Annotated in this window: 47 protein-coding genes and 1 tRNA gene (2 of these 48 running past the window's edge); 24 read left to right on the top strand and 24 right to left on the bottom strand. The window is 69.3% G+C overall.

What is annotated here, in order from left to right; all coding sequences use genetic code 11:
* The 15 genes from LY12_RS10515 to LY12_RS10445 form a co-directional block, all read right to left on the bottom strand.
* On the bottom strand, positions 1-3,109 hold the 5' portion of the coding sequence (locus tag LY12_RS10515) for a non-ribosomal peptide synthetase (RefSeq protein ID WP_253855527.1). Its footprint begins 1,886 nt before the window's first position; only the first 3,109 of its 4,995 coding nucleotides appear in the window; the start codon lies at positions 3,107-3,109; its stop codon lies off the left edge, out of view.
* Positions 3,110-3,134: 25 nt separating this feature from the next.
* Positions 3,135-4,091 (bottom strand): TauD/TfdA family dioxygenase, encoded by a 957-nt coding sequence (locus LY12_RS10510; RefSeq protein ID WP_253855525.1) that lies wholly within the window; start codon positions 4,089-4,091, stop codon positions 3,135-3,137.
* Entirely contained in the window at positions 4,088-9,976 is a 5,889-nt protein-coding gene (locus LY12_RS10505; RefSeq protein WP_253855523.1) for a non-ribosomal peptide synthetase, read from the bottom strand. Before LY12_RS10505 ends, LY12_RS10510 begins: the two co-directional genes overlap by 4 nt.
* Before the next feature lie 287 nt (positions 9,977-10,263).
* Positions 10,264-10,770 carry a flavin reductase family protein gene (locus tag LY12_RS10500; RefSeq protein ID WP_253855521.1) on the bottom strand — a complete coding sequence of 169 codons (507 nt, stop codon included), beginning with the start codon at positions 10,768-10,770 and terminating at the stop codon, positions 10,264-10,266.
* A gap of 70 nt (positions 10,771-10,840) precedes the next feature.
* Positions 10,841-12,400 carry a tryptophan halogenase family protein gene (locus LY12_RS10495; RefSeq protein ID WP_253855519.1) on the bottom strand — a complete coding sequence of 520 codons (1,560 nt, stop codon included), beginning with the start codon at positions 12,398-12,400 and terminating at the stop codon, positions 10,841-10,843.
* Between the two features lie 131 nt (positions 12,401-12,531).
* Positions 12,532-14,280 (bottom strand): tryptophan 2-C-methyltransferase, encoded by a 1,749-nt coding sequence (gene tsrT / locus LY12_RS10490; protein ID WP_253855517.1) that lies wholly within the window; start codon positions 14,278-14,280, stop codon positions 12,532-12,534.
* Positions 14,277-15,602: an AMP-binding protein gene (locus LY12_RS10485; protein WP_253855514.1), complete on the bottom strand. Its 1,326-nt coding sequence runs from the start codon at positions 15,600-15,602 to the stop codon at positions 14,277-14,279. Before LY12_RS10485 ends, tsrT begins: the two co-directional genes overlap by 4 nt.
* Before the next feature lie 173 nt (positions 15,603-15,775).
* Positions 15,776-16,528 (bottom strand): DedA family protein, encoded by a 753-nt coding sequence (locus tag LY12_RS10480; RefSeq protein ID WP_253855512.1) that lies wholly within the window; start codon positions 16,526-16,528, stop codon positions 15,776-15,778.
* Positions 16,529-16,939: 411 nt separating this feature from the next.
* On the bottom strand, positions 16,940-18,181 hold the full coding sequence (locus tag LY12_RS10475) for an amidohydrolase (RefSeq protein WP_253855510.1): 1,242 nt from the start codon (positions 18,179-18,181) through the stop codon (positions 16,940-16,942).
* Between the two features lie 213 nt (positions 18,182-18,394).
* Positions 18,395-19,078 carry a GntR family transcriptional regulator gene (locus tag LY12_RS10470; protein ID WP_253855508.1) on the bottom strand — a complete coding sequence of 228 codons (684 nt, stop codon included), beginning with the start codon at positions 19,076-19,078 and terminating at the stop codon, positions 18,395-18,397.
* A 350-nt stretch (positions 19,079-19,428) separates the two neighbouring features.
* Positions 19,429-20,802 carry an MFS transporter gene (locus LY12_RS10465; protein WP_253855506.1) on the bottom strand — a complete coding sequence of 458 codons (1,374 nt, stop codon included), beginning with the start codon at positions 20,800-20,802 and terminating at the stop codon, positions 19,429-19,431.
* Between the two features lie 23 nt (positions 20,803-20,825).
* Positions 20,826-22,229, bottom strand: a complete 1,404-nt coding sequence (locus tag LY12_RS10460; protein WP_253855504.1) for an aspartate ammonia-lyase — start codon at positions 22,227-22,229, stop codon at positions 20,826-20,828.
* Positions 22,226-23,353 carry a M20 family metallopeptidase gene (locus tag LY12_RS10455; protein WP_372493519.1) on the bottom strand — a complete coding sequence of 376 codons (1,128 nt, stop codon included), beginning with the start codon at positions 23,351-23,353 and terminating at the stop codon, positions 22,226-22,228. Before LY12_RS10455 ends, LY12_RS10460 begins: the two co-directional genes overlap by 4 nt.
* Entirely contained in the window at positions 23,353-24,030 is a 678-nt protein-coding gene (locus LY12_RS10450; RefSeq protein ID WP_253855500.1) for a DUF1028 domain-containing protein, read from the bottom strand. Before LY12_RS10450 ends, LY12_RS10455 begins: the two co-directional genes overlap by 1 nt.
* Positions 24,027-24,452 (bottom strand): RidA family protein, encoded by a 426-nt coding sequence (locus LY12_RS10445; protein ID WP_253855498.1) that lies wholly within the window; start codon positions 24,450-24,452, stop codon positions 24,027-24,029. Before LY12_RS10445 ends, LY12_RS10450 begins: the two co-directional genes overlap by 4 nt.
* A 268-nt stretch (positions 24,453-24,720) precedes the next feature.
* Between LY12_RS10445 and LY12_RS10440 the strand changes: the two genes are divergently transcribed.
* Entirely contained in the window at positions 24,721-25,962 is a 1,242-nt protein-coding gene (locus LY12_RS10440) for a flavin-containing monooxygenase (protein ID WP_253855496.1), read from the top strand.
* A 42-nt stretch (positions 25,963-26,004) separates the two neighbouring features.
* On the opposite strand, the gene LY12_RS10435 is transcribed toward LY12_RS10440, so the two are convergent.
* Both LY12_RS10435 and LY12_RS10430 read right to left on the bottom strand, forming a co-directional pair.
* Positions 26,005-26,916, bottom strand: coding sequence for a LysR substrate-binding domain-containing protein (locus LY12_RS10435; protein WP_253855494.1), 912 nt, complete (start codon positions 26,914-26,916; stop codon positions 26,005-26,007).
* Between the two features lie 148 nt (positions 26,917-27,064).
* Positions 27,065-27,808: a GntR family transcriptional regulator gene (locus LY12_RS10430; RefSeq protein ID WP_253855492.1), complete on the bottom strand. Its 744-nt coding sequence runs from the start codon at positions 27,806-27,808 to the stop codon at positions 27,065-27,067.
* An 81-nt stretch (positions 27,809-27,889) separates the two neighbouring features.
* Here LY12_RS10430 and LY12_RS10425 point away from each other — a divergent pair, with 81 nt between their 5' ends.
* Positions 27,890-28,612: a hypothetical protein gene (locus LY12_RS10425; RefSeq protein WP_253855490.1), complete on the top strand. Its 723-nt coding sequence runs from the start codon at positions 27,890-27,892 to the stop codon at positions 28,610-28,612.
* Between the two features lie 20 nt (positions 28,613-28,632).
* Positions 28,633-29,577, top strand: coding sequence for a PDR/VanB family oxidoreductase (locus LY12_RS10420; protein WP_253855488.1), 945 nt, complete (start codon positions 28,633-28,635; stop codon positions 29,575-29,577).
* Positions 29,578-30,272: 695 nt separating this feature from the next.
* Here the strand turns inward: LY12_RS10420 and LY12_RS10415 are convergent.
* Positions 30,273-30,345, bottom strand: a tRNA-Arg gene (locus LY12_RS10415).
* 234 nt (positions 30,346-30,579) lie between these two features.
* Here LY12_RS10415 and LY12_RS10410 point away from each other — a divergent pair.
* Positions 30,580-31,500: a cation diffusion facilitator family transporter gene (locus LY12_RS10410; protein ID WP_253855486.1), complete on the top strand. Its 921-nt coding sequence runs from the start codon at positions 30,580-30,582 to the stop codon at positions 31,498-31,500.
* A gap of 42 nt (positions 31,501-31,542) precedes the next feature.
* Here the strand turns inward: LY12_RS10410 and LY12_RS10405 are convergent, their stop codons facing one another.
* Complete coding sequence (locus LY12_RS10405) at positions 31,543-32,436, bottom strand: DUF305 domain-containing protein (RefSeq protein ID WP_253855484.1); 894 nt, start codon at positions 32,434-32,436, stop codon at positions 31,543-31,545.
* A gap of 54 nt (positions 32,437-32,490) precedes the next feature.
* Complete coding sequence (locus LY12_RS10400) at positions 32,491-33,300, bottom strand: thioredoxin-like domain-containing protein (protein WP_253855482.1); 810 nt, start codon at positions 33,298-33,300, stop codon at positions 32,491-32,493.
* 162 nt (positions 33,301-33,462) lie between these two features.
* Between LY12_RS10400 and argS the strand changes: the two genes are divergently transcribed.
* The 6 genes from argS (at position 33,463) to rho (ending at position 42,213) form a co-directional block, all read left to right on the top strand.
* Positions 33,463-35,118: an arginine--tRNA ligase gene (gene argS / locus LY12_RS10395; protein WP_253855480.1), complete on the top strand. Its 1,656-nt coding sequence runs from the start codon at positions 33,463-33,465 to the stop codon at positions 35,116-35,118.
* 3 nt (positions 35,119-35,121) lie between these two features.
* The gene (lysA, locus tag LY12_RS10390) at positions 35,122-36,561 is read left to right on the top strand and encodes a diaminopimelate decarboxylase (RefSeq protein ID WP_253855478.1); all 1,440 of its coding nucleotides are present in this window, start codon (positions 35,122-35,124) and stop codon (positions 36,559-36,561) included.
* Positions 36,562-36,619: 58 nt separating this feature from the next.
* Positions 36,620-37,915: a homoserine dehydrogenase gene (locus LY12_RS10385; protein ID WP_253855476.1), complete on the top strand. Its 1,296-nt coding sequence runs from the start codon at positions 36,620-36,622 to the stop codon at positions 37,913-37,915.
* Positions 37,912-38,997: a threonine synthase gene (thrC, locus tag LY12_RS10380; protein ID WP_253855474.1), complete on the top strand. Its 1,086-nt coding sequence runs from the start codon at positions 37,912-37,914 to the stop codon at positions 38,995-38,997. Before LY12_RS10385 ends, thrC begins: the two co-directional genes overlap by 4 nt.
* Complete coding sequence (thrB, locus tag LY12_RS10375) at positions 38,994-39,887, top strand: homoserine kinase (protein ID WP_253855471.1); 894 nt, start codon at positions 38,994-38,996, stop codon at positions 39,885-39,887. Before thrC ends, thrB begins: the two co-directional genes overlap by 4 nt.
* Before the next feature lie 382 nt (positions 39,888-40,269).
* The gene (gene rho, locus LY12_RS10370) at positions 40,270-42,213 is read left to right on the top strand and encodes a transcription termination factor Rho (protein WP_253855469.1); all 1,944 of its coding nucleotides are present in this window, start codon (positions 40,270-40,272) and stop codon (positions 42,211-42,213) included.
* A 170-nt stretch (positions 42,214-42,383) separates the two neighbouring features.
* Here the strand turns inward: rho and LY12_RS10365 are convergent, their stop codons facing one another.
* Entirely contained in the window at positions 42,384-43,010 is a 627-nt protein-coding gene (locus LY12_RS10365; protein ID WP_253855467.1) for a GntR family transcriptional regulator, read from the bottom strand.
* Positions 43,011-43,137: 127 nt separating this feature from the next.
* On the opposite strand from LY12_RS10365, the gene LY12_RS10360 reads away from it, so the two are divergent.
* From LY12_RS10360 to prfA, 4 genes are all read left to right on the top strand, one after another.
* A complete protein-coding gene (locus tag LY12_RS10360; protein WP_253855465.1) occupies positions 43,138-44,889 on the top strand; it encodes an IlvD/Edd family dehydratase in 1,752 nt (583 codons plus the stop codon).
* 75 nt (positions 44,890-44,964) lie between these two features.
* Positions 44,965-46,320: a GntP family permease gene (locus LY12_RS10355; RefSeq protein WP_253855463.1), complete on the top strand. Its 1,356-nt coding sequence runs from the start codon at positions 44,965-44,967 to the stop codon at positions 46,318-46,320.
* A gap of 254 nt (positions 46,321-46,574) precedes the next feature.
* Positions 46,575-46,802 carry a 50S ribosomal protein L31 gene (rpmE, locus tag LY12_RS10350; RefSeq protein WP_183656661.1) on the top strand — a complete coding sequence of 76 codons (228 nt, stop codon included), beginning with the start codon at positions 46,575-46,577 and terminating at the stop codon, positions 46,800-46,802.
* Positions 46,803-46,918: 116 nt separating this feature from the next.
* A complete protein-coding gene (gene prfA / locus LY12_RS10345) occupies positions 46,919-47,989 on the top strand; it encodes a peptide chain release factor 1 (RefSeq protein ID WP_253855461.1) in 1,071 nt (356 codons plus the stop codon).
* A 44-nt stretch (positions 47,990-48,033) separates the two neighbouring features.
* Here prfA and LY12_RS10340 read toward each other — a convergent pair whose 3' ends face one another.
* Positions 48,034-48,840, bottom strand: coding sequence for a TIGR03619 family F420-dependent LLM class oxidoreductase (locus LY12_RS10340; RefSeq protein WP_253855459.1), 807 nt, complete (start codon positions 48,838-48,840; stop codon positions 48,034-48,036).
* Positions 48,837-49,616 (bottom strand): alpha/beta fold hydrolase, encoded by a 780-nt coding sequence (locus tag LY12_RS10335; RefSeq protein WP_253855457.1) that lies wholly within the window; start codon positions 49,614-49,616, stop codon positions 48,837-48,839. The genes LY12_RS10340 and LY12_RS10335 overlap by 4 nt, the downstream gene beginning before the upstream one ends.
* A 57-nt stretch (positions 49,617-49,673) precedes the next feature.
* Between LY12_RS10335 and LY12_RS10330 the strand changes: the two genes are divergently transcribed.
* Together LY12_RS10330 and prmC are read left to right on the top strand one after the other, a co-directional pair.
* Positions 49,674-50,021 carry a MerR family transcriptional regulator gene (locus LY12_RS10330; protein ID WP_253857280.1) on the top strand — a complete coding sequence of 116 codons (348 nt, stop codon included), beginning with the start codon at positions 49,674-49,676 and terminating at the stop codon, positions 50,019-50,021.
* A 21-nt stretch (positions 50,022-50,042) separates the two neighbouring features.
* Entirely contained in the window at positions 50,043-50,906 is an 864-nt protein-coding gene (gene prmC, locus LY12_RS10325; RefSeq protein WP_253855455.1) for a peptide chain release factor N(5)-glutamine methyltransferase, read from the top strand.
* Positions 50,907-50,912: 6 nt separating this feature from the next.
* Here prmC and LY12_RS10320 read toward each other — a convergent pair whose 3' ends face one another.
* Positions 50,913-51,269 (bottom strand): hypothetical protein, encoded by a 357-nt coding sequence (locus LY12_RS10320; RefSeq protein WP_253855453.1) that lies wholly within the window; start codon positions 51,267-51,269, stop codon positions 50,913-50,915.
* Between the two features lie 102 nt (positions 51,270-51,371).
* Between LY12_RS10320 and LY12_RS10315 the strand changes: the two genes are divergently transcribed.
* From LY12_RS10315 to atpA, 8 genes are all read left to right on the top strand, one after another.
* Entirely contained in the window at positions 51,372-52,022 is a 651-nt protein-coding gene (locus LY12_RS10315) for an L-threonylcarbamoyladenylate synthase (protein ID WP_253855451.1), read from the top strand.
* Between the two features lie 120 nt (positions 52,023-52,142).
* The gene (locus LY12_RS10310) at positions 52,143-53,303 is read left to right on the top strand and encodes a glycosyltransferase family 4 protein (protein WP_253855449.1); all 1,161 of its coding nucleotides are present in this window, start codon (positions 52,143-52,145) and stop codon (positions 53,301-53,303) included.
* Positions 53,296-53,799: a Cg1360 family ATP-synthase-associated protein gene (locus tag LY12_RS10305; RefSeq protein WP_253855447.1), complete on the top strand. Its 504-nt coding sequence runs from the start codon at positions 53,296-53,298 to the stop codon at positions 53,797-53,799. The genes LY12_RS10310 and LY12_RS10305 overlap by 8 nt, the downstream gene beginning before the upstream one ends.
* 315 nt (positions 53,800-54,114) lie before the next feature.
* Positions 54,115-54,906, top strand: a complete 792-nt coding sequence (gene atpB, locus LY12_RS10300) for a F0F1 ATP synthase subunit A (protein WP_253855445.1) — start codon at positions 54,115-54,117, stop codon at positions 54,904-54,906.
* 59 nt (positions 54,907-54,965) lie between these two features.
* The gene (locus LY12_RS10295; protein ID WP_253855443.1) at positions 54,966-55,223 is read left to right on the top strand and encodes an ATP synthase subunit C-like protein; all 258 of its coding nucleotides are present in this window, start codon (positions 54,966-54,968) and stop codon (positions 55,221-55,223) included.
* Positions 55,224-55,293: 70 nt separating this feature from the next.
* Positions 55,294-55,833: a F0F1 ATP synthase subunit B gene (locus LY12_RS10290; RefSeq protein ID WP_253857278.1), complete on the top strand. Its 540-nt coding sequence runs from the start codon at positions 55,294-55,296 to the stop codon at positions 55,831-55,833.
* A gap of 12 nt (positions 55,834-55,845) precedes the next feature.
* Complete coding sequence (locus tag LY12_RS10285) at positions 55,846-56,667, top strand: F0F1 ATP synthase subunit delta (RefSeq protein ID WP_253855442.1); 822 nt, start codon at positions 55,846-55,848, stop codon at positions 56,665-56,667.
* 61 nt (positions 56,668-56,728) lie between these two features.
* Positions 56,729-57,671 carry the 5' portion of a F0F1 ATP synthase subunit alpha gene (atpA, locus tag LY12_RS10280; RefSeq protein ID WP_253855440.1) on the top strand. 698 nt of this gene lie beyond the right edge of the window, so 943 of the gene's 1,641 nt are visible here — the first part of the coding sequence; its start codon is at positions 56,729-56,731; its stop codon lies beyond the right edge, outside the window.

Here is a 57,671-nt window from a genome sequence, read left to right as displayed (position 1 = left end):
GCAGGAAGTCGACTTCGGACAGTGCCCGGCCAGCGGTGTCCTGCGCGATGGACTCCAGCAGCGCGAGGAAGTGCCGGGTCATCCGTTCCACGGTTCCCGGTTCGAACAGCGCAGTGGCGTACTCCAGCCCTCCGGCGAGCGTCCCGTCCGGTTCTGCGCGCAGGTAGAGCGTGAGGTCGGTCTTGGCGATCCGGGACGCATCCAGCAGGGTCGCCCAGTCGTCGGGATCACCCGCCGAACCGGTCAGCTTGTGGTCGTGCAGATCGAAGGCGACCTGGTAGAGCGGCGTCCTGGAGAGGTCCCGTTCCGGAGCGAGTTCGGCGACGAGCCGGTCGAACGGCACGTCCTGGTGCGCGAAGCCGTCGCGGCAGGTGTCGCGGACCGTGGCGAGCGCCGTCGTGAAATCCGTGTCGGGATCCAACCGGCAGCGGAGCACGACGCTGTTGAGGAAGAACCCGACGACGTTCTCCAGCTCGGGCCGGTTCCGCCCGGCGACCGGCGTGCCGACCACGACGTCCCAGTCCGAGTTGTACCGGGCGAGCAGGGTGGCGAAGGCGGTCAGCAACGTCATGAACGGCGTGGCGCCTGCCCGCTTGCCCAGGTCGTCAAGAGTGGTCGCCACGGTGGCCGGAACGGTGAAGCCGACGATGCCGCCGTGGCCGTCGCGGGCGGCGGGACGCGGTTTGTCGAGCCGCACGGTCGTCGGTTTCGCGCCGTCCAACTCCGCCCGCCAGTACGCCAGCTCCTTGTCGATCACTTTCTCGTCGAGGGTGGCCCGCTGCCACACCGCGAAGTCGGCGTACTGCAGTTCCTGCGGCGGCAGCGTGGGGGAGCGATCGGTGAGGACGGCGTCGAGCAGCTCGTGGAACTCTTGCTCCAGCACGGTCGACGACCAGCCGTCGATCGCGATGTGGTGCGCGGCGATCACCAGGACCTGGTGGTCGCCGCACCGCCGGAGCAGTGCTCGCGTCACCGGGCCCGACTCGATGTCGAAGCCCCGGTCGAGGTCCCGGTCGAGTTCGGCGGTGAACGTCGCATCCGGCATGTCGCCGACGACGCGCAGTTCGTAGTCACCTGCCGGGTCGATCACCTGGTGCGGCTCACCTTCGTGCAGGACGAACCGGGTGCGCAACGCCTCGTGCCGTTCGAGCAGCAGGTTCAGCGCCCTTCGGACCTGTTGGGTTCCGGTTCCGGCGGCGACGCGGACGAACAGTGCGCTGACCCACTCGCGGCTGCGCGGCCGCATCCGGTCCAGTACCCACATCCGGCGTTGCCCGAACGAGAGCGGCAGCGGACCGTCACGGGACACCCGGGTGATGCGGTCGTCGTCGGCCGGGTCGCCGGTCGCCTCGGCGACGACCGCGGCCTGCTCGGCAAGGGTGGTCGCGTTCATGAGGCTGCTCAGGTCGACTGCCGCACCGCACGCCTTGCGTATCCGGTTGGCCAGGCGCGTCAGCTGCAACGACGAACCACCGAGCGCGAAGAAGTCGTCGTCGGGTCCGGCGTCGTCGGTCTGCAGCAGATCACGCCAGATCTCGGCGACGATCCGTTCGGCCCCGGACAGCGGACCGGCCGGGGATTCCGGCTGCACGTCGATCCGGGGCAGTGCCGATCGGTCGATCTTGCCGCTTCGCGTGGTGGGAAACGCGGTGAGTCCGCCGAACACCGCCGGGACGTGGGTGGCGGGCAGCCGAGCCGTGAGGAACTCCCTGAGGTCGGCGGGAACCTCGCCGCCGGCCGTCTGCACGTGCGCGGCCGCCCGGGTGTCGCCGTCCGCGGTCGTGAAACCGGTGACGACGGCGCCGTCCACGGCAGGGTGGGCGGTCAGCGCGGCCTCGATCTCGCCCGGCTCGATCCGCACGCCGTTCACCTTCAACTGGTGGTCGATCCGGCCGACGTACTCCAGCAGGCCTTCCTGCGTCGTCCGCACCAGGTCACCCGTGCGGTACCCGCGCGATCCGGGCGGCCCCGCGGGATCGGGGACGAAGCGTCCGGCCGTCTCCCCGGCACGGCCGTGGTAGCCGTGGCCGACACCCACACCGCTCGCCACCAGCTCGCCGGTGCGGCCTGCCGGCACCGGATGCCCGGCGTCGTCGACGAGTTCGATCCGGACGCCGTCGATGGGCAGCCCGATCGGCACCGGTCCCGACCACTGTGCCGGATCGAACCGGTGAGCGGTGACCTCGATCGAGCACTCCGTCGGGCCGTAGGTGTTCCACACGTCGACGGCGTCGGGATGCGGAACCAACCCGAGGAATCGCTGCACCAGGTCGGCGTGCAGCTGCTCGCCGCCGGAGGACAGCAGCCGCAGCGAGCCGCATTCCTCCCAGCCCTGCTCGGACACGAGCGTCCGCAGCAGCGAGGGGACGACCTGGAGCACCGTGATGTCCTTCTCCGCCATCGTCCGCACCAGTGCGGCGGGGTCGCGTTCGGCGCCGTCGGGTGCGAGTACGACCGTGCCGCCGCTGATCAGCGGAGCGAAGATCTCCCAGCCTGCCGCGTCGAAGGTCAGTGCGGTCTTCTGCAGAATCCGGTCACCGGGGCGCAGGCCGTGCACCCGTGCCCGCCACCTCGCGTGATTGGCGATGCCGGCGTGGTGCACCACAACAGGTTTCGGCGTACCGGTGGAACCCGAGGTGAACAGCACATACGCGGGGTCGATGCCGGCCGGCTGCGTGGGACCACCCGAGTGGCCGCCGGAGACGCCCGGCACGTCGTCGGGCACGACCGAAGGGACCCCGGCCGGCGCGACCCCGTCGGCGTGGGTGAGGACGAGTCGTGCGCCGGCGGAGGTGAGCAGGGATGCGATCCGGCCCTTCGGGTGCGCAGGATCGACCGGCAGATAGGCGCCACCCACGCGCCACACCGCGAGCAGTGCGGCGACGAGGTCGACCCCGCGGGGCAGGCACACTCCGACGACGTCGGCCGCGTCACCCCGCGCGCCTGCGCCCCGGTCGGCCAGCAGCTGCGCGAGACGGTCGGCGCGGGCGTCGAGGTCGGCGTAGGTCACCGACTCGGCACCGTCGACCACGGCCACCGCATCCGGTGTGGCCGCGACCTGACGTGCGACGAGTGCGGGCACGGTCGGCGGTTCGTCCTGGCGGCTCATCTTTCTCCTCCGGTGGTCGGGCAACTCATGCGAGAACGTGGCCGGCCCGGGTGCGCAGGGCACGCGAACGCCGGTGGTCGAGGTGCACGAACGTGCGATGCAGCCAGCGGTCGTTGCCGTCGTAGCGCGGCGTGAACACGGTGCGGCCGTGCAACGTCACGCGGTTGTCGACCAGCGCGAGGTCCCCCGGTTGCAGCGGCAGCGTCTCCGCCGCGCCCGTCACGGCCTCGAACAGCGCCTCCAGCGCGTTCTTCGCCTCGTCGTCGCCACCGGACGTGGCGTGGAAGTCGACCTGGATGTCGGGATCCGTCGGCTCCCCGGTCAGGACCGCGTGCCGGGGCGCGTCGGCGCCATCGCCGCCGAACGACGGCGGCGCCTGGGTGGTGAAGCGCGGCTCCGCGAGCACCGCGCGGATCGCGTCGGGCAGCGCGCCGACGGCCCTGCGAATGCAGGACAGCTGCAGCCCCGCGACGCGCTCGTGGTCCGCGCGGATGCAGAACAGGCAGACGTAATCGGGGCGGCGCGGGTGGAAGGCGTTCTCCACGTGCATCGCGAGGCGGGTGCTGCCCGCGTTGCTCTGCTGCTCCTCCAGCCCCGGAACGGGTACGACGTTCTGCACCAGGGCGCCGGACTTCTCGTTGCGATAGGCGATGAGCTCGCCGAGGTGCAGCGACAGCAGGCCGATCACCGCGGACCCGACGCTGGCCTCGCGTTCGACCGAGCTGGGTTCGGCGGGCGTCGGCCGGTCGGCGGTACCGGGCAGGTTGCGCACGAGCAGCGCTCCCGAGTCACCGGGATCGTGACGGAAATCCTGTAGTCGGCGGCGAAGCCGGACCGGCAGTCCCGCCGCCGCCGACCGGCAGTCGTCCACCCACGACGGGTCGTCGATCACGCGGGGAGGTGCTGCTACCAGGTCTCGCGCAATGGCAGCGATCCCGTCCCGTTCGGCGTCGGTCAGTGTGAGTGCGAGGTCGTTGCTCATGGTGTTCCCTTCGGCATCCCCGCGAGGAGGTCGGAAACGGTCTGTTCGGGATCGGCGGCGATGGCGGTGAAGGCGGCCGCCACGTGTTCGAGCACCTCGGTGGCCTGGGCTCGACCGATCGCATCCGGCCGGTACCCGAGTCGCACGTGGACAGTCGGACCCGGGACGACGACGAGGCGCAGCGGATACGGCGTGTCGTCACCCAGCTCGTGATCGACGATGTTCAGCTCGCCGAGCTCGGCATCCCAGTCGCCGGGATCGAAGGGGTAGTTGAGCACCATCATCGTCGTGTCGAACAGCGCCGACCGGCCGTGTCCCGCCTGGCGCTGGATCTCGGCCAGTCCGAGGTGATGGTGATGCAGCAGGGGCAGTTGTTCCCGCGTCAGCTCGGCGAACATCGTGGTCGCGGAGGCCTGCTCGTCGAGGCGGACCCGCACCGGGACCGTGTTGGTGAGCAGCCCCACCATGCCGTGGATCCCCGGCACCTCCGGTGGTCGTCCGGAGACCGACGTGCCGAACACGACGTCGTCGTTGCCGGTGAGCCGCTTCAGCACGGTCGCCCAGACCAGCTGGACGATCACATTCAACGTGACGTCGCCGCGCCGGGCGGTGGCGGTGAGCCCGGCGGAAACCCGTTCGGTCAGGTGTGTGGTCAGCAGTTCGTGCGTCACGTACTCGGCAGGGGGCAGGTCAGGCGCGACGTGGGTCGGTTCCGGGATGCCAGCGAGGTAGGCGCCCCACGCCGCTCGCGCGGACGGCCGGTCCTGCCGTGCCAGCCAGTGCACATAGTTCCGGTAGCGCGGTGGTGCGCCCAGCGCGCGATCGTCACCGTGCGGGTAGCAGGCGAAGAGCTCCCGCAACACGATCGCCATGGACCAGCCGTCCCACACCACGTGGTGCGCGGTGAGCAGCAGCCGGTGCCGTCGCTCGTCGAGGCGCAGCAGCCGGCACCGCAGTGGTGGCGGCCGGTCCAGTGCGAAGTGAGCGGCCCGGTCGGCGGCAGCCAGCCGCGCCGCACGGAGGTCGCGTTCCTCGGCGCCGAGGTGCGACAGATCCTGCTCGGCCAGCGGTATCGCCGGTGGATCGGCCACAATGACCTGAACCGGCGACGAGACGTCGTGTTCGAACGCGGCCGCGAGGTTCGGATGTCTGCGCAGGACCGTCGTGAGGGCCGCGCGGAGTCTGCCTGCGTCGAGGGGGCCGTCGACGGTCATACGCAACTGTTCGTTGTAGACGTCGACCGTGTGCTCGGTGACCAGATTGTGCAGCAGGATCGCCTCCTGCAGCGGTGTGAGCGGCAGGATGTCGGTGGTGTCGGGCCTGCGCTGCACGATCGTGTCGATGTCGTCCTGGTCGAGCGATGCCAGCGGCACGTCCGACGGCGTCATGCCGCCCGAATCGGGACGTCGGCCGTGATCGGCCAGTCCCGTCAGGGCCAGCCGTACCGAGTCGAGGAATTCTGCGACCGCCGATTCGCCGAGCACGCCGGAGGGCCACATCGCACGTACGGCGAGCTCGGTGCCGCCCGCGCGGTCGTAGGCGATGACGTTGACTTCCATGGCGTGCGGCATCGCCATCCGCGGATCCGGGGCACCGGAGAACGGTTCGTCACCGGTGAGCGACCAGTCCGAGGCCTGGGAACCAGGATCCGCGCCGTCGGAAACCGGAAGCCTGCCCAGGTAGTTGAAGGCCAGTTGGGGAGAACCGAGCGCCGCGAACTCGGCAGCGGTGTCCTCCTTGAGGTGACGCAACATGCCGAACCCGAGCCCGTTGTCGGGAACGGCGCGCAGCTGCTCCTTCACGCGCTTGAGGATGGTGGCCAGTTCCGCACTTCCGGTGGTCACCGCGTGCCAGTCGGGGCGCCCGGGGTCGACGGACACCGGGTGGATGCTGGTGAACCAGCCGACAGTGTTCTCGAGTTCCACCGCCACATCGGCGCCGTGCCTGCCGTGCCCTTCGAGATCCACGAGCACGGCGGTGTCGCCGTGGCCGGGCACTCGCCGGCGTCGCCAGTGTGCGAACGCGAGCGTGACTCCGGTCAGCAGCACGTCGTCCTGGTTCGCCCGGTACCGCTCGGGAAGGACGGTCAGGAGCGGCTCGGCGACGCGCGCAGGCAGCGTGATCTCCGCCGTGGCGGCGGTGGCGAACGTGTCCTTCGCCGGGACGAGGCTCCGCACGCCGACAGGCGGATCGGGCGTGGTCAGTATGCGGTGCCACAGTTCCCGCTGCGCAGTCCAGTGGGGCTCGGCCGCGGCGGCGGCCAGCCGGGTCGCCCACGTCCGCGGTGATGTCCCCGCAGGCGTCCACTCCGGTGACTCGTCCGTGGCGACGAGCCGCCACGCCCGCGCCAGATCGTCGAGGAGGACGCGCCAGGAGACACCGTCGACGGCCAGGTGATGGACGACCAGCAACAGCGTCCCCGGTTCGGCCTCTCCCGTGCTCAGCCACACCGCCCTGACCAGCTCGCCCTCGGCCGGTCGCAGCGCACCGACCGCTGCCCTGCGTTGCTGTTCGACGACGGTGCCGAGGTCGGTGCTCGCGACGTCGACGGTGGTGAGCACGTCGTTGGCCGTTCCCTCGGGTGGGACGACGTGCATCGTCCGGTCGGCCGCCAGCCTGGTCCGGAGCGCCGGATGACGTTCGGTGACGAGCTGGAGCGCCTTGGCGAGCCGGTCGTGCCCTGCTCCCGCCGGAACGCGGATACGGGCCGCCTGATGGAACTCGTCGATCGGCCCGAGGTCCAGCGCCCAGTGCACGATCGGCGGTGCGGGCAGGGAGCCGATGCCGTCGTCGGCGCCGGTGTCGACGTCGCGGCGCGCGACCTCGGCGAGCTCCTTGACGGTCGGATGCTCGAAGACCTGCCGCGGTGTCAGTACGAGCCCGGAGGCGCGCGCGGACGACACCAGCCGCAGGGCAAGGATGCTGTCCCCGCCGTGCCGGAAGAACGAGTCGTGCACGCCGATCTCGGCCACGCCGAGGATCTCGGCGAAGATCGTGCACAGGGCCACCTCGTCGGCGGTGGTGGGCGGTTGCGGCGCGGTGGCCCGTCCAGCCGGCGGTTCGGGAAGTGACTCCCGGTCGACCTTTCCGTTCGGCTGCAACGGAAACGCGTCCAGCACGAGGACGGCCGACGGAACCATGTGCTCGGGGACGACCTCGCCGAGTCCGTGTCGCAGCTGCTCGCCGTCGACGCGGGCTCCCGGCCTGCGCATCACGTACCCGAGGAGCTGCTTCCCACCGGCCGCCGTCTCCCGGGCGGTCACGATCGCGCCTGCGACGCGGGAGTCGGCGGCCAGCGCCGCTTCGACCTCGCCGAGCTCCACCCGGAAGCCGCGGATCTTGACCTGGTGGTCCGCACGTCCCAGGTACTGGAGCGCGCCGTCGTCACGCCGATACGCCAGGTCGCCGGTGCGGTACATCCGGCTTCCCGGTTCCGCGAACGGACAGGGGAGGAAGACGTCCGCGGTTGCGGCTGGCCGGTCGAGGTAGCCACGGGAGACGCTGCGGCCCGCGACGTACAACTCACCCACGGTGCCCGGCACCACCGGCTGGAGGTCGTCGTCGAGGAGGTACACCGCGACGTTGTCGATCGGGCGGCCTATGGTCACCGGCTCGCCTGGGCGGATCGCACCGCCGGTTGCGGTGCAGCAGACCTCGGTGGGGCCGTACATGTTCAGCATCCGGCGACCACGGGCCCATCGGTCGACGACCGCGGCCTCCGGTGTCTCGCCGCCGACCACCAGGTGCGCGAGATCGGGCAGCCCGTCGGAAGGCAGCTGGCGCAGCACGGTGGGCGGCAGCGCCGCGTGGGTGATCCGTTCCGTACGCAACACCTCGAGCAGGTCCGACAGCGGGAGGTTCGCCGGCTCGGGCGGCAGCACCAGCCGGGCACCCGCGACCAGGGCAGGCCAGATGTCCTCGCTCGCCGCGTCGAACGCGGGGGACACGTACTGCAACACGGTGCTGTCGGCATCGAGCCCGAACCGGGCACGGTTGTCGAGTGCGAGGTTCGCCAGCCCCTGGTGCAGCGCGACGACGCCCTTGGGCGTTCCCGTGGACCCGGAGGTGAAGAACACGTTGGCGGCCGAGGTGCCGTGGACGGCGACCGGATCGGTGAGCGCGGCCGTGCCGGGCCGGTCGTTCACGTCGATCACGACCGCCTCCGGAGGCAGCACCGCGGCGGCCGCCTCGACGTCCGAGACCAGCACGCAGCGTGCCGTGCTGTCGGCCAGCATCGATCGGACACGCTCGCGCGGGTAGGTCAGGTCGAGGGGGAGGTAGCACCCGCCCGCACGGAGTACGGCGAGCATGGCCACGATGAGGTTCGGCGAGCGGGTCATCGCGATGCCGACGACGTCCTCCCGCTGTACGCCCTGCTCGACGAGTCGCGCGGCCAGCGAGGCCGATTCCGCGTCGAGCCCGCCGTAGGTCAGCCGGCTCCCGCCGCCGGACACGGCCGTGTCGTCGGGCCGGTGCCGTGCCACCTCGCGAACGAGGTCCACGACGGTTCGCCCGTCGGAAGCGACCGCGGCATCGCCCGGTGCACAGAGACTCGCCGCTCGTTCCGCCGCGGTGAGCACGTCGACGGACCGGAACTCGCGGTCGGGCTCGTCGATCACGGCGCGGACGAATCCGGCCCAGCGGTGCAGTTCGCCGTCCAGCCGTTCCCCGGGGTGCAGTGCGGGATTCGCGTCGACGGACAGGTCGATGCCGTCGACGGCCGAACCCGTCACCCCGAAGGTGAGGTCGATACTGGGGCCCGATGCCAGGTTGCGCGCGGTCGCCGTGGCGTCACCGAACCGGAACCGCCCGGGGTAGGGCATGAAGTTGAGAATCGGCCCCAGCGGGCCTTCGCCCGTGCCGGGAACGTCCAGCGCGCGGCACAGGTCGTCGTAACGGAAGCGTTCGTGCCGTTGCACGTCGGCGATCTCGGCTGCCACCGACGGCAACAGCCCGCGCAGCGTTGCCCCGCCTGCGACGTCGAGCCGCAGCGGCACGGTGTTGGCGGCCATGCCGGGGGTCCGGCGTGCTGCCACGCCCCGCCGGCCGCTGTTGGTCAACCCCAGCACGACGTCGCGCCTGCCGGTGACGCGCCGCAGATACCCCGCGGTCGCGCCGATCACCAGGAACTGCCACGTGGTGCCGGCTTCGGCCGCGGCGTCGACGAGTCTTCCGGAGTCCATGTCGGACAGCCGGGACACCTGCCGGGCCCGGACCGCCTCGTCCTGCCGGCCCGTCATGACGGCCGGAACCCGCATCGGGTCGGGGCGGTCGGCGAACCGTCCGGCCCAGTACCTGCGGTCGAGTTCGAAGTCCGCACCTGCGCGGTACGCCGCGTCCTTGGCGGTCATGTCGGTGAGCTGCCCGAGCCGGGCCGGCTGCGGTTCCGCCAGCAGCAGGCTCGTGTACCGCGCTGCCAGCGACTCGTGCAGCAGCGGCATGCTGTGACCGTCGGTCACGGCGTGGTGCATTCGCAGGTAGAGCAGGTGCCGATCGTCGGCGATCCGTATCAGCGCCGCGAGCACCATCGGACCCGTGGCCGTGTCGATCGGCGTGTCGAGATCGCGGTGCATCCACTCGTGCGCCGCAGCCGTCGGATCGGCCACGGCGCCGACGTCGATCTCGTGCAGCGACGGAGCGCGATCGCTGACCACCTGGGCCAGCTCGCCCGCGGCCGTCTCCTCGATCCGGAGCACCCGCAGCGCATCTGCCTCGTCGCACAACCGGGCCCATGCCCGCGTCAGCACCGGCACGTCGAGTTCTCCGGTCAGGGTCAGATACTCCGCGCAGGTGTAGCGACGTTGGGTCGGATCCTGCTGGTGGGCGAACCAGACCGCCTTCTGGGCGTGGGACAGTGGTTGTCGATGCTCGTTACCGGTGGCCATTTCGCTCCCGTCGCCCCTCGAGCCACAGTGCCTTCAGTCGCAGTTCCCGGAGTCGTTGCGTATCGATTCGGAGTGCTTCGAGTGGTCCCAGCACCTCGAGTAGCCGTACGTCGAGTCCCGGCGCCTCGAGCCGCAACGCCTCATCCGTCGGAAATGGTGCGAGATCGGACTATGCGTGAGCTATATCGGCCGGCGGGAACCGAGATATAGAACGGATATAGCGTGGAGATGTGGCGTCGAGCGCGAAGGTGCTGACGCGGTGTGGTGGCTCCTTCGGCTTTCGCAGCTCACCCGATGTCGTCCCAACGGCCGTACCGTCGCATGCCGTAGAGCAGTGGCCGGCCGTCCCGGACGCCCAGGACGTCGTCGACCTCGCCGTACACGACGACGTGGTCGGCGACCGGATGCGCAGCGGTCACTCGGCAGTCGGCGATGGCGTGGCTGTCGGCCGTGAGATGTGGGCCCGCGGTACCCACGTCCCAATCGACGAGGTCGAACCGCTCCCGCCTGCCGGATGCGAACAGCTCCGCGGTGGTACGCGCACGCTCGTGCAGGAGGTTCACCGTGAAGCGGCCACGTTCGATCACCGCGGACAGGGTGGGGCTGCCCTCCCGGAGGCTGACGAGCAGCGCCGGAGGCGTCATCGACACGCTGCACAGCGACGAGCACGTCATACCCCACGGCCTGCCCGCCGGATCGGTCGACGCCACGACCGCCACTCCGGTCGGGAACCCCGCCATCATCGTGCGGAACCCGCCCGCCGTGTCAGCGGTTCCAGCGACCGACTCGGTCATGGTGGTACCTCCTCACGGCGGTCGGGCGCACCGCGGTCGCCGGGGACGGTGCGGTGCGTTCCGTCGCCGGTCATGTGCGCATCGCCGCCAGGTACTCGTAGTGACTCGGCAAGGTGTCGACGAGTGACCGCGCCTTGTCCCTGATGGCCGCGAACTCCTTGCGCACCGCGGTGTCGTCGGTGAGCGCCAGCGCAGGTGAAGGGGAAGGGCGGAGCCCACCGGTTCCCAGCAGAATGCACATGTAGGAGAACGGTGGCAGGCCGTGGTAGTAGGGGAAGACGCTCTCGCTGTCCGGTAGCTGGACCTGCCACCGCTCGAAGCGCTCGGCCAGCGCGTCGGGAACGGGTCGTGTCTTGGCGTCCTTCCAGTACGGGGTGTCGTTGCGGGCGGCTCCGCGATAATGCAGGGCGAGGAACTCGCGTACCCCGTCCATCACGTTGGCGACGGCCGCGTTGTACCCCTCCCGCAGTTTCGGCTGCCAGTCGCCGCCGGGGAAGTACTTCACGAGCTGCTCGACAGCATGGTGGATGAAGAAGATCCCGGTCGATTCGAGCGGTTCGACGAAACCACTGGCCAGTCCGACGGCCACGCAGTTGTTCTTCCACGACCGTTCGCTGCGGCCGATGCGCATCCGGATGTGATTAGCCTCGACGTCCTCGGCCTCGGGGCCGACGAACTCCCGCAGCCGCCGTTCCGCCTCGTCGGCCGTGCAGTAGTCGCCCGCGTAGACGTACCCCGTGCCGATCCGGCCGAACAGTGGAATGGTCCAGATCCAGCCCGCGTCCTGGGCGGTCGCCGTGGTGCAGGGCCGGATTCCGCGTTGCTGCATGTCGAGCGGAACCTGCAGTGCCACGGCCCGGTCGTTGGGCAGGGTGTCCTGATAGGAGACGAACGGCACGTCGAGGGTCTTGTTCAGGAGCAGGCCGCGGAAGCCGGTGCAGTCGATGAAGAGGTCACCGCTGATCTCACCGTGGTCCTTCGTGACGATGTGGTCGATCCAGCCTCGTTCGTCGAGGAGGACGTCCTGCACCTCGTCGATCACGTGCCGGACGCCGCGGTCGGTCGAGTACCCGGTGAGGTACTTCGCCAGCAGCGCGGCCTCGAAGTGGTAGGCATACGGGAACTGTGTCCTGCCTTGATATTCCGACATCGTCATGCCGACGGGCTCGTCGTCGCTGTCGACGGCGTCGTGTTCGAGCAGCGAACCGCCGAGGTACCGCGGGCTGCGGCCGGCGTCGCACAGGGACGCCATCACGTAGCAATCCTTGTCGAAACGCTCGGTCGGACCACTGTGGAGCCACCAGTCGGTCAGCGGGAAACCATTGACCGAGGACAGTTGTTCGAACGGGTGGTAGAAGTGATGTCCCGGTTCGCGCCAGTCCTCGAACCGCACCGCCAGCTTGTAGGTGGCGTTGCAGGCGGGCATCCAGTCTTCCTCTTTCAGGTCGAGGAACTCGAAGAAGTGCCGGATGTCGCTGAAGGTGGCTTCGCCCACCCCGATTGTGCCGATCTTGTCCGACTCGACGAGGGTGACGGACAACCGGTCCCCGAACGCCGCCTTCAAATAGGAAGCGGTCATCCATCCGGCCGTGCCGCCCCCGACGATGACGACCTGGTCAGGATTCTTCATGCTCACATCAACACCTTGTTCGCTCGATCGCTACGGACTGCGGTGAAATCGTGCGACGGTCGTGGCGGGGCGACGAGAACCAGTCGGATTCCGGCTCGTAAGCGGCCGGCTGTCCACGCGTGGACGGCGGGTCAGGCGTGCGCCTCGGCGAGCAGGCCGACGTCCTTCGCGGCGGCCATGATGCTCTCCCGCTCCCGCCAGTGCGCCCAGAACGCCCCGGTGTAACCGAGCCCCACCAGGCTGGTGAGGAACGGGTTGTCGGCGTAGTTGTTGTCGTGGTTGCTGATTCCGGCGACGGTCGGCAGCATCACCCGGTACAGCTCGGATTCGGGTACGTAGTCCCAGAGGAACTGCAGTGACCGGTACCAGCGCCCCGAAGGCGAACCGATCGTCTCGGGGTCTTCGGGAAGGTCGGGGGAGAAGTACGAGACCAGGCGGAAGTCGCCGTTCTCGTCGAACATGAACTGGCGCTCGTACTCGACGGGGCCCGAGCAGTTGCGCAGCGGTGTCAGCACGATCGGCTCGGTCGCGTTGTTCGACTGCAGACCCGGTGCGCTGCGTACGCCGTCGCATTCCTCCGCGAGAGAGATGCCCAGCTCGGTGTAGGGGAAGAGGCGCAGGCCGAGGCTGAATCCGGTGACGGTGGCGTCGAGTGCCATGAACCGGTCGATGCAGTCGGCCATGGTGCCGAGTGTTTCGCCGGGCATGCCGAACAATGCCTCGACCATGGTGGCCATTCCGTTGGCCTTGCAGAGTTCGACGAGGTTCTCGGTGTCGGCGAAGGTGTAGTAGGTGCCGCCTCTGTCGGTGACCTTCCACCGGTGGAGCAGGTCGGCACGAACGTGATCGGCACCGACGTTGACGCCGACACAGCCGGCTTCGGCCAGTAGTTCGGCGAACTCCGCGTCGAACGGCGCCGGTTGGCAGTAGACCCACAGCCGGAGCCGGTGCAGTGAGGAACCGGGATCGCGGTGCTTCCGCGCTGCGATCTCGCGCAGTACCTGTTTGCTGTTGTTGATCGCCAGGTTGAACTCGCTGTCGGTGGTGTGCAGATCGTGGATTCCCTGGTCGGTCAACGACTCCATCTCGTCGACGACCGCGGAGACGTCTCTGCGCGCGAACCGCGTGCCCTTCGCGTCGGGCTCGACGCAGTGCGTGCACCGGTAGACGCACCCGTTCTTCGTCAGAATGCTGCCGAGCCCGCCCGACCGGTAGTAGGCGAGATTGTCGACGCGGTCGGGAACCTCGGAATGCCTGCGGTACGCGGCCGCGGTCTCGGCCTGCCATGCTCGGCTCTCGTACCGCCCGCTTTCCCGGTCCTCGGCCGCGTTGCCCGGGGCGGTATCGGTGGACAGCACCAGGTGGTCGGGGAGGGTGCGGACGACCCGTCCGCCGCCCTTGTTGTGCAGGATTCCGGGAACGGCTCCGGCTGCCGCCTCGTTGCTCCGGCCCGCCCGCAATGCGGTGGCCAGCTCGCACAGCGTGTGTTCGCCGGGGCCTTTGACGCCGAAGTCGATACCGAAGTAGTCGACCAGGGCGAACGGCATGGTGGAGAAACCGATCCCGCCCCCGACGATCGGGGCCTCGGTCAGCTGCTTGATCGCGTCGATGATCTCTTTGTGCTCATTGACGAACGGACGCTGTTCGTAGGCGTAAACGGTGTCGGTGTTGCGGACCGTTACTCCGACGAGCAGCGGTTCCCGCTCGGCGAAGTACTCCTTGAGCGCGATGTCCCATTCGTCCCTGCGGAACGTCAGGTCGACCACGTCGACGGCGAATCCCGCGTGCTCCAACGACGTCGTGAGCACGTCGAGCGCGTACGGTGCGATCGGTGGATACACCTTGTTCGGATTGACCAGAACCACCAGATCGTCGCTCATCGCAGCACCTTTCCTCGTTGGCTGTGGGAGAGTTCCTGCGCCGGGTGGCACACGACCTCGTGCGGCACGAGGGCGGCGGTGCGGGCGGCCAATCGCCTGCGGATCTGGCCTTCGGTGACATCGCCGACGGCGACTATCGTGATGCGACCGGCCGGTCCCGAACGGTCGACCGACACGGAAGCATCGACGAGGCCGCGGATGTCGCGGAGGCTGGCGAGCAGGTCGCCGGGGTCGATGCTGACGCCGTCGACGTCGACCCGCTCGTCGGCTTTGCCGGCGAGCACGAAACCGCCGTCGGCGCCGGGACGGGCGAGGTACCCGCTGCCGACCGCACCCTCGGCGGAACGGGAGAGAAGTCCGTCGGTGGTGGCGATCCTCGTGTCGGGTCCGGCCGTCCACATCGTACCCACGCCGTGGTTCCGTTCGCCGTCGTCGCCGGGATCGCTCAGCCACACCGGCTTTCCCGGAAGCGGTTCCCCGATGTAGTCGTCGTCGCGGACCTCGCGCGTCACCGTGAGCACCCCGGTTTCGGTGGTGCCGAACAGGGTGAGGAACGAACAGCCCGCGAACCCGGCGGCGACCCGTTCGGCTCGTTCGGTGGTCAGTCCGCCACCCTCGGGGACGAATCGGACACCCGAGTAGTTGTGGCGGGCGGAGGCGGCCCTGCTGCCGAGCAGAGCCAACGGGGGCGGGGTGAGACACACGGCCGGCCGTCCGTCGAGGGCCGCGGCCGCCGCGTGCCATTGGTGGGGCCGGAACAACATCAGGTCCCGGCCGAGCACGACGGCCGGCAGCACGATCCGGTGCAGTACCGTCGCGAGGTCGGTCGCGAACTCGGACGCCGTGCATGCGGCGAACAGCTCGGCCTCGGCGTACTCGGGAATACCGGTCACGTAGAGGTCCACCGTGTCGGCGAGGGTCTCGGGTCGCCCGAACAGCAGTCGGGGTTGTCCGGTCGTGCCCGAGGTCGCCGTGGCGTAGGTGACACCGTCCACATCGGGTGGTGGCGTCGCCCGCGGGTGGGCCGAGACGGGTGCAGCGGTCGGCGAGGCCGGCGCGGATCCCCATTGCACCGGGTCGCCGATCACCCAGGACCGTGCGGGTTCCGCGAGGCCGGCCGCCAGGACAGCGACTAGAGCGCCGGGACCGCTGTCGGGCGCCAGGACCACGCCACGTGGCAGCTCGGACAGTTCGGCGGCCGTGCGCCGCGCCCGTGCCACGAGCTCCGGCCAGGGCAGGCGGCCGTGCTCGGTGAGAAGTCCCGCCCGTGATCGGTCCAGGCTGTCGACGATCCGGCTCAGCCATGGTTCGTTGTTGCCCACGCCATCCCTTCCTCACGCATGTGTGCGGCCGTCTGGTTGGGCAGCCACGAAGCCCCAACGTGAGGAATGGTGGGAGTGCGAACTATGCCTGAGCTATATCGGCTGGCGGGGACGGGCGCAGCGGGGCCGGGCAGCGGGTGGGCCGGGCACGACGGCGTGGGCGGGCCGGGGCGTCAACCGTCGGCGTGGGGTTCGGACGCCGTCGACCCTTCGAGGCCGGCGGCGTCCGTGTGCTCGTGGTCGTCGGTGCCGGTTCGGTGGGGTGTTCCGCTGTCGGCGGAGTCGTCGGCGCCGACGGCCGTGCGTGGTGTGGGCACGGAGCGGCGCCGCGCCCAGCGACGCCTGCCGAGTTCCATCCCGGCGGGAACGATGAGGGCGATCCCGAACCCCAGCACCACGCCCTTGAGGGGATCGGTGGCGAAGCTGACGCCACCGATATAGCCGACGGCGACGCAGTACAGCGCCCAGATCGCGGAGCCGACGGCGTCCAGCGCCACGAACCGCCGCCACGGGTACCGGACGTAGCCGGGTGCCAGCGCACCGGTCAGCCTGCCCCCGGGAAGGTGGCGTCCCGCGATGATCAGCAGGGCTCCGTGCCGGTGCGTGGCTCGCCAGGCCCGCCGATGCCGTGGACGTCCCCGGTCGCTCCGTTGCAGCCAGGCCAGGATGCGCGGCCCAGCACGCTTGCCGACCCAGTAACCGACGCAGTCGCCGGCCAGCGCGGCGATCGTGGTCGAGACCAGTAGCAACGTGAGCCGCATCGGGTCGCCTGCGACGAGCACGGCGATCGCGACGACCGCCGACCGGCTCGGCAGGAACGGCACCAGCGGGTTGGCCGCGGTGATCAGGAACAGGACCAGCCAGAGCCACGGTGAGTCGACGCTGGACCGGAGCCACTCGATGATGGAGTCGAGCAGCTCAAACATGGTTCGGTCGGAACCACGCGGCAGTGAATCCCAAGCGGAGCTCGTCCACAACGGATGGTTCGGTGGAGGTGCCGCCGCTCCGGGTTCTTCTCGACCCGTCCGGCGCTGACCCTGGTGCCGTGACGTGTGCGGGCATCGGCCACTCCAAGCTGTGCGACGAGAAGGCGGCTCCGATGTTGGCACGTCGAGGTGCGGGTGACGACGATTTCGGCCGGATCTCGGGGTAAATATCCGGGATCTCCTACCGTCGCCGTGGTCCGAACCAGTGGCTTCTCCGGGTGGCCGGAAGCAGGACTGCGCCGACGAGCACAGCTGCTCGCCGGCGCCGTTCCCTCGATGGGATTAGTGGTTGACACCTAGGAGCTGCCCGGGCCCCGGTCGCTCGTCCATGGGGACGGCGAAACCGCGGGATCACCGCAGGGCTTCCGCCGTCGCGTCGGCCGGCTCGCCGTCGCGGGCCACGATGCGGCCGCCGCGAACGACCAGGTCCGGCGGGGGCGTGTCCACGACGATCTGCGGCAGGCACTCGCCGCGGGCCAGGACGAAGTCGGCGGGAGAACCGGGCGTGAAATCGACGCGGGGCAGGCCGAGGACGTCGGAGCCGTCGTGGGCGCCGACGAGATAGCAGCGTTCCAGTTCGTCGTCCGTGCGTGCGCCGGTGACCCGGCCCAGCTGATGTGCCCGGTGCAGCATGTCGGCGTTGCCGAAGGGGCTCCACGCATCGCGTACCCCGTCGGTGCCGAGGCCCACGCGCACGCCGTGTTCGCGGAGGACCCGGGAGGGAGAGGGCGCCACCGTCGTCAACGCGATGTCGAGGCCGCTCAGCTCGGCCGCGATCGCGTCGAGTTCGCGCTCGTCGAGGTCGACCAGGCAGAAGACGTGGCTGATGGTCACCTTGCCCTGTAGGGACAGGGCCCGGGTGCGGTCGATGACGGCGCGCAGTGTCTCCGTGCCGGCCGCGCCCCGGTCGTGGAGGTGGATGTCGATGCCCAGTCCGTGCAGATCGGCGAGGTCGAAGAGCAGGTCGAGCTGGTCGTCGAGGGCGTGGTCGAAGTCGATCGGGTCGATGCCGCCGATCAGGTCGATCGTGCCGGTGCGTGCGGCCTCGTCCAACAACTCCGCCGTGCCGGGGGTGCGGATGACCCCGTGCTGCGGAAACGCCACGATCTCGACGTCGAGCGCATGCCGCAGCTGCTGCCGGACCGCGGCGACCCCTTCGACGCAGGCGAGGTCGTATGCCGGCGCCACGTCGGCATGGGCACGCATGGCGCGGGTCCCGCGGGTCACGGCATGGGACATGAGGCCGTGGGCGCGTTCCGCGACGGTGCGGTCCTGGCTGCGGAAGAGTTCCGCATCCTGCTCGGAGTAGTCCGCAATGCCCTCGGCGGGCCTGCGCGACACCCAGGGGCCGCCCCACGTGGTCTTGTCGGGGTGGATGTGCGCGTTGACGAGCGTCGGGAGCATCACGCGCCCGCCCCCGTCGACGATCCGGGCGTCGGCGGGCGCCGGGTCGGCTGTGAACCGGCCGTCGACCACCGTGAGGTCCACGGGTGCTTCGGCGCCGAAAGGGCGAACGTTGCGGAAGACCGTGGGGTGGCCGGGGGCGGCGGCTGCGGCGTTCGGCCGGCCGTCGTCGTACCTGGGCGGCAGCATGCGGGCTCCTTGGTCGGGCGAGGGGGCTCGGAGTTCACGTTCCGGGGCGGTCCGCGATCGGCTACGGCTTCCCGACATGCGAGGTGAGCCGACGGCGCCATGTTTGTATACCAACAGCGGTTCCACGGCAAGTGGCGAGGATCGTGACAACTGGTGTACGTCAGGATATTGGTCGCGTAAACCGATCGCGGTGGCTTCTTGGTATACGAACCGTCAGCGGTCGCCGAAGAGGGAACGCAGCGCCACGGATCGGCTGTCGCGGACGTGCAGCAGCGTGGCGGCGGCCGCGGCCTCCTGGTCGCCCGCTGCGATCCGCTGGAACATCTCCGCGTGCTGGGCCCGCATGTGCGCCGGTTCCTCGCGCAGTCCGAACAGCAGCTGCAACTGGCCGTTCAGTTGTTCCATGGTCCGGGTGAGCAGCGGGTTGCTCGCCAGCGCGACGATGCGGTGGTGGAAGGCCGTGTGCGCCGTCACTTCGAGCGCGCCCTGGCCCGCGGCGGCCGCCTGTTCGGCATCGCCGAGCGCACGTTGCAGGGACGCGAGGAGTTCCGGGGCGTCGGCAGCCGCCCGCGCGGCGAGCCGCGATGCCTGGACCGCGAGTGGTTCCCACACCTCGTAGAGGTGCTGCACATCGGTGCGGGTCAGGGTTCGGACCCGCACCCCGCTGTTGGGGAGCAGTTCCAGCATGCCGTCGGCGACCAGCGAGCGCAGCGCTTCCCGCACGGGCACACGGGACATGCCGAGCTCCTCGGCGACTTCACGCTCGACGAGGCGGACGCCCTGTTCGTAGCGGCGGTCGATGATGCGCTGCCGCACGGCTTCCCGTGCCCGCGCGCTCATCGAGGTGAACTCGCCGGTGTGCGAGCGGGCCGTACGGGCCGTCGTGCTGTCCTCCACCGCAACCGTCCTCTGCTCGGGAAGCCTTCGGACGAGGATAGAGCCACGGCCTCGCCCATCTTCCTTCGGCGGGAACCCGTCCGGCCCGCGTGATCAGAGGATCTGCCGATCGCGTCGAGGTAGTGGACTCGGTCCCCTTCCAGGACGGACGGGTGTGCCACGGCACCGGTGGCTGCGTGCAGTCCGTCGAGGTGGGCAGAGACGGAGGGGTGCTGTCGAAGGCGCGTGCAGGACTCCGCCGTTGCGAGCCGCGCAAGCGATGCCTTCCCGGCCTGCGGTGCCGGGCAGGCATCGTCGCGACCCCGGACCGTTCTGCGAAGCGACGCCCCCGACAGCGAACACCCCGGAGCTCAGCTGCGAGGAACCTCCGCGGGCTCGACCTCGACGCGCTGCTCCGCGGGCACGTCTTCCTGCTGCAGCAACGGGCTGCCCGCGGTTTCCTTCATCGTGAAGGCCGCGACCAGGCCGATGGTCGCAGCGACCATCAGATACGGGCCGGGCACGAGAGTGCTGCCGGTTGCCGAGATCAGCACCGTCATCAGGTAGGGGACCGTGCCCGCGAACAGGGCGGCGATCACGTTGTATGAAATGGACAGTCCGCCCTGGCGTGTGCGGGTCGGGAAGATCTCGGCGGACCACACCGCATAGGTGCCCAGGATGGCGGCGAGTACGATGCCGAGCGCGAGCCCGCCGACCCATGTGCCGACGAGTCCGGTGTGCATGAGCAGGTACGCGGGGGTGGAGAGCACGAACAGCGCGATGCCCGCGCCGATCAGCACCGGCCGGCGCCCGAGGCGGTCGGACAGTCGGCCGAAGGCCGGTACGAGGGCCAGGCCGATGAGCGAGATCACCGTGGACAGCAGGGCGGCATTGCCCGCGGAATGGCCGAGGTGATCGGTCTCGTAGGTGATCAGGTAGGTGAGGATCGCATAGAACGGGACGTGCATCATCGTCATCACCCCGGACGCCTGGAGAAGCTCCTTCTTGTTGTTGCGGAAGAGCTCCCGGACCGGGCTGCGGGGAACGTTGTCGGTCGCTTCGAGCGCGCGGTACTCAGGGGTGTCCTCGATCTTGGAGCGGATGATGAACCCGACGATCCCGAGCGGCGCGGCGATGAGGAACGGGATCCGCCAGCCCCAGCTGGTGAGCTGCGCCTCGGTGAGGCCCGTCGACAGGAGGAAGAACACGAACGATCCGGCAAGGAACCCCAACAGGGAGCCGACTTCGAGCCAGCTGACGCCGAACCCGCGACGACGGCGCGGTGCGTACTCGGCGAGGAAGCTTGCCGCACTGCCGAACTCGCCACCGGCGGCGAACCCCTGCAGCAGCCGTAGGAACACCAGCGCCAATGGTGCGGCGATGCCGATCGTGGAGTAGCCGGGCAGTAAGCCGATCACGAGCGTTGCCCCGGACATCACGAAGATGACGATGGACAGCGTGCGCTTGCGGCCGATGCGGTCGCCGAGTGGGCCGAAAACCAGGGCGCCGATGGGTCGAATGCCGAAGGACACGGCGAACACGCCGAACACGGCCAGCAGTCCGGCGGTCGGATCGTTCGCCGGGAAGAACACCGTGGCGATGGTGCTCGCGAGATATGCGTAGGCGGCCCAGTCGAACCAGTGGACGAACACCCCGACTGCGCCGGCGGCGACGCTGCGTCGAAGCGTCGTGGGATCGGCGAACGCTTCCGCCAGTTGCTCGCCGGTGGAATCTTGCGTGGTCATGATGCCTCCTTGCATACGGACGGTCACGCGGATGGGCCGCCGGTCAGCGCCCTTGGGGTGGTGAGCGCGCCGAGCTGCTCGTCGGTGAGCAGCCGGCGTTCGCGGACCAGTTCGAGCGCTGGTCGGCCGGTGCGATGGGCCTCGACCGCGACGGCGCAGGCCGTTTCGTAGCCGAGGGTCGGACTGAGCGCGGTGACCACGCCGGTCGACGTTGCGACGACGTTCGCGAGGCGTTCGCGGTCCGCGGTGATCCCGCGGACGCAGCGCCCGGCGAGCACCCCGACCCCGGCGGTGAGGTGGTCCAATCCGGCGGTCAGCGCGCGGGCGATGATCGGTTCGAAGGCGTTGAGCTGCAGTTGACCACTTTCGGCTGCGAGCGTGACGGTGACGTCGTTGCCTATGACCTCGAACGCGATCTGGTTGATCGCCTCGGGAATGACGGGATTGACCTTGCCCGGCATGATGGACGAGCCGGCCTGCCGAGCGGGCAGGGTGATCTCGCCGAGTCCCGCCTGCGGTCCCGAGGACAGTAGCCGCAGGTCGTTGCAGATCTTGGAGAGCTTGACCGCGACGCGTTTGAGCACCCCGGACAGCTGCACGAAAACGCCGACGTCCTGGGTGGCCTCGATGAGATCGTCGGCAGACACCAGTGTCGGGATGCCGGTGAGGTTGCGCAGGTGCGCAACCGCGCGTTCACGGTAGCCAGGGCGGGCGTTGAGGCCGGTGCCGATCGCCGTGCCCCCGATATTGAGTTCATGCAGGAGGAGCCTGACCTCGGCGAGCCGCTGCTCATCCTCGGCCAGCGTGGCGGCGTAGGCGCCGAACTCCTGCCCGAGTGTCATCGGTACGGCGTCCTGTAGCTGGGTGCGGCCCATCTTGACGATGTCGGCGAACTCCAGCGCCTTGGCGGAGAACGCTTCCCGCAGGTCGGCGAGCGCCGCGAGCAGCTCGGCGAGATGGCCGTCCAGCGCGAGCTTCACCGCGGTGGGGTAGACGTCATTGGTGCTCTGGCCCAGGTTGACGTGGTCGAGCGGGTGCAGCGCCGCGTAATCGCCACGTTCGAGGCCCAGCAGTTCCAGCGCGCGGTTGGCGATGACCTCGTTGGCGTTCATGTTGGTGGAGGTTCCCGCGCCGCCCTGGATCAGGTCGACGACGAACTGGTCATGCAGCCGCCCGTTCCTGATCTCGGCACACGCTTTCGTGATCGCCTCGGCCGGTTTGTGGGCGAGCGCTCCGACCTCGAGGTTCGCAGCGGCGGCTGCCTGCTTGACCGTCGCCAGTGCGGCGACGAGGTGCGGGCGCTCCGCGAGGCGTTCGTGCGTGATCGGGAAGTTGACGAGTGCGCGTGCGGTGTGAGCGCCGTAGTAGACCTCGGCGGGGACGTCGATCTCGCCGAGCATGTCGTGCTCGCGGCGGGACGTGGTCATACTGCCACCCGGTCGATCCCGGTCCAGGCGAGTGCGATCGCACCGTCGAGCAGGGCGCGCTCGGCCGTTCCTCCGACGCAGTACGCGGCGAACTCGCGCTGGTGGTTGATCGCAGGCAGGGAACCGATGCCGAGATACGGGTGAATGGCCGGCACGACCTGGGAGACGTTACCCATGTCGGTGGATGCCCGGTTCATTCGCGCCGCGGTCCCGTCCGGGGCGAACTCTCGGCCGAGCTCCACCGCGTTGGCACGATATGCGGCGAGGGCCGTCTCATCCGCGCGGAACTCGGCGTAGGGCTTGCTTTCCGGTTTCACGGTCAGTTCGCAACCTGTCGCCAGGGCGCCGGCTTCGAACGCACGCAGCACGCGTGGTTCCAGCTCGGCCAGTTCGGCGAGGGTTTCGGCGCGGACGTACCAGCGCCCGGACGCGTGTTCCGGGATGGCGTTGGGCGCGTCGCCGGCGTGTGTCACGACGCCGTGCACCCGTGCCGACGAGGGGAGCTGCTGGCGCAGCAACCCGATGGCGACCTGGGCCACCGTGAAGGCGTCGGCGGCGTTGGTACCGGCTTCGGGGTAGGCGGCGGCGTGTGCGGACTTGCCGCGGTAGGAGATCTTCGAGTGGCTCACGGCGAACGGCCGCGCTTCGGCCACGTCCACCGGTGCGGGGTGCGCCATCATCGCCAGGTCGGTTCCGGCGAACGCACCACGGTCGAGGAGCTCGATCTTCCCGCCGCCGCCCTCCTCGGCCGGCGTGCCGTACACCTCGACGGTGAGCCCGGCTTCGTCGGCCACTTCGGCCAGGCCGAGGGCGGCCCCGATCGAACTGGCCGCGATCAGATTGTGGCCGCATGCGTGGCCGAGGCCGGGTAGCGCATCGTACTCGGCGCAGAGCGCGATCTTCGTCGGACCGCTGCCGAAGCTCGCGTGGAAAGCGGTGTCGAGGCCCAGGTACTTCGGCGTCACGGCGAACCCGGAGCGGTCGAGCAGTTCCGGCACCATGGCGGCGGCGCGGTGTTCTTCCCAGGCGGTTTCCGGGTCCGCGTGCAGCCGTTCCGACAGCCGGATCAGCTCTGCGGTGTGCTGATCGATCGCGCCGCGCGCGGCCGTCTTCAGCGACGTCATCATTCGTCTCCCGGAACGCCGTACGAGGGCGCCGACGCCGGGTCGAGGCCGCGGGTGACGTAGTCGTCCCGAAGGGGGAGCCACACGTCGACCAGTTCGGCGAGCCGGTCGACCGGGTCGTCGGCCCAGTCGACGCGCAGGTCCGTGACCCGCCATTCCACATCGGACACGACGACGACACCGGCCGACCGCACCGGGCCGGCCTCCCCGCCCGCGGCGAGGCCGGCCTGCAGGGCTGCGACGAGCCGCTGCTCCAGCTCGCCGCTGGAGGAGCCGAACGCGTCCGACATCTCCTGCGGAATGTGCTCTCCCGCCAGCATGTTGCCCGCGGCCACCACTCCGTCTGCGGTGGCGGACGCGTGCTTGCCGAGCGTTCGGGCGCCGTTGTAGGCGAATCCAGGGCCGGTACGACCGAGCACGGTCAGCTGGCGGTATTCGACGTCGTCGGTCGTCGCGGAGACTCCGGCGAGTGCCTGCTCGGCGTCGCCGTGTTCGGTGAGCGCGTCGAGCAACCGGGTGCCGAGTCGGGGGTCCGTTATGTTCTGCGAAGCGGCGGCGCCGATGCCTGGCCGCAGGTGCGCGACCCGGGCCGCCACGGCAGGGCTGGACGAACTTGCTGCGATTCCGAAGCGCACGGTGCCGCCGGAGATGTCGCGGGCGACGATGGAAAAGGTCACTGCTGCTCCTCGTTCGGGATCACGGCGATGGCGTCGATCTCGCACAGCCACTCCGGCCGCGCGAGCGCCGAGACGATCACTCCGGTGGAGATCGGATGCACGCCTTTGGTCCAGCGACCGACCACCCGGTAGACGTCCTCGCGGTAGCGGGGGTCGATCAGGTAGATCGTGAGCTTGACCAGGTGTTCCATCCGGCTGCCCGCTTCGTGGAGCAGCATTTCGATGTTGGCCATCGCCTGCTCGGCCTGCGCACCGGCGTCCCCGATTCCGATGGACTTGCTGGTGTCGAGGTCTTGCCCGATCTGCCCGCGGACATACACGGTCCCGTTCGCGACGACGGCCTGACAGAGGTCGTTGTCGAGGTTCTGTTCGGGGTAGGTGTCACGCGTGTTGAACGGGCGGATGCGCCGGTGGACAGTCACTTCTCGGCCTCCCGTGGATTTGCTGGGTTCCCGGCCCCGCTTCGAGACGGGGACCGACTCAGCCTGACGTCCGCCTCGGTGTTCTGTCGAGTAGATGTTTTGGAACCAATGAATCGGAAAATCAGATGCTCCGGTCATCGGAAAATCAGATCTTCAAGCCCGGAAACATCTGTTGGACACGACCAAGTTCACGCATGACGATCCAGAGGACGTACCCAAGCCAGGGGCCGGAAATCGGCCCGCCAGCTGTTTCGGAGCGGAGGTCTGGATGTCGAGCCAAGAGGTGGAGGCCCTCATCGTGGGAGGAGGGCAGGCCGGGCTGGCGATGAGCGAGCACCTGAGCGAGCAGGGCGTGCCGCACCTCGTGGTGGAGCGGGATCGGATCGCCGAGAAGTGGCGGTCCGGGCGGTGGGACTCACTGGTCGCGAACGGGCCGGCATGGCACGACCGGTTCCCCGGGATGGAGTTCGTCGACGTGGAGCCGGACGGCTTCGCCTCGAAGGATCAGGTCGCGGACTACTTCGAGGCGTACGCGGAGAAGATCGCCGCTCCGGTAAGGACCGGGGTCGACGTCACAGCCGTACGCAAGAAGGAGGGCGAGCCGGGCTTCCACGTGGAGACCACCGACGGGACGTACGACGCCCGCTTCGTCGTCGCCGCGACCGGGCCGTTTCAGCGGCCGGTGATCCCACCGATCGTGCCGCGAGACACCGGCCCGGTGCAGCTGCATTCGAGCGACTACCGGAACCCGCGCGAGCTGCCCGAGGGTGCGGTGCTCGTCGTCGGCGCCGGCTCGTCGGGCGTGCAGATCGCCGAGGAACTGCGCCGTGCCGGCCGACGGGTGTACCTGTCCGTCGGGCCGCACGACCGGCCACCGCGCCGGTACCGCGGCGAGGACTTCTGCTGGTGGCTGGGTGTACTCGGGAAATGGAACGCGGAAACCCCGCCGCAGGGCGCGGCCCACGTGACCATCGCGGTCAGCGGCGCACGCGGCGGATCCACGGTGGACTTCCGCGAGCTGGCCGGAATCGGCATCGACCTGGTCGGCATGACCAGCTCGTTCGAAAACGGCACCCTCCGCTTCGCGGACGATCTCGGGACCAACATCGCCCGCGGCGACGCGAACTACCTGGCACTGCTCGACGAGGCTGACGCCTACGTTGCACGCAACGGCCTGGATCTCCCGGAAGAGCCGGAAGCGCGTGAGCTGGGCCCCGACCCGGCGTGCGTCACGGACCCGATCCGGGAGCTGAACCTCGCCGAAGCCGGCGTCACCTCGATCGTGTGGGCCACCGGATTCGCCAACGACTACGACTGGCTGCAGGTCGACGCGTTCGACGAGAACGGCAAGCCTCGCCACCGCCGCGGCGTCTCCACCGAGCCCGGCGTGTACTTCATCGGCCTTCCGTGGCTGGCGAGTCGCGGCTCGAGCTTCATCTGGGGCGTGTGGCACGACGCCAAGTTCGTGGCCGACCACATCGCCATCCAACGCGGCTACCTTCGGCGTTGATTCGTACGGCCGGGCGGAGATCCGTCCCGTCCGGCCGCACGGTCAGAGGGTGTAGCGGGCGCGGCACAGTGAACGGAACTCCTGTGCCCGTCGGGTGAGCCGAACTCCGTGCACCCAGGCGGTGACGATGTCGAGCGACTCGACGTCGTCCCGCAGCGCCAGCGGAGCGACGCCGGCTCCCGCGTAGGTCGAACTCGCGGGCGGGCGCTGGTTGAGGAGTGCGAAGCCGTGTCCGTAAGCGACGAGTGCCCGCACCGTCTCGTATCCCCGGGTGCGATGACGCACGCGCGGCTCGATGCCGACGCTGTGCAGGACCGACTGCAGGTATTCGCGACTGTGTGGCAGATCGAGCAGTACCATCGGCTCGTCGGCCAGTTGCGAGAGCCACACCTTGCCACCCCGGCTGCGTGCCAGCGGATGGTCCTCGGCGACGAGCACGTACGGAGCCGCGGTGCCCACGACCTCCCGATCGATGTCGTCGTCCAGGTCATAGCCGTACAGCAACGCGAGTTCGGTTTTACCGGAACGCAGTGCGGTCTTGAGCGCCTGGTGCTCGTTCTCGAGCAAGGACACGTGTACCCGCGGATGCCGCGCCTCGAACTCGGCCAGCAGTTGTGGGAGGCGGAACGGCGCGAGCGTCGAGAAACAGCCGACCGTCAGCGTTCCGACCAGCTCGGTACCGGACTGGCGCGCGGTCTCGACGAGCTCGGTGCCGTGCGCGAGAAAGTCCAGAACCCGTTTGTAGAATTCCTCGCCCGCGGTGGTCAGGCTGAGCCCGCGGGCGTGGTGGCGCAGTAGGAACTGCACGCCCATCTCTTTCTCCAGCTGCGCGATCGCCGTTGACACGGCCGACTGTGAGACCACCAGCTCCTTCGATGCGGCGGTCATGCTCAGCTGCCTCGCAGCCGACTCGAAGTAACGCAGCTGCACGAGAGTAAACGACGGCTCACTCATTCGGTCATCCTGCCTCGCGTGTGGGGCTTCTGGCGAACTGGCCAGAAGCTGGGGTGAGTGTCCACCCCGGCGTCCCCGCGGATATCCGTGGGCCGCGACACCGCCGCCCTCCTACGGTTGTGTGCGTTCGGGGCGGTGCAGGGTGCGATCAGTCCGGAAAGCCCCGCTTACGCAGATAATCCACCAGCATCGTCTGCGAGCCGTGGATGTGGTCCCGCATCGCATCCCGGGCTGCGGCGGCGCGGCCCTGCATGATCTCTTCGAGGATCGCCGTGTGTTCGTCGATGTACAGCGAGCGCAGCGTTTCCGGAGAGCGAATTGCGAGCCGGACGGTGTCCTTCGGGAAATAGCGGTGCAATTCCTGAATCATATTGCCGAGCCGCTGGTTGCCGCCGGCATCGTGAATGACCCCGTGGAACATGTCGTTGAACCGGCGCAGTCGTTCGCCGGTCTCGGCTTCGTCGGGTGTGTCGAGAGTTCCGGCGGCGAGCGGGACGATCTGCGACAGCGTGTTGTGTGCCTTCTCTAGCGCGGCGAGCATGTCGGGTTCGCGGGAGCGGGCCGCGAGTTCGGCGGCGAATCCCTCCAGTTCGGCGCGCAGCTGGTAGACGTCGTTGAGCTCGCGCAGTGTCGGCATGCGGACCCGCGCTCCGCGGTTGGGCACGAGCTCGACGAGGTTATGAGCCTGGAGTTTGCGCAGTGCTTCGCGGGCCGGGGTGCGGCTGACGCCGAAGCGGCCGCAGATCTCCTCCTGCTGCAGGTGGGAGCCGTCCGAGTACTGCCCCTCGAGAATCTCGTCCTCGAGGATCTGCGCGATCTGATCGGCCAGGCTGCTGGGGGCACGTAGCGCCTCCGCTCGGTCCACGGCGTGGTCGCCCCCTTCCGCTTCCATGGCTGAATCCTAGGACAGCACGGACCGGCCCTGGCGGACCGGCCGCGGGGTTGACATCTCATGTCCGGACAGATTGTATCCATGGATACAAAGTTACACACGGATTGGGAGGACGTCATGGTCGATGTGCGGAATGTCAGGGGCGGCAGCGGTCTCGAGCCGATCAAGGCCGAGCTGGACGAGCTGCTGGAGTCGGTGCAGGTCGCCACGGCCGAAGCGACGGAGGCGTTCTTCGTCTCCTTCGACGAGGATCCCGACCCGGCGCGGCTTGCCGCGTGGCTGATTCCGCGGTGTTGGCGCGAGATCGACTACGTCTATCTGCTCAACGAGGAGATCCGTCGCTACGGCATGCAGTTCGAGCGACGCCACATCACGCTGCTGGCCAAACAGTCGTTCCAGGAGGCCGAGCACTACGACATGGTCGGCAAGGCGATCGAATCGCTGGGCGGGAGCGTGCCCACGACGGTTCCCGCCGAGGCGGAGCCGTGGAGCCTGTTCTTGTGGGAGTGTCTCGACCGCCACCCGCTTTCGGCGGTCGCTGCGTGGAATCTGTCCGAAACCTCGGCCTCGGGCAGCTTCGAGCCGACCTTCCGAGGTGCGGAGCGGCACGGTCTGGACGAGGTGACGCGGATCTACAAACAGATCGAGAAGGACGAGAAGTTCCATGTCGGTCTCGGGTTGCAGATGATGGCGACCTACGTCGCGACCGACGAGGACCGCGAAGAGATCCTGCGAGCCATGCGCGGGATGCGCGACATCGCCTGGCGCACCTTCACCCCTGAGTCGTTGAAGGCCGGGCAGTGACACGTGAGCGGGTGATCTCCGTGGACACGGACGATTGGCGCACCGTCGCCGTGGTGGCGGTCGAGTACTGTGCCGATGACGTCGTGGCGGTGACCCTCCGCGATCGTGACGGTGCGGACCTTCCCGCGTGGTCGCCGGGTGCGCACATCGACGTCGACCTCGGGTCGGGTCTGGTGCGGCAGTATTCGTTGTGCGGCAGTCCGCGGTCCGCGGACCGGTGGCGGATCGCGGTGCTTCGTGAACCGAACGGACGAGGCGGGTCGAAGCGGATGCATGACGAGGTCCGCCCGGGCGACACCTTGTACATCCGTGGTCCGCGCAACCGGTTTCCCCTTGTCGAGGCAGCGCGGTACCTGTTCGTGGCCGGCGGCATCGGCGTCACGCCGATCCTTCCGATGGTGCGCCGGGTGGCAGAACTCGGCCGCCCGTGGCTCCTCGTCTACGGCGGGCGCACCCGGACGTCGATGGCCTTCCTCGACGAACTCTCGACCATCCCGGGTGGCGAACTCACCGTCGTCCCACAGGACGAAGCGGGGCTTCCCGATCTCACCGGGCTGCTCGCCGTTCCGGAGGACGGTACCGCCGTCTTCTGCTGCGGGCCTCCGTCGATGCTCTCCGCGGTGGAGGAGGCGTGTTCGGCCTGGCCTGCGGACGCCGTGCACCGGGAACGGTTCGCCGCGGAAACACCCGTTGCCGAAGGGTCTTTCGAGGTGCTGCTGCAGCGCAGCGATATCCGCCTCACCGTCGGCGAGCACGAGCCCTTGCTCGACGCGGTCGAGGCGGCCGGTGTCGCGCTCGACAACTCATGCCGAGCGGGTATCTGCGGTACGTGCGAGGTTGGGGTGCTGGCCGGCGAGCCGGACCATCAGGATGACGTGTTGACCGACGAGGAACGGGAACGTGGCGACATCATGTTGCCGTGTGTCTCTCGCGCCAAAGGGCGGTTGTTGGTCCTCGACTTGTGATGCTCGGGGCCCGGTAGGTTTCGACCCGCCGGGAGCTTCCGGCGGGTGGTAGGCACGGCGACTGTGCGGAGCACCGCAGCTGTCGTCTGCTCGGGAAGGCCTTCGGACCGGGATAGCTCCATGGCCCCACCTGCACCCCCGCAGCCAGCGATCAGGACGTCGCGCCGAGGACTGCTGCGATCTCGCAGTATCCGTCATGCTGGGCCTTGTGCAGTGTCGTGATGCCGTGTGCGGGTACCGGACCGGGACGTCGGCTCCGGCGGCGGTCGGGAGCCGGGCGATGGCGGTCCCGCTTGGGCGTCACCGGTTGCCTACTCGAGGCCGGTCCGCCACAAGATCCGCACCGCGGCATGGGGCGGATCCGCGTTTTCGCCGGAGTCCGCGTCCCGGCTGTTGTAGCGCAGCCGGGACGCCGGGCGAGTCACCCAGGCGCTCCGCGGCGTAGCGATGGGTGTCGAAGGTTTGTACCGCCGCGCAGTGCCGGGGCGTAGCTCGTCGGCGTTGCCCGGACGCCGATTCCACCAACATCGTGAACGCATCGGTGTTCGGCTGGGTATGCGCACCGAACAACGGTCAGGCCTTGTCCACACTGCCCCTGGCTGCCCGTAGAGGCCCGGGTTCCGTCGGGGTCGGCCGGGTAACAAGCGAACGGCCCGTGACTGGCATCTCTGCTGGTCACGGGCCGTTTGATCGGGCGCCCTCGGCAGGATTCGAACCTGCGACACCTGCCTCCGGAGGGCAGTGCTCTATCCACTGAGCTACGAGGGCCCGCCACCTCGCGGTGACGTCAGAAGCCTATCGCATGCCCGTTGCTGCCCGTGCGCGTGGTCCCCGTTCGCCGGCGTGTGAGGTCTGCCGCGGCGCGATACCGTCCCCGGGGCTCGTGGGTTAGGGTTACCTGTATTGCATTCATGCGCATGTCGCTATATGTTCGCTCTGCGTGACCGCAGCCCGAAGTGGCATCGACAGCACCCGTGGGAACCTGCGGGAGAGGGGAACGAGATGGGCCACGGACACGGCCATGGCCACGGGCACGCCGACCTCTCGGCGTCCGGCGCTCATCAGGGCAGACTCACCGCCGCCCTGGCCATCAGCGGCGCGTTCATGGTGCTCGAATTCGTCGTCGGCTTCGCGACCGCCTCGCTGGCCCTCATCTCCGATGCCGCGCACATGTTCACCGACGTCCTCGGGCTCGGCATGGCGCTCGCCGCCGTCATGCTCGCCCGTCGCAGCGGCCCGACGTACACCCGCACCTTCGGCCTCTATCGCGCCGAGGTGCTCGCCGCGCTCGCCAACGCGTTCCTGTTGTTCGGCGTCGGCGGCTACGTCATCTACGAGGCGGTCGACCGCATCGGCGGCGCCCCCGAAGTGCCCGGCGTTCCCGTACTGCTCGCCGGCGCGGCCGGGCTCGTCGCCAACATCGTCGCGTTCCTGCTCCTGCGTTCCGGCGCCAAGGAGAGCCTCAACATCCGCGGCGCCTACCTCGAAGTGCTCGCCGACCTCGTCGGCTCCGTCGCCGTCCTCATCAGCGCCGCACTCACGCTCCTGACCGGCTGGCGGTACGCCGACCCCATCGCGGGCGTCGCCATCGGAGTATGGATCCTCCCGCGCACCGCAGTCCTCGCCGCACGTTCGCTGCGCATCCTCTTCCAGCACGCACCCCGGGGCGTCGACGTCGCCGCCATCGAAGCCGACCTCGCCGTGCTCGACAGCGTCGACGACGTCCACGACCTCCACGTCTGGACACTCACGTCCGGCATGGAGGTCGCCTCCGCGCACCTGACGATCGGCCCCGAGGGCGACACCTCCGCCGTGCTCGCCGCCGCTCAGGACCTGCTGACGACCCGGTACGGCATCGACCACGCAACCCTGCAGGTCGAACCGCGAGAACACGCTCAGCGCTGCGAAGAACTCAGCTGGTGACCGGCAGGTCGGGCGGGCGTCGTCACGGCAGCGGCACGGACGTCACGGGAACGGCAGCGGCTTCGCGTCCCGCCGTGCCAGCATCTGCCGCATCGTGTCCGACTCGGGCAGCTGCGAAGCCAGCATGCTCGTCGCGAGCGTGCTCACCGCGCTGAGCCGCGCGTGCTCCCGCGCATACCTGGCCATGTCCACCCCGCCCTGGTGATGGCGCAGCATCAGCTGCAGGAAGTACACGTCGAGCTGCTCACCCTCGAGCGAGCGCATCTTCGACAGCTCCTGCTCGGTCGCCATGCCCGGCATGGCCCTGCTGCCACCGACCTGGCCGCCCGACGGGCCCGACGGCGCCCGCTCGCTCGTCTCCGACTCGGACGAGGTCGCCTCGCTCTCCTTGCCGTGTTCGTGCCCCATCGGTTCGGACATCCACGTCATGTACTCGCCGGCGGGCTCCTCCGGCTTGCCCCAGAGCATCAGCCAGCCCTTCATGCGGCCGACCTGCTCGTTCTGCGTGCTCGCGATGTCGAACGCCAGCTGCCTGATCTGCGGATCCGTGCTGTGGTCGCGAGCCCAGTTCGCCATCGTCACGGCCTGCAGGTGGTGCACCGACATGTCCTGCGCGAACCCGACGTCCACCGGTCCCGGTCGCGTCGCAGGCTCGCTGTCGGTGCCGCGGGCGACCAGCATGCCCACCGTCGCCCCGACCAGCAGCAACGCCAGTGCCGCCGCGCCGAAGATCACGTACCGGGGCCATTCGCGTTCCCGCGGCGGCTGCGAGGCGTCGACGGCCGCTGCCGAACCGTCCGCTTCGGAGCCGTCTCGCGACCCGGGCTCACCGCCGGCGGCCTCGGGATCAGCGGGTTCGGGCTCGGCGGCCTTCGGCTCAGGGGGTTCGGGCTCGGTCGGTTCGGGGGCGCGTGATTCGTCAGGAGTGTCGTTCATGACCTGCGGAGTCCCTGGAATACGGTCGTCGGCGGGCGGGGAGTAGCCGGAAGGTTACTGTCCGCCGCCCATCGACTCGTCAGCCGCTCCCGCCGAGCCCTCGTAGTCCATCGGCTTGGCATCCGGGCCCGGCTTCTCCGGGTTGAACGGCGGCGGGTTGTCCGGGTCGAACTGGCCCGGCCCCAGCGCGTCGCAGGAGGCGCCGATCTCGGGGTAGGTGTTCGAGTTCCGCTTCAACGCGGCGATGAACTGGTCGATGCGCTCGTCGGTGACGTCGTCGACCTTCAGCTGATGGCCCCAGGACTGCAGCGAGACCGGCGAGTCCAGGCCCGGATACGGCGACAGCATCATGTAGGGCTTGTTCTCGACGCGGAGCTTCAGCGTGTCGAGGTCCTCGCCGGACACCCGCTCCGGGTCGTAGGCGATCCATACGGCGCCGTGTTCGAGCGAGTGGACCATGTTCTCGGTGCGCACCGCCTCCTGGTACACCGTGCCGGTGCAGGAGGCCCAGAAGCCGTCGTGCGGTCCGCCGAACGGCGGCGACTGGTCGTAGGCGACCCGCTCGTTCGGGCGGACGTGGGCGCCGCCCTCGTACTCCTCGATCGTGACGCCGTCGATCTTCTTCGACGGGTCGGGGTTGTTCCGGCCGGGCGTGAAGTTCTCGGCCGCGACTTCCTCGCGTTCCCGCTGCTCCCGGCTGCCGCTCGAGGCGACGTAGTAGTAGCCGAAGACACCGGCCGCCAGCAGCACGATGGCCACGACCGCGGTGATCGTGCCCCAGGGCACGTTCTTCTTGCCGACCGTGGAACCGCGGGCCGCCTGCACCGCACTCGGTGCCTTCTTGCCCTTCTTGCCGCTGGCCATGGCTGCAGAGTCTCCTTAACCGGGAATCGGGTACCCCGATCGAGCAGTGTAGGGACGCCGGGGCGGGTATCGGGCGGCGGCTCGTGGGTTCGGTATGCGACCGCGCACATCCGGGGTGAGCCGGTGACCGAGCGTCGCCCCCGCCGAACGTACACTCGCCGGGTGACTCCCTCCGCCCTTGCTGACCTCGTGCGTTCGTCTGCCGTCACGGTTCTCGAGGCCCGTGGCCTCGACACCGGCGTGCTTCCTGAGCAGGTGACGGTGGAGCGACCGCGCAACCCGGAACACGGCGACTACGCGACCAACGTGGCGCTGCAAGTCGCGAAGAAAGTAGGTATGGCTCCCCGCGAGTTGGCCGACGCGCTCGCGACCGAGCTGGGTGCCGCCGACGGCGTCGACAGCGCGGAGGTCGCAGGCCCCGGATTCCTCAATCTGCGCCTCGCGGCCGACGCGCAGGGTGAGATCGTCCGCCGCGTGCTCAGTGCGGGCGACGCCTTCGGCCGCGGCGACGCACTCGCGGGCCGCACGATCAACCTGGAGTTCGTCTCGGCCAACCCGACGGGCCCGATCCACCTCGGCGGCACCCGCTGGGCCGCCGTCGGCGACGCCCTCGGCCGCGTGCTGAGCGCCCAGGGCGCCGACGTCACGCGGGAGTACTACTTCAACGACGCGGGTGCGCAGATCGACCGGTTCGTCAACTCGCTGCTGGCGGCCGCTCAGGGACTACCCGCGCCCGAGGACGGCTACGCGGGCGCCTACATCGACGACATCGCCGCCGCCGTCCTGCGCAAGGAACCCGACGCGCTCTCGCAGCCCGAGGGCGAGCGCCACGAGACGTTCCGCAAGGTCGGCGTCGGTCTCATGTTCGAGGAGATCAAGCAGAGCCTCCACGACTTCGGCACCGACTTCGACGTCTTCTTCCACGAGGACTCCCTGCACGCCCGTGGCGCCGTGGCGCAGGCCGTCGACGAACTCAAGGAGTCCGGCACCCTCTACGAGGCCGACGGCGCCTGGTGGATGCGCACCACCGACCAGGGCGACGACAAGGATCGTGTCGTCATCAAGAGCGACGGCGACCCCGCCTACATCGCGGGCGACATCGCCTACCTGCGCGACAAGGTGCAGCGCGGCTTCGATCTGTGCATCTACATGCTCGGCGCCGACCACCACGGCTACATCGGCAGGCTGAAGGCGACCGCCGTGGCGCTCGGCTACGACCCCGACGTGGTCGAGGTGCTCATCGGCCAGATGGTCAACCTCGTCAGCGGCGGCACCCCGGTGCGCATGAGCAAGCGCGCGGGCACGGTCGTCACGTTGGAAGACCTCGTCGAGGCGGTGGGCGTCGATGCCGCCCGCTACGAGCTGACGCGCTACTCGGTCGACTCCGGTATCGACATCGACCTCGACCTGCTGCGCAAGCACACCAACGAGAACCCCGTGTTCTACGTGCAGTACGCGCACGCGCGGCTGGCCTCGCTCCAGCGGAACTCGGCCGAGCTGCAGATCGAGCTCGACCCCGCTGCCGACTTCAGCCTGCTGACCCATCCCCGCGAAGGGGACCTCATCCGCACGATCGGCGAGTTCCCGAGCGTGCTCACCAAGGCGGCCGAGCTGCGCGAACCGCACCGCGTCGCCCGTTACCTCGAGTCGCTGGCGTCGGCGTACCACAAGTTCTACGACGTCGCGCGCGTGCTGCCCCAGGGTGACGAGGCGCCGACCGACCTCACCCACGCACGCCTGGCGCTGTGCGAGGCCGCACGCCAGGTACTCGCCAACGGACTGTCCCTGCTCGGGGTCTCCGCCCCGGAACGGATGTAATGAATGTGTGCACACCCCGCGGGGCCCCGCCACGCCGAGGTCTACCCGCACGCCGATCAGGCGGGTTTCCCACCGTCCACTTCGGGCGAGCTCGACCGGCTGCACGCGAAGGTGTGGCCGCGTAACACCTATCGCGCGGGCGACGGCGTCGTGCGCATCGCGGGCGTCGACGTCCGCGAACTCGCACGCACTTACGGCACGCCGCTGTTCGTCATCGACGAGGCCGACTTCAAGTTCCGCTGCGCCGAGTACGCCGCCGCGTTCGAGGACCCCACTCTGGTCCACTACGCGGGCAAGGCGTTCCTGTGCACCGAGGTCGCCCGGTGGGTGGCCGGGCAGGGCCTGAGCCTCGACGTCTGCAGCGGTGGGGAGCTGGCCATCGCGCTGCGCGCCGAGTTCCCGCCCGAGCGGATCACGTTCCACGGCAACAACAAGTCCGTGGCCGAACTCGAAGCCGCCGTCGAGGCCGGGGTCGGCACGATCGTGCTCGACTCGAACTACGAGATCGCCAGGCTCGCCGACGTCGCGGCCCGCCACGACGTGATCCAGCAGGTGCTGGTGCGGGTGACGGTCGGCGTGGAGGCCCACACCCACGAGTTCATCGCCACCGCGCACGAGGACCAGAAGTTCGGGTTCTCGCTGGCCTCCGGTGAAGCGGCCGAAGCCGTCCGCCGCGTGCTCAACGCTCCGTCGTTGCAGCTCGTCGGCCTGCACAGCCATATCGGGTCGCAGATCTTCGACGCCGACGGCTTCGAGGTGGCCGCTCGCCGCGTCGTGGGCCTGCTGGCCGAGCTGCGCAAGGAACACGGCGCGGAAGCGCTGGCGAGCCTCACGACCGTCGACCTCGGCGGCGGGTTCGGCATCGCCTACACCGACAAGGACAACCCGCCCCCTCCGGCGCAGCTGGTCACGCAGATCCGCGACATCGTCCGCAAGGAGTGCGCGTTCGCCGACATCCCGGTGCCCCGCATCGCGGGCGAGCCCGGCAGGGCGATCGCGGGCCCCGGCACCGTCACGCTGTACGAGACCGGCACCATCAAGGACGTCGTGCTCGGCGACGAGGGTGTACGGCGGTACGTCAGCGTCGACGGCGGCATGAGCGACAACATCCGCACCGCGCTCTACGACGCCGCCTACGACGTCCGCCTGGTCTCCAGGGCCGGCGACGACGGCCAGCCCGAGCCCGTGACCGCCATGCTGTCCCGCGTGGTGGGAAAGCACTGTGAGTCCGGTGACATCGTCGTCCGCGACTGCTGGTTGCCGGAGACCCTGGCACCGGGCGACCTGCTCGCGGTCGCCGCCACGGGTGCGTACTGCTACTCGATGGCCAGCAACTACAACCGGCAGCCGCGGCCAGCGGTGGTCGCCGTGCGCAACGGTGAGCACCGGCTGCTGCTGCGCAGGGAGACGTACGACGACATGCTGCGACTGGAGGCGTCGTGAGCTGCCGCGTGAGCGACGACGTGAGCTGTGGCCAGCTGCCTGTAGGGGAGGGGCGTGAATGACTGAGCCGGTCAAGGTTGCCCTGCTCGGATGCGGAACCGTCGGCAGCGAGGTGACCCGCATGCTGCTCGACGACCCCGGCGAGCTGGCCGCGCGCGTGGGTGCGCCGGTCGAGCTGGCGGGTATCGCCGTGCGCAGGCCGGACAAGCATCCGGAACTGCCGCAGCACCTCGTCACATCCGACGCGACCGCGCTGATCGACTCCGATGTGGACATCGTCGTCGAACTGATCGGCGGGATCGACCCGGTGCGCGACTGGTTGTTGTCCGCACTGCGCAGCGGCCGATCCGTGGTGACGGGCAACAAGGCGTTGCTGTCGGAACACGGGAGCGAACTCGCCGAGGCGGCCGACGACTCCGGTGCGGACCTGTACTACGAGGCCGCCGTCGCCGGTGCGATCCCGCTGCTGCGCCCGCTCCGCGAATCGCTGGCAGGCGACCGCATCACACGCGTGATGGGCATCGTCAACGGAACGACGAACTTCATCCTGTCCGCCATGGACTCGACGGGTGCCGGCTACGCCGAGACGCTCGACGAGGCGACCCGGCTCGGCTACGCCGAGGCCGACCCGACGGCCGATGTGGACGGATACGACGCGGCGTCCAAGGCGGCGATCCTCGCGTCACTGGCGTTCCACAGCCGCGTGACCGCGGCCGACGTCCACCGGGAAGGCATCGCAGGCATCAGCTCGTCGGACATCACCGCGGCGAAATCGCTGGGGCGCACCGTAAAGCTGCTCTCCATTTGTGAGCGAGTGACCGAAGAGGACGGTTCCGAATCGGTCTCCGCGCGCGTGCATCCGGTCATGATCCCGAAGTCGCACCAGCTCGCAGGCGTCGGCGGCGCGTTCAACGCCGTTTACGTCGAGGCTGAAGCCGCGGGGCAGCTGATGTTCTACGGCCAGGGCGCGGGCGGTGCTCCCACGGCGAGCGCCGTGCTGGGTGATCTTGTATCGGCCGCGCGCAACAAGGTCGCCGGCGGCCGCGGCCCGCGCGAATCGGCGCATGCCGCACTGCCGGTGCGCCCGATGGGGCAGACGCCGACGCGCTACCACGTCAGCCTCGACGTCGCCGACAAGCCCGGTGTGCTCGCGCAGGTGGCCCAGGTGTTCGCTGCGCACGGCGTGAGCATTTCCACGGTGCGGCAACGGGACCGGCGATCCACGGCGAGCCTCGTCGTCGTGACCCACCAGGCCCCCGATGCCGCCTTGCGCTCCACTGTGGATGAGATCGACAAGCTCGACGTCGTGCGCGAGGTCGTCAGTGTGATGCGGGTGGAAGGCGAGGCGGAGTGACTACGGAGAACGCGGGCGGCGACGTCAAGGCCGGCTGGCCCGGGATCATCAACGCGTACTCCTCGCGGATTCCGATCCCCGAGGGCGCGGACGTCGTGACGCTCGGCGAGGGCAACACGCCGTTGCTCGCCGCGCCCCACCTGTCCGAGCTCACCGGCGCGACGGTGTATCTCAAGGTCGAGGGCGCCAACCCCACCGGCTCGTTCAAGGACCGCGGCATGACCGTGGCCATGACGCACGCTCGCGCGAGCGGGCTCAAGGCGGTGATCTGCGCCTCCACCGGAAACACGTCGGCGTCGGCGTCCGCATACGCCGCGCGGGCCGGACTCGCCACGGCGGTGCTCGTGCCGCAGGGCAAGATCGCGCTCGGCAAGATGGCGCAGGCGGTGCTCCACGGCGCGCGCATCCTGCAGATCGACGGCAACTTCGACGACTGCCTCGAACTCGCGCGCAAGACGGCAGCCGACTATCCGGTGACCCTCGTCAACTCCGTGAACCCGGTGCGGCTGGTGGGGCAGAAGAGCGCGGCGTGGGAGATCTGCGACACGCTGGGCACGGCCCCGGACATCCACTGCCTGCCGGTCGGCAACGCCGGCAACATCACCGCCTACTGGTCGGGCTACACCGAGTACGCGGCCGACGGACTCGTGGAGAACACCCCGCGCATGTTCGGCTTCCAGGCCGCGGGCGCGGCGCCGCTGGTGCACGGTGAGCCGGTCAAGACGCCGGAGACCGTGGCGACGGCCATCCGCGTCGGCAGCCCGGCGTCGTGGGACAGCGCGGTGAAGGCACAGCGGGCCAGCGGCGGCCTGTTCGACGCCGTCACCGACGAGCGGATCCTCGCCGCATATCGCCTGCTCGCGAGCAAGGAAGGCGTGTTCGTCGAGCCCGCGTCGGCCACGAGCGTCGCTGGCCTGCTCGCGGCGTCGGCCGACGGGCGGATCCCGCGCGGGTCGACCGTCGTGTGCACCGTGACCGGCCACGGCCTGAAGGACCCCGGCACGGCGCTCGAAGGCAACATCGAGGTCGAACCGCTCGCCGTCGACCCGCGTTCGGTCGCGGCGGCGCTGGAACTCTCGTGAGGTTCACGGTCCGGGTACCCGCGTCGACGGCGAACCTCGGCCCTGGTTTCGACACGTTCGGACTGTCGCTGGCGCTGTACGACGTGGTCGAGTTCGAGACCGCCGAGTCCGGTGTGGACATCGAGGTGCTCGACGCGGGGGCCGGCGACATGAGCCGGGTGCCGCGCACCGGCAGGCACCTCGTCACGCGGGCGCTGCGCGCCGCGTGCAACCGGCTCGGGACGAGCCCGCCCGGCCTGCGACTGCGGTGCCACAACGCGATTCCGCACTCCCGGGGTCTCGGTTCGTCGGCCGCGGCGATCGTCACCGGCATCGTCGCGGCGTACACGCTCGCCGACCGCGAACTCGACGCCGACGCGCTGCACCTGGCAGCCGAGTTCGAAGGTCACGCCGACAACGTCGCGGCCAGCCTGTACGGCGGTTTCGTCGTCGCCTGGGTCTCCGGCGGCCGGTACCGTGCCGAACGGCTCGCCCCGCACGAGGCGATCCGGCCGGTCGTCGCCGTACCGCCGACCCAGTCGTCGACCCACCAGACGCGGGGCCTGCTCCCCGAACAGGTGCCGCTCGCGGACGCCGTGTTCACCGGCGGGCGCACGGCGCTGGCCGTGCACGCCATGACCAGCAGGCCCGACCTGCTGCTCGATGCGACCGACGACCGGCTGCACCAGGGCTATCGCAGGCCCGCCTACCCCGGCACGATGCGGCTGGTCGACGAGCTGCGTTCCCACGGCATCGCGGCGGCGGTGTCCGGGGCGGGGCCGACGGTGCTGGCACTCCCGTTCGGTGAACGGGCGGGTGCGGGAACAATTCCGCCGGACGTCGACGTTGACGGATACGACATCCTCGAGCCGGCGATCGACCTCGACGGAGTGCAGGTCTCCCTGGGTTGACCGGGGCCTCAGGGCCACGGCGAACAGGGTTTCCGCACCCCGTGGCGGCCCGGTAGCCGAGAGTGAGGCACGCCACTGACCGGGGTGGTTGTTGCACCCGCACGGTGGGCGGTCTACGCTCGGGGGCGTTCGGTCACCGTGCTCATTCCGCACCCGGCGATGGTCACGGGAACTCCTCCCGGTCGCATCTTCCGTTCTCTTGACGGGGGTAACCGGTATCACGGTGGTCGACCCCATCTCTTGCACGCGGCTGGCGCCGCTGCGACTCCCACGTCTCAGCGCAGGCCGCTCGCAGGGAGCCGAAACGCCGTCTCGCAATTCGGACGCGGGCGGCGGTCCGCTGGTCCAACGACAAGGAGTGGACCGGTCAGGAAGGACATGTGTGAGCAACACCGATCTTTTGAGCGGCGACGCGAGCGCCCAGGCTGCAGCGCCGGGTGACGGGGAGTCGCAGGGCGGCGCGGCGTCGACGCCGAAGCGGCGTCCCGGCGGACTGTCCGGCATGGTTATCGCCGATCTTCGTGCCCTCGCCACCGAACTCGGTATCGGTGACACCACGGGCATGCGCAAGGGGGACCTGATCGCCGCCATTCGCGAACGCCAGGGCAAGAGCAAGAAGCCCCGCGGCGGCACCGAGTCGTCCGACGACGCGGGCGAGGCCACGCTGCCGCTCGGTGACACCAACGGCAAGGCGACCAAGTCGGAGCAGAAGGTCCAGACCGCGCCCGCGGGCGACACCGACAAGCCGGCGGGCAAGGCCGCGGAGAAGACCGCCGACAAGCCGGCGAAGGGCGACAAGCCCGAGAAGACCGACAAGGGCGGCTCGAAGCAGAAGGCCGACGGTGACGGCGAGTCCGGTCAGCAGGGCGATGGCGGCGGACGTCGCCGTCGTCGTGGCGGTTCCGGTCGCAACGCCGACGGTGGCCGCGGCGACAACTCGCGCGGCGACAACTCGCGTGGTGACGGTAGCCAGGACAAGTCCGACGACGAGTCCGGCGACCAGCGCAAGCCTGGCAGCCGTGGTGACAACAAGGGCGACAACAAGGGCGACAACAGCCGCGGGGACAACCGTGGCGACGGCAACCGGGACGACGACGACCGCGGCGGGCGCCGTGGCCGCCGGTACCGGGACCGTCGCCGTCGCGGCGGCCGCGGCGAGGGCGAGACGGAGATCCGCGAGGACGACGTCCTGCTGCCCGTCGCCGGCATCCTCGACGTGCTCGACAACTACGCGTTCGTGCGGACGTCCGGCTACCTGCCGGGCCCGAACGACGTGTACGTGTCGCTGTCGCTGGTGCGCAAGCACGGCCTGCGCCGCGGTGACGCGATCACCGGTGTCGTTCGCCAGCCGCGTGAGGGCGAGCAGCAGCGGCAGAAGTTCAACCCGCTGGTGCGTGTCGACTCGGTCAACGGCCTGGAATCCGACGTCGCCAAGAAGCGTCCCGAGTTCACGAAGCTGACGCCGCTGTACCCGAACGAGCGGCTGCGGCTCGAAACGCAGCCGAACAAGCTGACGACCCGGGTCATCGACCTGGTCATGCCCGTCGGCAAGGGGCAGCGTGCCTTGATCGTCTCGCCGCCGAAGGCCGGTAAGACGACGATCATGCAGGACGTGGCGAACGCGATCACCACGAACAATCCTGAGTGCCACCTGATGGTCGTGCTCGTGGACGAGCGGCCCGAAGAGGTCACCGACATGCAACGGTCGGTGAACGGTGAGGTCATCGCCTCGACGTTCGACCGCCCGCCGTCGGACCACACGACGGTCGCCGAGCTGTCCATCGAGCGGGCCAAGCGCCTCGTCGAGATGGGCCACGACGTGGTCGTGCTGCTCGACTCGATCACCCGCCTCGGCCGTGCGTACAACCTCGCGGCCCCGGCGTCCGGCCGGATCCTCTCCGGCGGTGTCGACTCCACGGCGCTGTTCCCGCCGAAGCGTTTCCTCGGCGCGGCGCGCAACATCGAGGACGGTGGCTCGCTGACCATCTTCGCCACCGCCATGGTGGAGACGGGCTCCACCGGTGACACGGTCATCTTCGAGGAGTTCAAGGGCACCGGTAACGCCGAGCTCAAGCTCGACCGGAAGATCGCCGAGCGCCGCGTGTTCCCGGCGGTCGACGTCAACCCGTCCGGCACCCGCAAGGAGGAGCTGCTGCTCTCGCCGGACGAGCTGGCCGTCACGCACAAGCTGCACCGGGTGCTGCACGCGCTCGACTCGCAGCAGGCGATCGACCTGCTCATCGACAGGTTGAAGAAGACCAAGACGAACATCGAGTTCCTGATGCAGATCTCGAAGAGCACCCCGGGCACGGAGGAACAGCAGTAACCCCGCGCCCGCGGATCGCACAGCGCAACGGCCTCCCGTCACCCGGCGGGAGGCCGTTGCGCTGTGCACGGCCGGAACGCCCCGGAGCACGCGGCTGCGTTCCTGCCCCCAGGGGCACCTTCGTTGCATTCAATGCGACCAAAGTGCCCTTGGGGGCGTCGGTGGACCCGTCAGTCGGCAGGGGGGAGCCGGCTGAGGTAGGCGTCGCGAGAGGGGAGCAGGTGCTCGCGGCACGTCTCGGCCAGCGTCTCGGTGTCACCGTGGCGCAGCGCGTCGATCATCGCCCAGTGCTCGCGCCTGCTCTGCTCCAGAAACTCGGGCGACGTCACGGTGACGGACCGGATCGCATGCGCCATCTGTGCGTGCCTGCGGATCGCCTCCACCAGGACGGTGTTGTCGGACAGTCCGAACAGGGTCCGGTGGAACTCCATATTGGCCTTGGTCACCTCACGCAGCTCACCGCCGTCGATGCCGGTGTCGTGACGGCGCTGGATGGCGACGAGCTCGTCGAGCCGGTCGGATCGCACCGGCACGGGGATCAACCGTGCGCAGTGAACCTCCAGTAGCTCCCGCACCTCGTAGAGATCGCGTACCTCCTGCGCTGTGTAAGCCTTGACGAACGCTCCCACGTTCGGTTTCCGCTCGACGAGTCCCCGGTTCTCGAGTTCCTGCAGCGCACTGCGCACGACGTGGCGCTTCGCGGCGAACGCGCGCATCAGCTCGTCCTCCACGAGCCGCTCCCTCGGGTATCGCAGCCCGAGCACGATCTGCTCCTCCAGTTGTTCGAGCAGGGACAACTCGCCTCTACCTCCATCACGTGCCGGCGCGGGCGAGTCAGTTTCCCACGACTGGTTGCTCCCGCTCCACGACCGTGGTTAGATGTCGCCGTTTTCATCGAATAAATTATTGATAATGAGGTCGATAATGACTGACGGCGCGTGCGACGCGGAAGACTCCACTCAGGGCATGACGCGGGGACTGCCCAACTACGGCGACTCCGGGTTCTCGCTGTTCCTGCGCAAGGCGTTCATCAAGGGAGCGGGGTACACCGACGACGCGCTCGACCGCACGGTCGTCGGCATCGTCAACACCGGCAGCGGGTTCAACCCCTGCCACGGCAACATGCCGCAGCTCATCGACGCGGTGAAGCGGGGCGTGATGCTCGCGGGCGGCCTGCCCGTCGACTTCCCGACGATCTCGTTGCACGAGAGCTTCTCGAACCCGACGAGCATGTACCTGCGCAACCTCATGTCGATGGACACCGAAGAGATGATCAAGGCGCTGCCGCTCGACGCCGTCGTGCTCATCGGCGGGTGCGACAAGACGGTCCCGGCACAGCTGATGGGTGCCGCGTCCGCGGAGATCCCCGCGATCCAGCTCGTCACCGGGTCCATGCTGACCGGCGGGCACCGCGGTGAGCGGGTGGGCGCCTGCACCGACTGCCGCGCGTTCTGGGGCAAGTACCGCGGCGACGAGATCGACGAGCAGGAGATCTCCGACGTCAACTCGAGCCTGGTCGGCAGTGTCGGCACCTGCTCGGTCATGGGCACCGCGAGCACCATGGCCGGGATCGCCGAAGCCATGGGCATCGCCCTGCCCGGCAGCGCCACGCCGCCGGCCGTCACCGCCGATCGCATGCGCATCGCCGAGAAGACGGGCACGCGCGCCGTCGGTATCGCCCGCGAGCGGCTCACCGTCGACAAGATCCTCACCGAGTCGTCGTTCGAGAACGCCCTGCGCGTGCTGCTCGCCCTCGGCGGGTCGACCAACGGACTCGTCCACCTCGCCGCCGTCGCGGGGAGGCTCGGGTTCGACCTCGATCTCGCGACGTTCGACCAGCTGAGCCGGGAGACGCCGGTGCTGGTCAACCTCAAGCCCGCCGGGTCGCACTACATGGAGGACCTGCATCGGGCCGGCGGCATCCCGGTGCTGCTCGACCGGCTGCGCGACCTCGTCGACCTGGACGCACTCACCATCACGGGCCGCACCCTCGGCGAGGAGCTCGCCGACCGCGACACCTCGTTCACCCAGGACGTCGTCCGGCCGCGCGAGGACCCGATCTACCCGGCGGGCAGCATCGCCGTGCTTCGCGGCAATCTCGCGCCGGGAGGGGCGATCGTCAAGCAGGCCGCCGCCACACCGGAGCTGCTCGAGCACACCGGCCGTGCCGTCGTGTTCGAGAACTCCGCCGACATGGCCGAGCGCATCGACGACGAGGACCTCGACGTGCACGCCGACGACGTACTCATGCTCAAGAACATCGGCCCCCTCGGCGCGCCCGGCATGCCCGAGGCCGGGTACATCCCCATCCCGAAGAAGCTCGCCCGGCAGGGCGTTAAGGACATGGTCCGCATCTCCGACGGGCGCATGTCCGGTACCGCGCGGGGCACGATCGTGCTGCACGTGTCCCCGGAGTCGGCGGTCGGTGGTCCGCTCGCGTACGTGCGAGACGGCGACACCGTGCGGCTCAGCGTGGCCGACCGGGTGCTGTCGCTCGAGGTGTCCGACGAGGAACTCGCCACCCGCCGTGAGCAGAAGCCCGTTACGGCGCAGCAACCCCCGGCGCGCGGCTACCGGAGGCTGTTCGTCGACCAGGTCACCCAGGCCGAGGACGGCGCCGATTTCCGGTTCCTGCAGGCCGAGTCGATGCGGGCCACGGTGCCGCGCGCTCGCTGAACCCCCTCATTCCGCTTCCCCGCGGACATTCTCCCTCAACCCACCCGTCCCTTTTAGACAATCAATGGTGATGTCATGACATCCACGACGTGGACCCTCATTGCGGCGGTCCTCGCCATCGCGCTGCTGCTCGGCCTGGTCATCTGGGTCCGGTTGCAGGCGTTCATCGCACTACTGATCGCGAGTATCGGGTTCGGACTCGCCACCGGCACCAGCCCCGGTGACCTCGTCGAGCTCATCGTCGAGGAGATGGGAGGTGGACTCGGCCAGGTCGCGCTCGTCGTCGGCCTGGGTGCCGTGTTCGGGCACGTGCTCCAGCGGGCCGGTGCCGCCGAGCGGCTCGCCTCGACCCTGATCGACCGCTTCTCCGAGAAGCATGTCGCCTGGGGGCTGGGATTCGCGGGCTTCCTCGTGTCGATCGCCGTGTTCATCGACGTCGCGATCGTGATCCTCGTGCCGATGCTGTACACGATCGCGAAGCGCACCGGGAAGTCACTGCTGTTCTACGGCATCCCGCTGTGTGCGGGCGTGAGTGTCACGCACACCTTCATCCCGCCGACCCCGGGGCCGATCGCCACGGCCGGCATCATGAACGCCGACCTCGGCCTGGTGATCCTCTTCGGCGTGATCTGCGGTCTGCCCGCGATGGCCATCGCGGGGCCGATCTTCGGCCGCTGGATCTCGAAGCGGATCTTCGTGCCCGTGCCCGCCGAACTCGACGCCGCCCGCGGCGAGGCCGACGAACGCGACCCGGACACGCTGCCGCGGTTCGGTGCCGTCGTCGGTGCCCTGCTGCTGCCACTGGTACTGATCCTCGCGGGCACGACCAGCGAGGCCGTGCTGCCCGAGGGCAACGCCGCCGCAACCACGTTGGCGTTCATCGGGCACCCGGTCATCGCGCTGCTGCTGACCTGTCTGTACACGCTGTACTTCTTCGGCGTGCGGCGCGGTGCCAGCAGGGACGAACTGCAGCAGATGACGACCTCTGCGCTCGGTCCCGCCGGTGTCATCATCCTGATCACCGGCGCGGGGAGCGTGTTCGGCGGCCTGCTCGTCGACTCCGGCATCGGTGACGTGCTCGCCGGCTGGATGAGTGACATGAACATGCCGCTCGTGCTGTTCGGGTTCGTGACCGCGTCGATCATCCGCATCTCGCAGGGTTCGGGCACCGTCGCGATGATCACGGGCGCCACGCTCACCGCCCCGTTGGCCACGACGATGGGCGCAGGCGACGCGGTCGTCGCACTGACCTGCATCGCGATCGCCAGTGGCGCCGCCGCGTTCTCCCACGTGAACGACTCCGGCTTCTGGATGGCGAACCGCTACTTCGGCATGTCCGTCGCCGACACGCTGAAGTCGTGGACCGTGATGAAGACGATCGTCGGCGTCACCGGCTGTGTCGTCGCGACCGTGCTGAGTTTCTTCGTCTGACGTGCCGCAAGCGCTCGCGGGCCCCGCACCGAGCGTGGTGCGGGGCCCGCGCTCGTGCCCCCAGGGGCACTTTGGTGGCATTCAACGCGACCAAAGTGCCCTTGGGGGCGTCACCGTGGCGGGAATGCCCGCGGCCCGGACCGCGTTGCAGGTGGTGACGGGCGATCTGGCAGAATCGACCCGCTGACGTCCGGTTCCGGTTCACCTTCCTCGCACCGGCGGGGCAGGACCCGGGATCACGAAGAGAGGACACCATGAAGAGCGGTATTCACCCCGACTACGTCGTGACCGAGGTCGTCTGCGGCTGCGGCAACACGTTCACCACGCGCAGCACGCGGGAGTCCGGTCACATCTACGTCGAGATCTGCTCGGCGTGCCACCCGTTCTACACCGGTAAGCAGAAGATTCTGGACACCGGTGGCCGCGTCGCCCGCTTCGAGGCGCGCTACGGCAAGCGCGGCAAGAAGGCCGACGCCAAGTAGCTTCATCGACGGCGCCCGTACCTGCCTCTGTGGCGGGTACGGGCGCCGCTTTGTATTTCGGCGGTCCGGCATTCCGGCGGCTCGCCCGGCGAGGTGATCAACGAAGGAGCAGTGCAGTGGAATCAGCGTCCCTGAAGGGGCTGCTCGACGAGTACGCCGAGCTCGAGGAGGCGCTCGGCGATCCGGCCGTGCACGCCGATCAGGCGCGGGCGCGGAAGCTGGGGCGCCGGTACGCCGAGCTCTCGCCGGTGGTCAAGACGGTTCACGAGCTCGAGGGCGTGAAATCGGACCTCGCGGCGGCGAAGGAGCTCGCCTCGGACGACCCTGCGTTCGCCGAGGAGGCCGAGCAGCTCGAGGAGCGCATTCCCGCGCTTGAGGCGAAGCTGACCGAACTGCTCCTGCCACGCGATCCCCACGACGGTGCCGACGTCGTGATGGAGATCAAGTCCGGCGAGGGCGGCGAGGAGTCGGCGCTGTTCGCGGGCGATCTGCTGCGCATGTACCTGCGGTACGCCGAGCGGCGCGGCTGGAAGGCCGAAGTGCTCGGCTCCACCGAGTCCGAACTGGGCGGCTACAAGGACGTCACGGTGTCGGTGAAGACCAAGGAAACGACCGCGGACGGCGTGTGGTCGCGGCTCAAGTTCGAAGGCGGCGTGCACCGGGTGCAGCGGGTGCCCGCGACCGAGTCGCAGGGGCGGATCCACACCTCGGCCGCCGGCGTGCTGATCTACCCCGAACCGGAGGAGGTCGAGGTGGAGATCGACTCGAACGACCTGCGCATCGACGCTTTCCGCTCGTCCGGCCCCGGCGGGCAGAGCGTGAACACGACCGACTCGGCGATCCGTGTGACGCACCTGCCGACCGGCGTCGTCGTCTCCTGCCAGAACGAGAAGTCGCAGATCCAGAACCGGGCGCGCGCGATCCAGGTGCTGCAGGCGCGGCTGCAGGCGATGGCCGAGGAGGAGGCGGCCGCGAAGGCCGCCGACGCGCGGCGGTCGCAGGTCCGGACCGTCGACCGGTCCGAGCGGGTGCGCACCTACAACTTTCCCGAGAACCGCATCTCGGACCATCGCGTCAACTTCAAGGCTTACAACCTCGACCAGGTGCTCGACGGCGAACTCGACGCCGTGCTCGACGCGCTGCAGGCCGCCGACCGCGAGGAGCGCATGGCCGAGTCACAGGTCTGACGCGCGTGGCGGCGGCCGAGCGCCGGTAGCCGGATCGAGGTCGCTCAGTTCAGGCCCATTGTCGTCGCGAAGCGTTCCATGCGTTCGGCGAACCCGTCCACCTCGCCGAAGTGCACGGCCATCGTGGCCGCGCCGGCGGCCGCGAAGGCCATCGTCATGTCGGCCACGTCGGTGAGCGTGCCGTCGACGTCGAGGCCGGACCACTCGGTGCGCACGGTCGGCTGTACCTGCCGGCCTGCGCCGGCGAGTTCGCGCAGCCGCGCGGCGCGCCGGCCGAACTCCTCGGGGCCGATACCCACGGCCTGCCACTCGTCGGCGAACCGGGCGGCCCTGCGGAGTGCACCTTCCGAGCCGCCGCCCACCATCAGCGGAACGGGCGTACGTGGGACCGGCTCGAACACGTGCCCTTCCACCGGATCGCGGCCCGCGAACAGCTCTCGTAGCAGTGCGAGCGTCTCGTCGGTGTTCGCACCGCGTGCGGCGAAGTCCGCTCCCACGGCGGCGAACTCTGTGGCGTCCCACCCCGTGCCCACACCGAGCGTCAACCGGCCACCGGAGAGGCGGTGCAGGGTCGCGGCCTGTTTTGCGACCGAGAACGGCTCCCGCAGCGGCAGCACCAGTACGGATGTGCCCAGCCGAAGTTGCCTCGTGTGCCCCGCGAGGTGCGCCAGTGTGACCAGGGGTTCGTACACGCCGCCGTGTACCCGTCCGAACGGCCCGGGCGGGAGCAGGTGGTCGGGCAGCCACGCCGCCCGGTAGCCGAGCTGTTCGGCCAGCACGGCGAGCTCGCCGAGCGCTGCGGGGTCCATGGCCGGATCCTCGTCGGGCAGCACCACATCCAGGCCGATCACGCGGTGGTCTCCTTCCCTGAGAGGAACAGCTGGACCGCGGCGAGCCACGCGCCAGGGGCCTCGTCGCCGATGAGGTGCCCCGCGTCGATCTCGACCAGCTCCGCGTGGGGAATCCCCTCGGCCAGCTCGCGGGACAGCGACGGCCCGGTGAGTGCGTCCGACGTCGTCGAGACGACCAACGTCGGTGCGCGCACGTCTCGCAGCTCCGCACGGGTGTCGACCGCCACGCCCAGTGCGACGTGTTCCGGGCTGCCCGGCGGAATGTTCGCGGCAAGGTTGTCGACGGCGGCGTCGACTTCGGACGGGGTGAGCGCGTTCAGGGCACGGTCACCGGGGGCGAGGAGCGTCAGGAACTTCGCCAGCAGGCGACGGTCGCCCCGCAACAGCTCGGCCCAGATCTCGAGCGCCAACCGCAGCCTGTTGTCCGGCTTGGCGAACCCTGCGGTGAGGATCACGTTGTCGACGTGGTCGGGATGGCGGGTCGCGAGCCGGACGGCGACGGCGGTGCCGAGCGAATAGCCGACGACGGACCACCGCTGTAGGCCGGCGTCGAGGGCGATCCGCACCAGTTCGTCGGCGACGTCGTCCAGGTCGAGTGGTTCGCTGCTGCGCGGCGTCGCTCCGGAGCCCGGATAGTCGGCTCCGATCACGGTGTGGGTGCGAGCGAGGTCATCGATCACGGGCCCGAAGTTGGCGTCGACGGATCCGCCCGCACCGTGGGCCAATAGCAGGCCCGGCCCGTGGCCGCGGACCGTCGCGGTGAAATTTCCATTCATGGCGCGACGTTATGAGCTGACATCGGTGTGAAGGTCAACTCCGGCGAAGGGAACGCGGTGCTGATCGGGGAACTCGCGAGGCGTACGGGGGTCAGCCCGCGCCTGCTGCGGTACTACGAGGACCAGGGGCTGATCGGCGCGCGCCGCGGAGCCAACGGGTATCGCACCTACGACGAAGGGGCTGTCACCACCGTCCGGCAGATCAGGGCGCTGCTCGCCGCCGGCCTGTCGACCGAGGTGATCCGGACGGTGCTGCCGTGCGCCGAGGGGGAGGAGCCGCAACTCGAGCTGTGCCCCGAGCTCGTCGCAACCCTCCACCGGGAACTGGCGGCCATGGACGAGGCGATCGCGTCGATGCGGCGCACCCGAGCCGCACTCGCGGGGTACGTCCCGCCCGGAGGCTGACGAATATGCCAGGGTAGAAGGGTGAACAGACAGCCTCTCCGCCTGGCGATCCTGGAGGCGACGCGCATCCTCGAGCAGGCCGGTGTGGCCTCGGCGCGTAACGACGCGGAGCTCATCGCGGCCCACGTGCTGGGGATCGACCGTGGCCGGCTCCCCCTGACACCGCTGGTCGATCCGCCCGTGGTCGAGTCGATGCGCCGCGTCGTCGAACAGCGTGCCAAGCGAGTGCCGCTGCAGCACCTCACCGGCTGGGCAGCCCTCGGCGACATCACCGTCGACGTCGGCGCCGGGGTGTTCGTGCCGCGTCCGGAGACCGAGCTGCTCCTCGAATGGGGACTGAAGCTGTTGAAGGGGCGCGAGTACCCCGTGGTCGTCGACCTGTGCACGGGTTCGGGCGCGCTCGCACTGGCCGTCGCCCATGCTCGTCCCGACGCGGTGGTCTACGCCGTCGACAACGACCCCACCGCGCTCGCCTGGGCGCGGCACAACGCCGACGCCCGCGCCACGGCGGGTGACACGCCCGTCCGGCTGTACTCCGGCGACGTCACCGATCCGACCGTGTTCGCCGAACTCGACGGGCTCGTCGACCTGGTGCTGTGCAACCCGCCGTACGTCCCCGAAGGCACGGACGTCTCGCGCGAGGTCGCCGACCACGACCCGCCGCAGGCCGTGTTCGCACCCGGGGGAGGGCTTGCCGTCATCCGGCACGTGGTCGGCATGGCCGCACGGCTGCTCAAACCCGGCGGCGGCGTGGCGATGGAACACGACGACACCCACGGCGGCGCCGTGCCGGAACTGCTGCGCGCGCGGAAGGTGCTGTCGGACGTGGCCGATCACCAGGACCTCGCGGGCCGCGCGCGGTTCGCCACCGCACTGCGGGGGTGAGACGCGCTACCGCGTCAGCCCCTCGTTGAGAAACGCGAGTGCGGTGGCCGAAAGCAGGACGGCGACGAACAGATAGACCATGACTCCGGTGAGCACCGCCTTACCCGCCGACCATCTCGGGTCATGCCTCCCCGCAAGCCAGACGAGCAGGGTGACCAGGACATAGCCGACGAGCATCAACGGCCAGAACACGACCGTCATGAGCCCGCCGCTCAGCGCAGTGATGTCGAGCAGCACGTGCGCCGCGAACAGCGGCAGCAGGACCAGCAGCGTCCGTCCGAACCCGGCGAGACCCCGCCAGCTCCGGGCGTCACCGTGTTCGTCGGCTCCCTCGGGCGGCGTCATCATCGACGTCCAGTCCATCACGACGCCGGTGGAGCCGCACGAGGTGCGCCGCCGGTGGGCTTTTCGCCGGCGCCGACCGCCGCTGCGAACGGTCGGCACCGGCGGGTCTAAGCTGCGGTCATGAGCGTGGTCTACGACTGCAGCGACCCGGATGCCCGCACCGACGGACTCAAGGCCGCGGCCGCATCGGTCCGTTCGGGGCGGCTCGTGGTGCTGCCCACCGACACCGTCTACGGCATCGGTGCGGACGCCTTCGACTCCGCCGCCGTACGCGCACTTCTGCAGGCCAAGCACCGAGGACCCGACATGCCGGTCGGCGTGCTCGTCGGCTCGTGGTCCACAGTGGACGGGCTCGTGCTCGGGGTGCCGCAGCAGGCGCGCGCCCTCATCGAGGCGTTCTGGCCCGGCGACCTGTCGATCGTGCTGCCGCACGCGCCGAGCCTGAACTGGGACCTCGGCACCACCCGCGGCACCGTGATGCTCCGGATGCCGCTGCACCCGGTGGCGCTCGAGCTGCTCCGCGAGGTCGGCCCGATGGCCGTCTCCAGCGCCAACGTCTCCGGCAAACCCGCGGCCGCCAACGCGCAGGAGGCCAAGGACCAGCTGGGCGAATCGGTGTCGGTGTACCTCGACGGCGGTCCCAGTGGTGAGCCGGTGCCGTCCACGATCGTCGATCTGACCGGTCCGGCGCCCGTGATGCTGCGGGAAGGTGCCGTGACCGCCGCCGCGGTGTCCGAGGTACTCGGCGTCGAACTCGGCCCGCAGGAGTGACGTCGTCGGCATGGCGATAGCGTTGCCCGCCGTGACCTCCCACCGACTGGCCGGGGCCCACCGGATCCCCGGAGACCACCGCATGGCCGGGCCCCGGGGTGTCACCGGAACGGGGCGCCCGTGACTCCGACGGCGGGTCTGCCCATCCGCGAGTACATCCTGGTCGCGCTCGTGTCCGCGGCCGTGACGTTCCTGCTCACCGCGCTCGTGCGGAAGTTCGCCATGAAGTCGGGCGCCGTCGCCGTCCCGCGGCAGCGGGACGTGCACGTGGTGCCCATCCCGCGCATGGGCGGGCTCGCGATGTACTTCGGCGTCGTCGGCGGGATGGCGCTGGCGCACCAGCTGCCCGTGTTGCGGCGCGCGTTCGAGTACTCCTACGACCCGCTGGCGGTGCTCATCGGCGGCGCGGTGATCGTGCTCATCGGCGCGCTCGACGACCGGTTCGAGCTCGACGCGTGGACGAAACTCGCGGGCCAGGTCATGTGCGCGGGCATTCTGGTGCTGTTCGGACTCCAGTGGGTCTCGTTCTGGGTCCCGTGGGGCGGCGAGGGGGAAGCGCTCGGCCAGGTGCTGATCCTCGACCGCAACCAGGGCGGGCTGCTCGCGGTGCTGCTCGTCGTGGTGATGGTCAACGCGATGAACTTCGTCGACGGCCTCGACGGGCTGGCGGGTGGCCTCGGGCTCATCGCCGCCGCCGCGACGTGTGCGTTCTCGCTCGGTCTGCTCGCCTCGTCCGGCGGGGACGTCGGGACCTACCCGCCCGCGCTGATCGCCGCGACGCTGGCGGGCGCCTGCCTGGGCTTCCTGCCCCACAACTTCCAGCCCGCGAAGATCTTCATGGGCGATTCCGGGTCGATGATGATCGGTCTCATGCTGGCCGCGGCCAGCACATCGGCGTCCGGGAAGATCAACTACACCTCGTTCGACGCGACCGATGTCGTCGCGCTGCTGTCTCCGCTGTTCGTGGTGGCCGCGGTGCTGTTCCTGCCTCTGTTGGACCTCGTGATGGCCGTCGTGCGGCGAACCCGCCGGGGCGAGAGCCCGTTCGCGGCCGACAAGATGCACCTGCACCACCGGCTGCTCGAGATCGGCCACTCGCAGCGCCGCGCCGTGCTGCTGATCTACCTGTGGGCGGGGCTGCTGGCGTTCGGGGCGGTCACGGTGACCCTGTTCGACACCTCCGCCGTGTTCTGGATCACGTGTTTCGGCCTGCTCGTCGCAGCCGCCATCTCGGTGGTTCCTAGACTGAAATCCCGAAACCAGGGAGTGTCACGTGACTGAGAGCAACAACAGTGTCGACGGCCAAGCCGTCGGCGGAGTAGAGGGCGCGGACCGCACCGCGGGGGCAGGACGCAGCCCGCACGCACAGCAGGTGATCCGACTCGCCGACAACATGCTGCGGATCGCCGTCTGGCCTGCCGCTGGCACCGTGGTGCTCGGCGCCGTCGTAGCCACCGTGTGGGTCGGGCTGACCGGCCTCTGGGGTGCGCTCGTGGGTGGCGTGCTCGGCTTCTCGTCGTCGCTGGTCACGCTGTGGCTGATGCGCAAGACGTCGGGGATGCAACCGATGGCGGTGATGGCCGTCTCACTGGGCGGTTACATCCTGAAGCTGCTGGTGCTTTTCGCTGCGATGACGCTGCTCGGTGGCATCTCGGCGCTGCACTCGTACGCGCTCGCCTTCACCTTCCTCGCCGTGGTTCTGGTGTGGGCGGGTTCCGAGGTGCTCGCCTTCCAGCGGACCAAGATCCCGACGATCATCCCGGAGAGCAGTTCCTGACCAGCACACAGCGGCGGTCCGGGCTTTAGGAGTACAGGCGTACGGCGACGTGCGGGCAGCTGATATGGTCCCGCCCAACGGAGGCGGTCCGACCCGTTTCCGGGGTGTATCTCGAACGAGTGCGAGCATGCCGACCGATGTTGCCGGCGTCTGACCGCCTCGATGAGTGATCACACTCGGGGTGCGGGAGCGGGTCCTACTACGCCAGGTGGTACCGCTTCCGAGTATCCGATTCGTGTCGGGTACGTTAAGCCCAGATCGTGACGATTCCCCCGGCGGAGTTAACGCCGGCCGGGAGAACCGGAAGGAGCCCAATTGGGCGCGCTGGTATCAGCCGCAGGTGGCGAGTTCAATCCCCCCGGTGCCGGAAGCTTCAACCTGCCTCCTCTCTTCGGCGAGGGCACGTTCGTCACGAAGCCCATGGTGCTCGTGGTGTTGTCGGCCGTCATCATCGCGGCCTTCTTCCTGCTTGCCACGCGGAAGCTGAGTGTGGTTCCCGGCAAGTTCCAGTTTGCCGCCGAGTCCGTCTACGACTTCGGCCGCAACAACATCGCCCGGGAACAGATCGGATCCCAGGACTTCCGGCCGTTCATCCCGCTGATTCTCGGCCTCTTCACGTTCGTGCTGGTCAACAACATCTTCGGGATCATTCCGGTCGTCCAGTTCCCGACGTTCTCGCACATCGGATTCCCGTTGGCGCTGTCGTTGCTGGTCGTCTATCCCGTGTACCACATCGTCGGCATGCGCAGGCACGGCGTCGGCGGATACCTGAAGAATCAGCTGCTCCCGGCGGGTGTGCCGAAGCCGATCTACCTTCTGCTGACCCCGATCGAGTTCTTCCAGAAGTTCCTGATGAACCCGATCACGCTGGCGATTCGAGTTTTCGCAGCGATGTTCGCAGGCCATCTGATTCTCATGGTCTTCGCCATGGGTGGCGAGTATCTGCTGCTCGAGGCGGGCGGCGTGCTCAAGGCCGGTTCGGCCGTCGCGTTCGCTTTCGCCATCGTGCTGACCTTTGTCGAGGCGCTGATCCAGGTGATCCAGGCCTACGTGTTCGCGGTGCTCTCCGCGGGCTACATCGGCGCGGCTCTGGCCGCGGACCACTGAGAGAGATAACGACAAGCCCCGATCCGCATCCTGCGGAACGAGTTGAAAGGGAAGTGCAAGTGAGCAACATTGTTCTCGCGCAGGCCTCCGAGGCTGCAGCCAACATCAACCCGGGTCTCGCCGCGATCGGCTACGGCCTCGGCGCCATCGGCCCCGGTATCGGTGTGGGCCTGATCTGGGCAGCGGTCATTCAGGGCACCGCCCGCCAGCCCGAGGCCCAGGGCAAGCTGATGGGTATCGCCTGGACCACCTTCGTGCTCACCGAGGTGCTCGCGCTGATCGGCCTGGTCATCTACTTCATCGCTTCCGGTGGCTGATTCGACATCGGTCATTCCGGTGGTTGAATCGACCGGACGTCGATAGGGAGACGTGGTGTTGAACAAGGCGATGATTCTCGCGGCGGAGGAGCCGAGCCCAGTCCTGCCGCACGTCGGCGAGATGATCCTCGGTCTGGTCGCGTTCCTGATCCTCGTGTGGGTGCTGTGGAAGTACGCGGTACCTCGCTTCGAGAAGCTATACGAGGAGCGGGCCGCCAAGATCGAGGGCGGTATCGAGAAGGCGGAGAAGGCTCAGGCCGAAGCCGAGCAGGCGCTGGAGCAGTACAAGGCGCAGCTGGCCGAGGCGCGGTCCGAGGCCGCCAAGATCCGCGACGACGCACGGCTCGAGGCCGAGACGATCAAGGCGGAACTGCGTACCGAGGCGGAGCAGGAAGCGAGCCGGATCGTCGCTCAGGGCGAGGCGCAGCTGCAGCAGCAACGTGCGCAGCTCGTCGCTGAGCTGCGCGCCGACCTCGGCCGCAACTCGGTGGCGTTGGCCAGCCGGATCGTCGGTGAGTCGCTGGAAGACGAAGCCCGCAGGCGCGGCACCGTCGACCGGTTCCTCGCCGAACTCGACGCCGGTGCCGACGGCGCCGGAGCCAGGAACTAGGAGTAGGCGCACATGACGCTGCATGCTGCGAGCCGGGACGCTCTTGGCTTCGCCGAGACCCGTCTCGACGAGGTGCTCGGCGATGCGGGCACGAACCCGTCCGCCGTCGGGGAAGAGCTGCTCTCCGTGGTGGAACTGCTCACCAGGGAGGTGGGGTTGCGGCGGGCCGTCGGCGACGGCTCGTCCGATCCCGAGGCCCGCAAGCGGCTCGTCAGGTCGTTGCTGCAAGGCAAGGTGTCCGAACCCGCCCTCGGCGTGCTCGACACCGTGGTGGGCAGCCGCTGGTCCAGCCCGCGTGAGCTGCTGGACGGCCTGGAGACCGTCGCCCGCAAGGCGCTGCTGATCAGCGCCGACAAGGCCGGGAAACTGGACACGGTCGAGGCGGAGCTGTTCCAGCTCGCCCGTATCGTCGAAGCGGAGCCGGAACTGGAGCGGTCGCTGGCCGACCAGGTCGGTTCCGTCGCCGGACGACGGTCGCTGTTGCGCGGTCTGGTCGGCGAGAAGGTCGACGCGGTCACGCTCGTACTTGCCGAACAGGTCGTGGCACGTCCGGGTGGACGTGGCATCGCGACCGGTATCGACGCGCTCGTCGAGCAAGCCGCGGCGTACCGCTCGAAGTCGGTCGCGTACGTCAGGAGCGCCACCGCGCTGACCGGCGGTCAGCGGGAGCAGCTGACCGCGCGGCTCGAGCAGATCTACGGGCGCAGGCTGGCCCTGCACGTCGAGGTCGACGACAAGGTGGGTGCCGGGCTCGTCGTCCGCGTCGGCGACGAGGTCATCGACGGAAGCGTCGCGGGTCGCATCGAGGCGTTGCGCAGGCAGCTCGCGAGCTGACGGCGCGGACGCAAGACAAACTTTGCACAGTGGCAAGACACGAAGTGAGAGCGGGAACGACATGACGGAGCTGACGATCTCCTCGGATGAGATCCGCAGTGCGATCGAGAACTACGTCTCGAGTTACTCCCCGGAGGTAAGCCGGGAAGAGGTCGGCGTCGTCGTCGACACCGGTGACGGTGTCGCCCACGTCGAGGGCCTGCCGTCGACCATGGCCAACGAGCTGCTGGAGTTCCCCGGCGGCGTCTACGGCGTTGCGCAGAACCTGGAGCCGCGTGAGATCGGCGTGGTGCTGCTCGGCGACTTCGAGAAGATCGAAGAGGGCCAGGAGGTCAAGCGCACGGGGCGGATCCTGTCGGTGCCGGTCGGTGAGAACTTCCTCGGTCGCGTCATCGACCCGCTCGGCGCCCCGATCGACGGCCTCGGCGACATCGAGTCGGACGAGCGCCGCGCCCTGGAGCTGCAGGCAGCCTCGGTGGTCGAGCGGCAGCCGGTCGACGAACCGCTGGCGACCGGTATCACCGCCATCGACGCGATGACGCCGATCGGCCGCGGCCAGCGTCAGCTGATCATCGGCGACCGCAAGACGGGTAAGACCGCGGTCTGCATCGACACGATCATCAACCAGAAGGCGAACTGGGAGAGCGGCGACCCGGACAAGCAGGTCCGCTGCATCTACGTCGCCATCGGCCAGAAGGGCTCGACGGTCGCCGCGGTGCGCAAGTCCCTCGAGGACGCGGGTGCCCTGGAGTACACGACCATCGTCGCCGCCCCGGCTTCCGACCCGGCCGGCTTCAAGTGGCTGGCGCCGTACTCGGGTTCGGCCCTCGGCCAGCACTGGATGTACCAGGGCAAGCACGTCCTGATCGTCTTCGACGACCTGACCAAGCAGGCCGAGGCCTACCGAGCGATCTCGCTGCTGCTGCGTCGTCCGCCGGGCCGCGAGGCGTTCCCCGGTGACGTCTTCTACTTGCACTCGCGCCTGCTCGAGCGCTGCGCCAAGC

This window comes from Prauserella alba (genome assembly GCF_024171735.1).
Lineage (GTDB): Bacteria > Actinomycetota > Actinomycetes > Mycobacteriales > Pseudonocardiaceae > Prauserella > Prauserella alba.
The sequence above is the reverse complement of the archived record's forward strand: the minus strand, read 5'-3'. Positions and strand labels throughout refer to the sequence as shown.

Bases quoted from the DNA above. Each gene is read 5' to 3' on its own strand.
- LY12_RS10455 (WP_372493519.1), bottom strand. From the start codon at position 23,353: ATGACGTCGCTGAAGACGGCCGCGCGCGGCGCGATCGATCAGCACACC.
- LY12_RS10505 (WP_253855523.1), bottom strand. From the start codon at position 9,976: ATGGCCACCGGTAACGAGCATCGACAACCACTGTCCCACGCCCAGAAG.
- LY12_RS10480 (WP_253855512.1), bottom strand. From the start codon at position 16,528: ATGTTTGAGCTGCTCGACTCCATCATCGAGTGGCTCCGGTCCAGCGTC.
- LY12_RS10475 (WP_253855510.1), bottom strand. From the start codon at position 18,181: ATGCTGCCGCCCAGGTACGACGACGGCCGGCCGAACGCCGCAGCCGCC.
- LY12_RS10425 (WP_253855490.1), top strand. From the start codon at position 27,890: ATGGATACAAAGTTACACACGGATTGGGAGGACGTCATGGTCGATGTG.
- LY12_RS10335 (WP_253855457.1), bottom strand. From the start codon at position 49,616: ATGAATGGAAATTTCACCGCGACGGTCCGCGGCCACGGGCCGGGCCTG.
- lysA (WP_253855478.1), top strand. From the start codon at position 35,122: ATGTGTGCACACCCCGCGGGGCCCCGCCACGCCGAGGTCTACCCGCAC.
- LY12_RS10285 (WP_253855442.1), top strand. From the start codon at position 55,846: ATGACGCTGCATGCTGCGAGCCGGGACGCTCTTGGCTTCGCCGAGACC.
- LY12_RS10460 (WP_253855504.1), bottom strand. From the start codon at position 22,229: ATGACCACGTCCCGCCGCGAGCACGACATGCTCGGCGAGATCGACGTC.
- LY12_RS10440 (WP_253855496.1), top strand. From the start codon at position 24,721: ATGTCGAGCCAAGAGGTGGAGGCCCTCATCGTGGGAGGAGGGCAGGCC.
- LY12_RS10400 (WP_253855482.1), bottom strand. From the start codon at position 33,300: ATGGCCAGCGGCAAGAAGGGCAAGAAGGCACCGAGTGCGGTGCAGGCG.
- LY12_RS10360 (WP_253855465.1), top strand. From the start codon at position 43,138: ATGACTGACGGCGCGTGCGACGCGGAAGACTCCACTCAGGGCATGACG.
- rpmE (WP_183656661.1), top strand. From the start codon at position 46,575: ATGAAGAGCGGTATTCACCCCGACTACGTCGTGACCGAGGTCGTCTGC.
- LY12_RS10510 (WP_253855525.1), bottom strand. From the start codon at position 4,091: ATGAGCAACGACCTCGCACTCACACTGACCGACGCCGAACGGGACGGG.
- LY12_RS10315 (WP_253855451.1), top strand. From the start codon at position 51,372: ATGAGCGTGGTCTACGACTGCAGCGACCCGGATGCCCGCACCGACGGA.
- tsrT (WP_253855517.1), bottom strand. From the start codon at position 14,280: ATGAGCGACGATCTGGTGGTTCTGGTCAATCCGAACAAGGTGTATCCA.
- LY12_RS10290 (WP_253857278.1), top strand. From the start codon at position 55,294: ATGATTCTCGCGGCGGAGGAGCCGAGCCCAGTCCTGCCGCACGTCGGC.
- LY12_RS10385 (WP_253855476.1), top strand. From the start codon at position 36,620: ATGACTGAGCCGGTCAAGGTTGCCCTGCTCGGATGCGGAACCGTCGGC.
- LY12_RS10410 (WP_253855486.1), top strand. From the start codon at position 30,580: ATGGGCCACGGACACGGCCATGGCCACGGGCACGCCGACCTCTCGGCG.
- LY12_RS10495 (WP_253855519.1), bottom strand. From the start codon at position 12,400: ATGAAGAATCCTGACCAGGTCGTCATCGTCGGGGGCGGCACGGCCGGA.
- LY12_RS10435 (WP_253855494.1), bottom strand. From the start codon at position 26,916: ATGAGTGAGCCGTCGTTTACTCTCGTGCAGCTGCGTTACTTCGAGTCG.
- LY12_RS10465 (WP_253855506.1), bottom strand. From the start codon at position 20,802: ATGACCACGCAAGATTCCACCGGCGAGCAACTGGCGGAAGCGTTCGCC.
- LY12_RS10405 (WP_253855484.1), bottom strand. From the start codon at position 32,436: ATGAACGACACTCCTGACGAATCACGCGCCCCCGAACCGACCGAGCCC.
- LY12_RS10430 (WP_253855492.1), bottom strand. From the start codon at position 27,808: ATGGAAGCGGAAGGGGGCGACCACGCCGTGGACCGAGCGGAGGCGCTA.
- LY12_RS10355 (WP_253855463.1), top strand. From the start codon at position 44,965: ATGACATCCACGACGTGGACCCTCATTGCGGCGGTCCTCGCCATCGCG.
- LY12_RS10320 (WP_253855453.1), bottom strand. From the start codon at position 51,269: ATGGACTGGACGTCGATGATGACGCCGCCCGAGGGAGCCGACGAACAC.
- LY12_RS10500 (WP_253855521.1), bottom strand. From the start codon at position 10,770: ATGACCGAGTCGGTCGCTGGAACCGCTGACACGGCGGGCGGGTTCCGC.